This is a genomic window from Nocardioides sp., assembly GCF_029937575.1.
In the GTDB taxonomy this organism is placed as follows: Bacteria; Actinomycetota; Actinomycetes; order Propionibacteriales; family Nocardioidaceae; genus Nocardioides.
Map to the genome: position 1 here is coordinate 1 of NZ_JAPYPS010000027.1, position 49,075 is coordinate 49,075.

General features: G+C 70.9%; 48 protein-coding genes and 3 tRNA genes. 23 read left to right on the forward strand and 28 right to left on the reverse strand.

Annotated features, from left to right (window positions below):
• Positions 1 to 202: 202 nt before the first annotated feature.
• Entirely contained in the window at positions 203 to 598 is a 396-nt protein-coding gene (locus Q1K33_RS11170; RefSeq protein ID WP_300403882.1) for a DUF5130 family protein, read from the reverse strand.
• Between the two features lie 8 nt (positions 599 to 606).
• Positions 607 to 972, reverse strand: a complete 366-nt coding sequence (locus Q1K33_RS11175) for a hypothetical protein (RefSeq protein WP_300403884.1) — start codon at positions 970 to 972, stop codon at positions 607 to 609.
• A gap of 98 nt (positions 973 to 1,070) precedes the next feature.
• On the opposite strand from Q1K33_RS11175, the gene Q1K33_RS11180 reads away from it, so the two are divergent.
• Positions 1,071 to 2,117 (forward strand): mechanosensitive ion channel family protein, encoded by a 1,047-nt coding sequence (locus tag Q1K33_RS11180; protein ID WP_300403886.1) that lies wholly within the window; start codon positions 1,071 to 1,073, stop codon positions 2,115 to 2,117.
• Positions 2,118 to 2,122: 5 nt separating this feature from the next.
• On the forward strand, positions 2,123 to 2,527 hold the full coding sequence (locus Q1K33_RS11185) for a globin (RefSeq protein ID WP_300403888.1): 405 nt from the start codon (positions 2,123 to 2,125) through the stop codon (positions 2,525 to 2,527).
• On the opposite strand, the gene Q1K33_RS11190 is transcribed toward Q1K33_RS11185, so the two are convergent.
• Positions 2,511 to 3,410, reverse strand: a complete 900-nt coding sequence (locus Q1K33_RS11190) for an acyl-CoA thioesterase (RefSeq protein ID WP_300403890.1) — start codon at positions 3,408 to 3,410, stop codon at positions 2,511 to 2,513. The genes Q1K33_RS11185 and Q1K33_RS11190 overlap by 17 nt on opposite strands.
• Positions 3,411 to 3,480: 70 nt before the next feature.
• Between Q1K33_RS11190 and Q1K33_RS11195 the strand changes: the two genes are divergently transcribed.
• Together Q1K33_RS11195 and Q1K33_RS11200 are read left to right on the forward strand one after the other, a co-directional pair.
• Positions 3,481 to 4,695 (forward strand): acetyl-CoA C-acetyltransferase, encoded by a 1,215-nt coding sequence (locus Q1K33_RS11195; RefSeq protein WP_300403892.1) that lies wholly within the window; start codon positions 3,481 to 3,483, stop codon positions 4,693 to 4,695.
• Between the two features lie 101 nt (positions 4,696 to 4,796).
• A complete protein-coding gene (locus Q1K33_RS11200) occupies positions 4,797 to 5,306 on the forward strand; it encodes a MarR family transcriptional regulator (protein ID WP_300403894.1) in 510 nt (169 codons plus the stop codon).
• A 51-nt stretch (positions 5,307 to 5,357) separates the two neighbouring features.
• Here the strand turns inward: Q1K33_RS11200 and Q1K33_RS11205 are convergent, their stop codons facing one another.
• The 6 genes from Q1K33_RS11205 to Q1K33_RS11230 form a co-directional block, all read right to left on the reverse strand.
• Positions 5,358 to 6,320 carry a hypothetical protein gene (locus tag Q1K33_RS11205; RefSeq protein ID WP_300403896.1) on the reverse strand — a complete coding sequence of 321 codons (963 nt, stop codon included), beginning with the start codon at positions 6,318 to 6,320 and terminating at the stop codon, positions 5,358 to 5,360.
• A 16-nt stretch (positions 6,321 to 6,336) separates the two neighbouring features.
• Positions 6,337 to 8,019 carry an energy-dependent translational throttle protein EttA gene (gene ettA / locus Q1K33_RS11210; RefSeq protein WP_300403898.1) on the reverse strand — a complete coding sequence of 561 codons (1,683 nt, stop codon included), beginning with the start codon at positions 8,017 to 8,019 and terminating at the stop codon, positions 6,337 to 6,339.
• A gap of 60 nt (positions 8,020 to 8,079) precedes the next feature.
• Positions 8,080 to 8,535, reverse strand: coding sequence for a single-stranded DNA-binding protein (gene ssb, locus Q1K33_RS11215; RefSeq protein WP_300403900.1), 456 nt, complete (start codon positions 8,533 to 8,535; stop codon positions 8,080 to 8,082).
• A 171-nt stretch (positions 8,536 to 8,706) separates the two neighbouring features.
• Positions 8,707 to 10,353, reverse strand: coding sequence for a GTPase (locus tag Q1K33_RS11220; protein WP_300403902.1), 1,647 nt, complete (start codon positions 10,351 to 10,353; stop codon positions 8,707 to 8,709).
• A complete protein-coding gene (locus Q1K33_RS11225; protein ID WP_300403904.1) occupies positions 10,350 to 12,071 on the reverse strand; it encodes a dynamin family protein in 1,722 nt (573 codons plus the stop codon). The genes Q1K33_RS11220 and Q1K33_RS11225 overlap by 4 nt, the downstream gene beginning before the upstream one ends.
• A gap of 74 nt (positions 12,072 to 12,145) precedes the next feature.
• Positions 12,146 to 13,267 (reverse strand): PrsW family intramembrane metalloprotease, encoded by a 1,122-nt coding sequence (locus Q1K33_RS11230; protein ID WP_300403906.1) that lies wholly within the window; start codon positions 13,265 to 13,267, stop codon positions 12,146 to 12,148.
• A 72-nt stretch (positions 13,268 to 13,339) separates the two neighbouring features.
• Here Q1K33_RS11230 and Q1K33_RS11235 point away from each other — a divergent pair, with 72 nt between their 5' ends.
• The 3 genes from Q1K33_RS11235 (at position 13,340) to Q1K33_RS11245 (ending at position 15,691) form a co-directional block, all read left to right on the forward strand.
• A complete protein-coding gene (locus Q1K33_RS11235) occupies positions 13,340 to 14,779 on the forward strand; it encodes an aminopeptidase P family protein (RefSeq protein WP_300403908.1) in 1,440 nt (479 codons plus the stop codon).
• A gap of 26 nt (positions 14,780 to 14,805) precedes the next feature.
• Positions 14,806 to 15,576: a hypothetical protein gene (locus tag Q1K33_RS11240; RefSeq protein ID WP_300403910.1), complete on the forward strand. Its 771-nt coding sequence runs from the start codon at positions 14,806 to 14,808 to the stop codon at positions 15,574 to 15,576.
• 41 nt (positions 15,577 to 15,617) lie between these two features.
• Positions 15,618 to 15,691: transfer RNA gene (locus Q1K33_RS11245), tRNA-Arg, on the forward strand.
• Between the two features lie 29 nt (positions 15,692 to 15,720).
• Here Q1K33_RS11245 and Q1K33_RS11250 read toward each other — a convergent pair.
• Both Q1K33_RS11250 and Q1K33_RS11255 read right to left on the reverse strand, forming a co-directional pair.
• The gene (locus tag Q1K33_RS11250; RefSeq protein ID WP_300403912.1) at positions 15,721 to 16,599 is read right to left on the reverse strand and encodes an SGNH/GDSL hydrolase family protein; all 879 of its coding nucleotides are present in this window, start codon (positions 16,597 to 16,599) and stop codon (positions 15,721 to 15,723) included.
• 51 nt (positions 16,600 to 16,650) lie between these two features.
• On the reverse strand, positions 16,651 to 17,325 hold the full coding sequence (locus Q1K33_RS11255; protein ID WP_300403914.1) for a response regulator transcription factor: 675 nt from the start codon (positions 17,323 to 17,325) through the stop codon (positions 16,651 to 16,653).
• 65 nt (positions 17,326 to 17,390) lie between these two features.
• On the opposite strand from Q1K33_RS11255, the gene Q1K33_RS11260 reads away from it, so the two are divergent.
• On the forward strand, positions 17,391 to 18,200 hold the full coding sequence (locus Q1K33_RS11260) for a PIG-L family deacetylase (protein ID WP_300403916.1): 810 nt from the start codon (positions 17,391 to 17,393) through the stop codon (positions 18,198 to 18,200).
• Here Q1K33_RS11260 and Q1K33_RS11265 read toward each other — a convergent pair.
• Genes Q1K33_RS11265 through Q1K33_RS11275 form a run of 3 tightly spaced genes read right to left on the reverse strand, consistent with a single transcriptional unit; the run spans position 18,185 to position 20,504 of the window.
• Positions 18,185 to 19,216 carry an adenosine deaminase gene (locus tag Q1K33_RS11265; protein ID WP_300403918.1) on the reverse strand — a complete coding sequence of 344 codons (1,032 nt, stop codon included), beginning with the start codon at positions 19,214 to 19,216 and terminating at the stop codon, positions 18,185 to 18,187. The genes Q1K33_RS11260 and Q1K33_RS11265 overlap by 16 nt on opposite strands.
• Positions 19,213 to 19,962 carry a thioredoxin domain-containing protein gene (locus Q1K33_RS11270; RefSeq protein ID WP_300403920.1) on the reverse strand — a complete coding sequence of 250 codons (750 nt, stop codon included), beginning with the start codon at positions 19,960 to 19,962 and terminating at the stop codon, positions 19,213 to 19,215. The genes Q1K33_RS11265 and Q1K33_RS11270 overlap by 4 nt, the downstream gene beginning before the upstream one ends.
• Positions 19,959 to 20,504 carry a MauE/DoxX family redox-associated membrane protein gene (locus Q1K33_RS11275; protein WP_300403922.1) on the reverse strand — a complete coding sequence of 182 codons (546 nt, stop codon included), beginning with the start codon at positions 20,502 to 20,504 and terminating at the stop codon, positions 19,959 to 19,961. The genes Q1K33_RS11270 and Q1K33_RS11275 overlap by 4 nt, the downstream gene beginning before the upstream one ends.
• A 107-nt stretch (positions 20,505 to 20,611) precedes the next feature.
• Between Q1K33_RS11275 and orn the strand changes: the two genes are divergently transcribed.
• The 5 genes from orn to Q1K33_RS11300 all read left to right on the forward strand — a co-directional run bounded on the left by orn (position 20,612) and on the right by Q1K33_RS11300 (position 23,531).
• Positions 20,612 to 21,256 (forward strand): oligoribonuclease, encoded by a 645-nt coding sequence (gene orn / locus Q1K33_RS11280; protein ID WP_300403924.1) that lies wholly within the window; start codon positions 20,612 to 20,614, stop codon positions 21,254 to 21,256.
• A gap of 49 nt (positions 21,257 to 21,305) precedes the next feature.
• Positions 21,306 to 21,381, forward strand: a tRNA-His gene (locus Q1K33_RS11285).
• A gap of 147 nt (positions 21,382 to 21,528) precedes the next feature.
• Positions 21,529 to 21,945: a DUF6153 family protein gene (locus Q1K33_RS11290; RefSeq protein ID WP_300403926.1), complete on the forward strand. Its 417-nt coding sequence runs from the start codon at positions 21,529 to 21,531 to the stop codon at positions 21,943 to 21,945.
• An 84-nt stretch (positions 21,946 to 22,029) separates the two neighbouring features.
• Positions 22,030 to 22,695, forward strand: coding sequence for a DUF305 domain-containing protein (locus tag Q1K33_RS11295; RefSeq protein ID WP_300403929.1), 666 nt, complete (start codon positions 22,030 to 22,032; stop codon positions 22,693 to 22,695).
• Positions 22,692 to 23,531, forward strand: a complete 840-nt coding sequence (locus Q1K33_RS11300) for a F510_1955 family glycosylhydrolase (protein WP_300403931.1) — start codon at positions 22,692 to 22,694, stop codon at positions 23,529 to 23,531. The genes Q1K33_RS11295 and Q1K33_RS11300 overlap by 4 nt, the downstream gene beginning before the upstream one ends.
• A gap of 50 nt (positions 23,532 to 23,581) precedes the next feature.
• On the opposite strand, the gene Q1K33_RS11305 is transcribed toward Q1K33_RS11300, so the two are convergent.
• Genes Q1K33_RS11305 through Q1K33_RS11340 form a run of 8 tightly spaced genes read right to left on the reverse strand, consistent with a single transcriptional unit; the run spans position 23,582 to position 31,671 of the window.
• The gene (locus Q1K33_RS11305; RefSeq protein WP_300403933.1) at positions 23,582 to 25,021 is read right to left on the reverse strand and encodes a proton-conducting transporter membrane subunit; all 1,440 of its coding nucleotides are present in this window, start codon (positions 25,019 to 25,021) and stop codon (positions 23,582 to 23,584) included.
• Between the two features lie 7 nt (positions 25,022 to 25,028).
• Positions 25,029 to 26,528 carry an NADH-quinone oxidoreductase subunit M gene (locus Q1K33_RS11310; protein ID WP_300403935.1) on the reverse strand — a complete coding sequence of 500 codons (1,500 nt, stop codon included), beginning with the start codon at positions 26,526 to 26,528 and terminating at the stop codon, positions 25,029 to 25,031.
• A 3-nt stretch (positions 26,529 to 26,531) separates the two neighbouring features.
• Complete coding sequence (locus Q1K33_RS11315) at positions 26,532 to 28,514, reverse strand: proton-conducting transporter membrane subunit (RefSeq protein WP_300403937.1); 1,983 nt, start codon at positions 28,512 to 28,514, stop codon at positions 26,532 to 26,534.
• A gap of 5 nt (positions 28,515 to 28,519) precedes the next feature.
• Positions 28,520 to 28,822 carry an NADH-quinone oxidoreductase subunit K gene (locus Q1K33_RS11320; RefSeq protein WP_300403939.1) on the reverse strand — a complete coding sequence of 101 codons (303 nt, stop codon included), beginning with the start codon at positions 28,820 to 28,822 and terminating at the stop codon, positions 28,520 to 28,522.
• Entirely contained in the window at positions 28,812 to 29,411 is a 600-nt protein-coding gene (locus Q1K33_RS11325) for an NADH-quinone oxidoreductase subunit J (protein ID WP_300403941.1), read from the reverse strand. The genes Q1K33_RS11320 and Q1K33_RS11325 overlap by 11 nt, the downstream gene beginning before the upstream one ends.
• 7 nt (positions 29,412 to 29,418) lie before the next feature.
• Positions 29,419 to 30,363, reverse strand: coding sequence for an NADH-quinone oxidoreductase subunit H (locus tag Q1K33_RS11330; protein ID WP_300403943.1), 945 nt, complete (start codon positions 30,361 to 30,363; stop codon positions 29,419 to 29,421).
• Positions 30,356 to 31,333 carry a hypothetical protein gene (locus tag Q1K33_RS11335; RefSeq protein WP_300403945.1) on the reverse strand — a complete coding sequence of 326 codons (978 nt, stop codon included), beginning with the start codon at positions 31,331 to 31,333 and terminating at the stop codon, positions 30,356 to 30,358. The genes Q1K33_RS11330 and Q1K33_RS11335 overlap by 8 nt, the downstream gene beginning before the upstream one ends.
• On the reverse strand, positions 31,330 to 31,671 hold the full coding sequence (locus Q1K33_RS11340) for an NADH-quinone oxidoreductase subunit A (protein ID WP_300403947.1): 342 nt from the start codon (positions 31,669 to 31,671) through the stop codon (positions 31,330 to 31,332). The genes Q1K33_RS11335 and Q1K33_RS11340 overlap by 4 nt, the downstream gene beginning before the upstream one ends.
• Before the next feature lie 224 nt (positions 31,672 to 31,895).
• On the opposite strand from Q1K33_RS11340, the gene Q1K33_RS11345 reads away from it, so the two are divergent.
• The 3 genes from Q1K33_RS11345 to Q1K33_RS11355 all read left to right on the forward strand — a co-directional run bounded on the left by Q1K33_RS11345 (position 31,896) and on the right by Q1K33_RS11355 (position 34,009).
• A complete protein-coding gene (locus Q1K33_RS11345) occupies positions 31,896 to 32,726 on the forward strand; it encodes a hypothetical protein (protein ID WP_300403949.1) in 831 nt (276 codons plus the stop codon).
• Positions 32,727 to 32,871: 145 nt separating this feature from the next.
• Positions 32,872 to 33,135, forward strand: coding sequence for a hypothetical protein (locus tag Q1K33_RS11350; protein ID WP_300403951.1), 264 nt, complete (start codon positions 32,872 to 32,874; stop codon positions 33,133 to 33,135).
• Between the two features lie 19 nt (positions 33,136 to 33,154).
• A complete protein-coding gene (locus Q1K33_RS11355) occupies positions 33,155 to 34,009 on the forward strand; it encodes a helix-turn-helix domain-containing GNAT family N-acetyltransferase (RefSeq protein WP_300403953.1) in 855 nt (284 codons plus the stop codon).
• A 10-nt stretch (positions 34,010 to 34,019) separates the two neighbouring features.
• Here the strand turns inward: Q1K33_RS11355 and Q1K33_RS11360 are convergent, their stop codons facing one another.
• Positions 34,020 to 34,340, reverse strand: coding sequence for a MerR family transcriptional regulator (locus Q1K33_RS11360; RefSeq protein ID WP_300403955.1), 321 nt, complete (start codon positions 34,338 to 34,340; stop codon positions 34,020 to 34,022).
• 74 nt (positions 34,341 to 34,414) lie between these two features.
• Here Q1K33_RS11360 and Q1K33_RS11365 point away from each other — a divergent pair, with 74 nt between their 5' ends.
• Positions 34,415 to 34,843 (forward strand): Hsp20 family protein, encoded by a 429-nt coding sequence (locus Q1K33_RS11365; protein WP_300403957.1) that lies wholly within the window; start codon positions 34,415 to 34,417, stop codon positions 34,841 to 34,843.
• A gap of 127 nt (positions 34,844 to 34,970) precedes the next feature.
• Here the strand turns inward: Q1K33_RS11365 and Q1K33_RS11370 are convergent, their stop codons facing one another.
• The 3 genes from Q1K33_RS11370 to Q1K33_RS11380 all read right to left on the reverse strand — a co-directional run bounded on the left by Q1K33_RS11370 (position 34,971) and on the right by Q1K33_RS11380 (position 40,812).
• Positions 34,971 to 36,926 (reverse strand): penicillin acylase family protein, encoded by a 1,956-nt coding sequence (locus Q1K33_RS11370; protein ID WP_300403959.1) that lies wholly within the window; start codon positions 36,924 to 36,926, stop codon positions 34,971 to 34,973.
• A 798-nt stretch (positions 36,927 to 37,724) separates the two neighbouring features.
• The gene (locus Q1K33_RS11375) at positions 37,725 to 38,690 is read right to left on the reverse strand and encodes a pirin family protein (RefSeq protein ID WP_300403961.1); all 966 of its coding nucleotides are present in this window, start codon (positions 38,688 to 38,690) and stop codon (positions 37,725 to 37,727) included.
• Between the two features lie 16 nt (positions 38,691 to 38,706).
• Positions 38,707 to 40,812, reverse strand: coding sequence for a PAS domain-containing sensor histidine kinase (locus tag Q1K33_RS11380; protein ID WP_300403963.1), 2,106 nt, complete (start codon positions 40,810 to 40,812; stop codon positions 38,707 to 38,709).
• 118 nt (positions 40,813 to 40,930) lie between these two features.
• Between Q1K33_RS11380 and Q1K33_RS11385 the strand changes: the two genes are divergently transcribed.
• Complete coding sequence (locus tag Q1K33_RS11385) at positions 40,931 to 42,499, forward strand: NAD(P)/FAD-dependent oxidoreductase (protein ID WP_300403965.1); 1,569 nt, start codon at positions 40,931 to 40,933, stop codon at positions 42,497 to 42,499.
• An 82-nt stretch (positions 42,500 to 42,581) separates the two neighbouring features.
• Positions 42,582 to 42,657, forward strand: a tRNA-Lys gene (locus Q1K33_RS11390).
• 48 nt (positions 42,658 to 42,705) lie between these two features.
• Here Q1K33_RS11390 and Q1K33_RS11395 read toward each other — a convergent pair.
• Positions 42,706 to 43,242, reverse strand: a complete 537-nt coding sequence (locus Q1K33_RS11395) for a hypothetical protein (RefSeq protein WP_300403967.1) — start codon at positions 43,240 to 43,242, stop codon at positions 42,706 to 42,708.
• A 101-nt stretch (positions 43,243 to 43,343) separates the two neighbouring features.
• Complete coding sequence (locus Q1K33_RS11400; protein ID WP_300403968.1) at positions 43,344 to 43,577, reverse strand: hypothetical protein; 234 nt, start codon at positions 43,575 to 43,577, stop codon at positions 43,344 to 43,346.
• Positions 43,578 to 44,014: 437 nt separating this feature from the next.
• On the opposite strand from Q1K33_RS11400, the gene Q1K33_RS11405 reads away from it, so the two are divergent.
• The 4 genes from Q1K33_RS11405 to Q1K33_RS11420 all read left to right on the forward strand — a co-directional run bounded on the left by Q1K33_RS11405 (position 44,015) and on the right by Q1K33_RS11420 (position 49,040).
• Positions 44,015 to 45,031 (forward strand): cellulase family glycosylhydrolase, encoded by a 1,017-nt coding sequence (locus Q1K33_RS11405; RefSeq protein ID WP_300403970.1) that lies wholly within the window; start codon positions 44,015 to 44,017, stop codon positions 45,029 to 45,031.
• A gap of 75 nt (positions 45,032 to 45,106) precedes the next feature.
• On the forward strand, positions 45,107 to 46,240 hold the full coding sequence (locus Q1K33_RS11410) for a beta-galactosidase (RefSeq protein ID WP_300403972.1): 1,134 nt from the start codon (positions 45,107 to 45,109) through the stop codon (positions 46,238 to 46,240).
• A 117-nt stretch (positions 46,241 to 46,357) separates the two neighbouring features.
• Positions 46,358 to 47,512 carry a cellulase family glycosylhydrolase gene (locus Q1K33_RS11415; RefSeq protein ID WP_300403975.1) on the forward strand — a complete coding sequence of 385 codons (1,155 nt, stop codon included), beginning with the start codon at positions 46,358 to 46,360 and terminating at the stop codon, positions 47,510 to 47,512.
• Positions 47,513 to 47,573: 61 nt separating this feature from the next.
• Positions 47,574 to 49,040: an MFS transporter gene (locus Q1K33_RS11420; RefSeq protein WP_300403977.1), complete on the forward strand. Its 1,467-nt coding sequence runs from the start codon at positions 47,574 to 47,576 to the stop codon at positions 49,038 to 49,040.
• Positions 49,041 to 49,075: the final 35 nt, after the last annotated feature.

Below are 49,075 nucleotides of genomic sequence, written 5' to 3' on the forward strand. Positions count from 1 at the left end.
GGCGCCCGCGCATGCGGCGGCGTGGGCGGAGCCCTCGCCGTTGAGCGCGCCGCCAAGTCGACCGGGAGAGGCTCGCAGTCAACGGATGCCGCAGGCACCGCGCAGCGGTCGAGCGCAGCGAGATCCTTGACGGCGAGACCCGGTCGACTACGCGCGCGGGCGCCACCAACCCCGAGAAGCGGCTGCCTCCCGGACGACCCCGTCAGGACCCAGCGTGCAGCGTGTTCTGCGGCCGTGCGCCGTCGGCGAGCTGCTGGATGCCCCGGCGCAGGCCGCCGACGAGGTCTCCGTCGGCAAAGGTCGCCGACATCGTCGCGATGGCCAGCTCGACCTGGTGGTCGGTCAGCGAGCGGCGCACGTGACCGCCGGTGACGACCTCGATGGCGCGCGCGGTCGGGTCGATCATGATCAGGATGCTGCGCGCGGGGGCGACCAGCGAGTTGTGCAGGCTGGTGGCGAAGGCCCGTGGGTCGCCGTCGCTGGCGCCCAGGAAGACCGAGAACTCCGCCCGGCACAGCTGCTCGGCCTTGCGGATCGCCACGTCGAGGGCGGCGCGCTCGCCGCTGGTGAGCACGTGCTGGCTGTCGACTCCGGGCATCGCGTCGACTACCAGCCGCCGCTGGCGCCGCCGGCAGCGGAGGTCTCGCTGTCCGGGGCGGCGAGCTCAGCGTCGCTGCGTCGACCGCCGAGCCACTGGTCCTCTACCGAGGAGCCGCCGGGGGTGACGCTCTCGCCGCGCATCAACGCCGGCAGGTAGGTCACCACGATGATCAGGACGAAGAGCAGCACCGGGATCCCGCCCAGGAGCAGGATCGCGTGCAGCCGGTCGACCTCCGGCGCCGGCGGCCACGCCTCCGGCACGTCGGCGGATGCGGGCCCGGCCAGCACCAGCGAGGTCGCAGTGAGGGCGGCGAGACCGGCGATGACGGTCACGAGACGTCGTACGGCGGAGGCGGCGGGTCGCGGGTTCACGCGACCAGGGTATCGGCACCGCGAGGTCATCTCGCCCCTGTCTCTCCCCGGGGCTGCGTGATTCGGACGACATCACCACACCTGTTATGCATGGCTCCATGAGCATCACCTCCGCCTCCGCGACCCTGGTCGGGCTGCTCGCCGACCCCGACCCCGCCCTCAGCCCGTGTGCCTCAGACGGCAGCGACAACATCTGCGACTTCTTCTACGAGCGCACCGGCAACGTGTCGCTCGCGCGCTGGTCCGACACCCTCATCGGCAGGCCGCTGGCCATCCTCGGCCTGCTCATCTTGGCCGTCGCGCTGCGCTACGTGCTGCGCAAGGCGATCGACCGCGTGGTCAAGCGCGCCGAGGACCCTGCGACGAGCAAGCTCGGCATGGCCGCCGAGCGCGCGAACCCGATGCAGGCTGCCCGGCGCGCCCAGCGCGCCGAGACCATGGGGTCCCTCTTCAAGAGCATGGTCACCGGCATCGTCGTGGCCATCTTCGGCACCATGATGCTCAGCGAGATCGGCGTCGACATCGCCCCGATCATCGCCAGCGCGGGCATCATCGGCATCGCGCTCGGCTTCGGCGCCCAGTCGCTGGTCAAGGACTTCCTCTCCGGCGTCTTCATGATCCTCGAGGACCAGTTCGGCGTGGGCGACATCATCGACGTGGGCGAGGCCACCGGCACCGTGGAAGCCGTCAGCCTCCGGGTGACGCGACTTCGCGACATCAACGGCACCGTCTGGTACGTCCCGAACGGCGAGATCCTCAAGGTCGGCAACCAGAGCCAGAACTGGTCGCGCACCGTGCTCGACGTGGGAGTCGGCTACCACGAGGACATCGCCCGGGTGAGGGTTGTCCTCGAGGACATCGCCCACGCCATGTGGGAGGACGAGGAGTTCACCGGCCAGGTGATCGAGGAGCCGTCGGTGTGGGGTGTGCAGGAGCTCTCCGCGGACGCGGTCACCATGCGCGTGGTGCTCAAGACGACTCCGGGCTCCCAGTGGGCCGTCGCGCGAGAGATGCGGCAGCGGATCAAGGCCCGCTTCGACCACGAGGGCATCGAGATCCCGTTCGCCCAGCGGGTCGTGTGGCACCGCGAGGAGCCCAAGGCCACCGCACCGGCTGGCGACGAGAAGGCCGAAGCAGGAGAATGAGCTAGGTGATCCAGATCAGCCCGGGAACTCCCGGCCCCGCGACGTTCTACGAGGAGATCGGCGGCTTCGAGACGATGCGTCGGATCGTGGCCCGCTTCTACGAGGGCGTCGCGACCGACGAGCTGCTGCGACCGCTCTATCCCGAGGAGGACCTCGGGCCGGCCGAGGAGCGCTTCCTGCTCTTCCTCGTGCAGTACTGGGGCGGGCCCACGACGTACGGCGACACGCGGGGCCACCCGCGGCTGCGGATGCGGCACGCACCGTTCGCCGTGACCCCGGAGGCGAAGGATCGGTGGCTGGTGCACTTCCGGGCCGGTCTGGACGAGGTCGAGCTCACTGCGGAGCAGGACGCGCAGTTCTGGGACTACGTCACCCATGCCGCGCAGTTCATGGTCAACTCGTTCGAGTGACCGCTTCCTCGAGGAGCATGCGCAGCTCGGGCGTCGGCGTGGTCGAGCGACCGCTCTCCGGATCGAAGAAGACGACGGTCACCCGGGCCCGGGCCAAGGAGCGTGCGCCGTCCGCGATCTCGGACGTGATGGTCATCGACCTCGTGCCGACGCGCACGATCGAGGACCACAGCTCGTAGGGCTCCGGGCGGAGCAGGATCGGCTCGCGGTACTCCACGTCCGTCTGCGCCACCACGACGCCCGGGGTCTGCACCCCGGTGCCGCGGAGCAGGTCGGCCATCTGCCGGATCCGTGCTTCCTGGAGGTACTCGAAGTACTTCACGTTGTTGACGTGACGGTAGACATCGACGTCGGAGAAGCGGACGTGGAGCGGAAAGCGGTGGGCGCCATCGCGGGTCGCCGCGGCGACCCGCGGCGGGCGCGGCTCCGCGGTCTCCTCGACGTACGCCGCGAGGCCGGCACGCTCCTCGGGCCTCAGCCTGCGCGGACGCTCCTCGGCGAAGACGAACGGCGCCAGCACCGTCGAGGCGCGCAGGTAGACGCGACGGGTGCTCCCCGCCGGCGCCCCGTCGCTGCCCTCGCCGGGGACGTCGTGGAAGATCTCGTAGGCCATCGTGAACGTCGCCGCCCGGACCTCGGTCACCCAGCACTCGATCTTCACGGGGCGGAAGTCGAAGAGCAGCGGTGCCAGGTAGGTGACGTCGTGGCGCACCACCACGATCCCCTCGGTGAGGTCGGCGTCCTGAGGCGCCGTGGGAGGCAGCATCGACCGCATCAGGTCGACCCGGGCCTCCTGGAGGTAGTCGGCGTACACCACGTTGTTGACGTGCCCAAGGAGGTCGAGGTCGGCCCAGCGCAGCGGGCATTCGTAGACGTGACGCACGCCTCGACTCTGTCAGAGTCGGGCGGGCTAGTCTGAGACGGTTGTCACCCACGAGATCGGAGATCCGTCCATGCCCGAGGCCGTCATCGTTTCTGCCGCGCGTTCGCCCATCGGTCGCGCCAACAAGGGGTCGCTCAAGGACCTGCGCCCCGATGACCTCACCGCCACCATCATCCAGGCCGCGCTCGACAAGATCCCGGGGCTGGACCCCTCGACCATCGACGACCACTACCTCGGGTGCGGACTCCCCGGCGGCGAGTCGGGCAACAACATGGCCCGCATCGTCAACGTCCTGATGGGCTACGACGCCATCCCCGGCGCCACCATCACCCGCTACTGCTCCTCGTCGGTGCAGACCTCGCGGATGGCCCTGCACGCGATCAAGGCCGGCGAGGGCGACATCTTCATCTCGGCCGGTGTCGAGATGGTCTCGCGCTTCGCCAAGGGCACCTCGGACCACTGGCCCGACACCAAGAACCCGCAGTTCCACGACGCCGAGCTGCGCACCATGAAGACCGCCGAGGGTGGCCAGGACTGGCACGACCCCCGCGAGGACGGCCTGCTGCCCGACGCCTACATCGCGATGGGCCAGACCGCCGAGAACGTCGCCCGCCTGCGCGGGCTCGACAAGGTGGAGCTCGACGAGTTCGGCGTCCGCTCCCAGAACCTCGCCGAGAAGGCGATCGCCGACGGCTTCTGGGCCCGCGAGATCACGCCGGTCACCACCCCCGACGGCACTGTCGTCAGCGCCGACGACGGTCCCCGTGCCGGTGTCACCTACGACGCCATCAAGGACCTCAAGCCGGTCTTCCGCCCCGACGGTGTCGTCACCGCCGGCAACTGCTGCGCCCTCAACGACGGGGCCGCCGCGGTCATCGTCATGTCCGACACCAGGGCCGCCGAGCTCGGCCTGAAGCCGCTGGCCAGGATCGTCTCCACCGGTGTGAGCGGCTTGTCGCCTGAGATCATGGGCCTGGGCCCGGTCGAGGCGTCCAAGAACGCCCTCAAGTACGCCGGGATGAGCATCGGCGACATCGACCTCGTCGAGATCAACGAGGCCTTCGCCGCCCAGGTCGTGCCGTCCTACCAGGACCTCGGCATCGACATCGACCGCCTGAACGTCAACGGCGGCGCGATCGCGGTCGGTCACCCCTTCGGCATGACCGGTGCGCGCCTGCAGAACACGATGATCAACTCCCTCGACTGGCACGACAAGTCGACCGGCCTGATCACCATGTGCGTCGGCGGCGGCCAGGGCATGGCGATGATCCTCGAGCGCATCTGACACACCCGCTTCACTCGCTCCACCGCTGGACGCCCGACCGTACGACGGTCGGGCGTCTGTGCATTGTCGGCCCTGACACCAGTGCCCGTTACACTCCGCCGGTGCCCCGCTCAACGCCCTCCCAGTCGTCTGCCGCCGAGACTCGTTGGCTCGACGCCGATCAGCAACGGTCCTGGCGCGCCTTCCTCCTGGGGACCACCCTGCTCTTCGACCGCCTCGACGACGACCTGCGCCGACGCCACGGCGCCTCGATGGTCGAGTACGAGATCCTGGTGCGTCTCTCCGAGGCCGACGACGGCCGTCTGCGGATGGCTCAGCTGGCCGATGCCCTGGCCCACAGCCGGAGCCGGGTCACCCACACCATCAAGCGGATGGAGGACGCCGGGCTCGTGCGGCGCACGGACTCGCCCGAGGACCGTCGTGGTGTCTTCGCCGAGATCAGCGACGACGGCAGAGGTCTGCTCGCGCAGATGGCTCCCACCCACGTCGCCGGCGTCCGTGCCCACTTCGTCGACATCGCCGAGGGTGACGACCTGATGGCGATGGGTCGCCTGATGGATGCCGTCGCCGACCAGCTGATCGCCGGGCACCCCGACGCCGAGATGCGCTGACCCGGCGACGTACCGACGCGCGGCCGGGCCCGCGTCTTCCGAGCTGATCGACTACTTGCGTCGCCGGACCCGATCGTCCAGCAACCCGCGGGCGATCAGCGTCAGGATGCCGTCACGGCACAGCGTCGGGGCCGAGAGGAACAGGTCGTCACTGCGGTCGGGCCAGGCGACCAGGTCGACACCGGGGTTGCCCATCAGCCACATGTCGAGCGGCACCCGCCCGTCCTCGTCGTAGTGGAGACGAGCGGACTGACCGAGGAAGACCTGCCAGTGGAACGGCCCGACCGGGCGGTTGCGCCAGCTCAGCTCGGGTCCGGGGTAGCAGGACTCGGCGGCGATGTCGCGCTCCATGACCAGGTCGGCGACGCGCCGTGGGGGCAGGCCCGACGGCGCGGACTTGCCGAAGGGGACGACCTGGCCGGCGAACGGATCGAGGTGGTGGACGCACCCGCAGGCACCCGTGGCGGGTGGCACCCAGCCGGGGCCGTCGAGAAGGTGCCCGGCTTCTGGGTCGAAACCCTCCTGCGACGGATGTCGGGGGAACTCCGCGATCGGCTCCCCCGGCGCGGGCGGCGGAGGAGGCGGCTCCCCCGGCTCCCCCGGCGCTCCCGGCTCTGCTGCCGGCGGGGTCGACGGGGCAGCCGGCCCGGTCGCCGTACGCGGCTGGTCCTCAGCGCGGGCGCCCTGCCACCACGTCGTGAAGTCGGGCAGGTGCTGGACCGGCTCGGCGCGCTCGTCGCCCGAGTCGAGGGTCATCACCTCGTAGCCGCCGCCCTCCTGAGGACGATCGGCGTGGAAACAGACCATGAACTCGGTGCCGCGACGCAGGGCGAAAGGCACCAGCGAACGGGTCTGCTTCTCCCACAGTCGCTGGGCAGCCCCACGCAGCTGGTAGCCCTGTAGCCACTCCCACTGCCGCACGCGCTCCTGGCCCACCACGGCCAGGAAGTCGTCCGGATAGACGAACCCGGCGGGCAGGTCACGCTCACTCAGGAGCTTGGGTTTGCGAGCCACAGCAGGTCGGCCGCCCTCAGTCGCGGGTCAGGCGACGGTGCGTGACCCGGTGGGGTCGAGCCGCGTCGGCGCCCAGGCGCTCGATCTTGTTCTCCTCGTAGGAGGCGAAGTTTCCCTCGAACCAGAACCACTTGCCGGGCTCGTCGTCCTCGCCCTCCCAGGCGAGGATGTGGGTGGCCACGCGGTCCAGGAACCACCGGTCGTGCGAGGTCACCACGGCGCAGCCCGGGTAGTCGAGCAGGGCGTCCTCCAGGGCCGAGAGCGTCTCGACGTCCAGGTCGTTGGTGGGCTCGTCGAGCAGCAGCAGGTTGCCGCCCATCTTCAGGGTCAGCGCGAGGTTGAGGCGGTTGCGCTCTCCACCGGAGAGCACGCCGGCCTTCTTCTGCTGGTCCGGCCCCTTGAAGCCGAAGCTGGCGACGTAGGCCCGCGAGTTCATCTCGAAGTTGGCGACCTTGATGAAGTCCAGGCCGTCGGAGACGACCTCCCAGACGTTCTTGGTGGGGTCGAGCCCACCACGGCTCTGGTCGACGTAGCTGATCTTGACGGTCTGCCCCACGTTGAGCGAACCCTTGTCCGGCTCCTCCTGGCCGGTGATCATCCGGAACAGCGTCGTCTTGCCGACACCGTTGGGTCCGATCACGCCGACGATCCCGGCCCGCGGCAGGGAGAAGTCGAGATCGTCGATGAGGGTGCGGCCGTCGAAGCCCTTGCCGAGGTGCTCGGCCTCCAGGACGACGTCACCCAGGCGCGGTCCGGCCGGGATGTTGATGTCGGAGGTGTCGATCTTGCGCATCCGGTCGGCCTCGGCGGCCATCTCCTCGTAGCGCGCGAGCCGCGAGCGGCTCTTGGTCTGGCGGGCCTTGGCGTTGGAGCGGACCCACTCCAGCTCCTTCTCGAGCATCTTGGCGCGCTTGGCGTCCTTCTGGCCCTCGATCTTGAGCCGTTCCTTCTTGGTCTCCAGGTAGGTGGAGTAGTTGCCCTCGTAGGGGTGGGTCTGGCCACGGTCGAGCTCGAGGATCCACTCGGCGACGTTGTCGAGGAAGTACCGGTCGTGGGTGATCGCCAGCACCGCGCCCGGGTAGGAGGCGAGGTGTCCCTCGAGCCACTGCACCGACTCGGCGTCCAGGTGGTTGGTGGGCTCGTCGAGCAGCAGCAGCGACGGCTGCTGCAGCAGCAGCTTGCACAGCGCGACGCGGCGCCGCTCGCCCCCGGAGAGGTTGTCGACGATGGCGTCCGGCGGCGGGCAGCGCAGTGCGTCCATGGCCTGGTCCAGTCGGCTGTCGAGGTCGTAGGCGCCGATGGCGTCCACCTCGGTCTGCAGGTCGCCGGCCTCGACGGCCACCTTGTCCTGGTCGGCGTCGGGGTCGCCCATCATCATGTAGAGCTCGTCGAGGCGGGCCACCTTGGCCTTGATGTCGGCCACGGCCTCCTCGACGTTCTCCAGGACCGTCTTGCCCTCGGTCAGCGGCGGCTCCTGCTGGAGCATTCCGACCGTCGCGCCCGGGTCGAGGATCGCGTCACCGTTGTTGGCGTGGTCGAGCCCCGCCATGATCCGCAGCAGGGACGACTTGCCGGTGCCGTTGGGTCCGACGACGCCGATCTTGGCGCCGTGCAGGAAGGACAAGGTGACGTTGTCGAGCACGACCTTGTCACCGTGGGCCTTGCGGACATTGCGCAGGGTGAAGACATATTCGGCCATGACACGAGCCTAGTAGCGGGGCGGGACCAGGCCGAATGCGGGGCGAGCCCGGCCACAGGCTCAGGCCGCGACCACTCCCGCCGCCCCGGCCTCCTGCTCGCCCGAGCCCGCTGCCGCGGCACCGGCGGCCGCACGGGCCTGCAGCTCGGCGGCCGAGGGCCGCTTGCTGAACGAGGTGATGCCCCGGCTCAGGTCGTGTCCCACGAGCAGCGCCTCGATCTCGAGTCCGGTCACCTCGACGCCGTCCTTGTTGGTGTAGGTGCTCGTGCTGAGTCGGCCGTGGACGATCACGGGCTCGCCGGTGGCGAGGGAGCGCGCGCAGTGCTCGCCGAGGTGGCGCCAGGCACTGACGGAGTACCACTGGGTCGCGCCGTCGACCCACTCGTCGGTGCTGCGCTGGAAGCGGCGTGGGGTGCAGGCCACCCGGAAGTTGGCGACGTTCGTCTCGCCCGCCTGGCGCAGGGTGACGGTGCCACCGACGTGGCCCTGCAGGGTGACCATCGTGTCGTTGAGCATGGGTTCTCTCCTCGAGTGAGTGGGGCTACCGATCGGCGTGATCGGACAACCACCAGCAAACGAGGTGCGCGCGCCGACAACGAGGGCTCGCTCCAGCGCCTGTGGAGAGAGCTTCGGACGGGCCGCCTGTGGACCACTCGTGGGCAGGCCCCCACCCAGGAAGACCGAGGGCTACTGCAGCGCCGCGCGCAGGGCTGTCTGCACGGCCGAGTACGCCGCCAGCTCAGCCGTGACCGGGTCGACGACGAGCTCGGTCGCCACCGTGTGCACCTCGTCGCGCAGACGCCGGTCGGCCGCGGCGGCCCGGGCCCGCGCCGTACCGCCGACGAGACCGCGACACACGATCGCCAGCAGGATGCCGAGCACCACTCCCCCGACGAGCAGGAGCAGCGGGAGCGGCATCCCCGCGAGCTGGTACTCCTCGTCCGAGAGCGACCCGCCGACCGCGAGCAGACCGGCCCAGACCGCACCGCCGAGAGCCGTGATGATCAGCAGCCACTGGAGCACACGCACCAAGCCGGCCCAGACCGGGAGCTTGTCGGCCCCCAAGTCGGTGCGGGCCATGGCCGAGTCGAGGAGATCGCCGACCTCGGGCAGCCGCGCGACGGACGTACGACGTACGGACTCGACCCAGGGCGCGCCCAGACCGTTGCTGGCGTCGTCGGCCAGCGCGCGCACCTCGGTGTCGATCCGCGCCCGCTGCACCGGCGTCGTGGCGGGCAGGGAGCTCCTGGGCGAGCCGCGCAGCGCGGCACCCGCCTCCCCGAGGTCGAGGTTGAGCTTCCTGAGCGGGTCCGGCTTGAAGCGGGACAGCACCGAGACGAGCGGCCAGGTCGTGGCGCGCCCGGCTCGCAGGCGGGTGGAGCGCTCGACGGCGTCCACGACGACCGGGACCCCCGCGGCGTCGGCGAAGGCGTCCTCGAGCTCGTCGACCCGGGTGGGTGAGAGCCGGCGCACCTTCCCGGTCCCCGACGCCTCCTGCAGCTGACCGGCTGCGGAGCGCAGATCGGCCTCGATGCGCTGGCGGGTGAGCTTCTTGGCCGAGACCCGTGCGGCGATCTCGCCCCGCAGTCCGTCGATACCGATGCCCTCCCGAGCGCTGACCGCGAAGATCGGCACCTCCTGCAGCCCGTCGAGGTCCAGGAGGCGACGCACGTCGTCGACCATCGACTGACGACGGTCCTCGGCGACGGTGTCGATGTGGTTGAGCACCACGACCATCACGCCGGCGTGCGAGCGCAGCGGCGCCAGGTAGCGGTCGTGGATGGCGGCATCGGCGTACTTCTGCGGGTCCAGCACCCACACCAGCAGGTCGGCAAGCTCGACGAGACGGTCGACCTCGAGGTGGTGGGAGACCTCGGTCGAGTCGTGGTCGGGCAGGTCCATCAGGACGACACCGTCGAGCTCGCGGTCCTCACGTGCCGTGTCGAGCATCGAGTCGCGCATCGTCTGGTGGCGCGGCGGGATCCCCAGCCACTGCAGGAGCTCTTCGGCGCCCGCACTCCCCCACACGCAGGCGGTGGCCCAGGAGGTGGTCGGTCGACGCACCCCGGTCGAGGAGAGCTCGAGCCCCGTCAGTGCGTTGAAGGTCGACGACTTGCCGGAGCCCGTGGCGCCGGCGATGGCGACCACGGTGTGCCGCGCCGAGAGCCTCAGCCGCCCGGCGGCCCGGTCGGCCACGGACGCGGCCTCGTCGAGCAGGGCGTCGTCGAGCCGTCCGCGCCCCGCGGCAACCGCGGCCTCGAGGCCGTCGATGCGCTCGCCGAGGTCGGTGCCCCGCGTCACGAGCTTGCGGGCGCCATCGAGCAGTGAGGTCACAGGGGTTCTCCAGGAGATGCCTCGGCGGCCTTGGCCGACGCCTGGTAGCGCAGGTCGTCGACGCGTCGGGCCGCCTGGCGCAGCTTGTCGGGTGTGTCTGGGTGCACGGTAACCGCATCGACGAGCGACAGGTAGCGGGCCCGCTCGTCGTGCAGCAGCACGGTGACGCGCTGCTCCAGGGAACGGCGTGCCCGATCGGCGAGCGTGCGCACGGCCTGGTCGCCGAAGACGGCCTCGAGGAGCTTCTGACCGAGCAGTGCCGAGCCTCCCGCGACGCCGGCCTCCGTGCCCGTGAGGCCCGCGGTGTGCGAGAAGACCACGATCATCAGGGCGACCGAGAGTCCGTTGACGCCGAAGGCGAGGAAGCGGGCGGTCGTGCGCTTGTCGGCTCCCTCGGTGCGCACCATGTCGAGCACGTCGAGCTGCCAGTCGCGCACCATCCGCTCGGCGCGGCGACGCAGGTCGCGCGAGGCACGACCCAGGTCACCAGGTGCGTTCGCCAGGACGCCTGCGCCGGCAGCCTGCTGGCGCAGGCGGGCGTGCGTGCGTTCGGCGGCAGCCTCGGCGTGCTCGAGGAGCAGCGTCTCCAGGCCCGACTCGACCGCGACGGTGACGCGCTCGGCCTGCTGGGGCTTGCCCTTGATCGTGTTGACGAGCCGGTCGCGCAGTCCTCCCACCCGACTCTCCAGCGAGCGCAGCAGCTCGCCGGTGCCGACGAACTCCTGCCAGCGGGCCAGCACCTCGCCGCGCATCAGGCTGCCGTCGGCCGTCGCGGCGATGACGGCGGCGATCGCCTCGTCGTACGTCTCGTCGACGTCGGCCTTGAGGCTCAGCGCGATCGCGGTCTGCTCGACGGCGGCGTCGGCGATCGGGTAGGTACGTCGGGTGATCGTGCGCACGGCACCGTCGAGCGTCTGGCGTACGACGGCACCGCGGGCGTCGCTGTCCTCGGCCAGGGTGTCCAGCCACTCGCGGATGTCGGCGACGTGGCGCGGCGGGAGCAGGCCCTGGTTGTCGATCTTGCCCTCGGCGACCGTGAAGAGCGGAGAGTCCTTGAGACCACGGCTGGCCAGCATCCGGGCCAGGTGGGTCGCCACCGTCTGCACGGCGTCGTCCGGCGTGCGGTCGAGCACGATCGCGACGGCCGTGGAGCGCTCCGCGGCCTGCTTGAGGTACTCCCACGGGACCTGGTCGGCGTAGCGTGCGGCCGAGGTGACGAACAGCCACAGGTCTGCCGCGGCGAGCAGCTGGGCGGCGAGCACCCGGTTGCGCTCCTCGACGGAGTCGACGTCGGGCGCGTCCAGGATCGCCAGACCTGCAGGCACGGCCTCGGTGGCCACGAGCTGCAGCGAGTCGGGGTCGTCGGTGACGTGCTGGACCCGGGTCAGGTCGGGCAGCAACCGGTCCTGGCCGAACCAGTGGGCGTCGTCGGGGTGGTGCACCAGCACCGGCGAGCGGGTGGTCGGCCTCAGGACGCCGGGCGTGGTGACGCGGTGGCCCACCAGGGAGTTGACCAGGGTCGACTTGCCGGCGCCGGTGGAGCCGCCGACGACCGCGAGCAGGGGCGCCTCGAGGGTCATCAGCCGCGGGATCACGTAGTCCTCGAGCTGGTCGACCATCTGGGTGCGCGCGATCCGGACATCGTCCAGCCCGGGGAGGTCGAAGGGCAGCTCGGTGGCATCCAGCGCTGCGTGCAGACGCACGATCGCGGTGATCATCCGGCTGTCCCCGGTCGCGCCGTGGTCACCCGCTCCTCGGGAGACGACGTGTCCATGGGGTTTGTCGGGAGCGTTCACAGCGTGGGCACCACCTGTCCGGGGAAGGCGATGTGGGGTCGAACGGCTCGGATCCGCTCGACGTGGGCGGCGCCTCGCTCGCGCCAGTCGCCGGGTGGCGTGCCGCGCAGCAGGCGGTGGTGCAGGTAGCCGAGCTCGATGGTGGCCTGCTGGTAGTCGGCCATCGCCCGGACGCCCTCGGGACCGCCGTACCGAGCGGCGTGGGCGCGCGCCGCACGACGCGCGCGCAGGTCGACGACCCAGCCGATGTCGGTGGCGGGGATCAGGTTGCGGCGGGCGGCGTCGTCGAGGGCTGCGCGCAGTACGACGGCCTCGGTACGGCGGGCCCAGGCCGCCAGGCAGATCATCCCGACGAGCGCCGGCACCATCAGGGCGACGTAGACGCCGGCGAAGCCCTCCGCGCCGAAGACCGTCGAGCCGTTCCACAGGGCATGGGTGAGCACGGCAGCGACGTACCCGGCCGCCGGCGCCGCGACGCGCACGCCACGACTGCGGGAGGCCACGGCGACACCGACACCGATGCCGATGAAGGCGGTGAACAACGGGTGCGCGAAGGGACTCACCAGGCAACGGACGACGAACGTCGAGGTGACCCCCGCGATGCCGCCCGGCCCCATCCCGTCCGTGCCGTTGTAGGCAGCCGCCAGGTAGAGGATGTTCTCGGTGAAGGCGAAGCCGATGCCGACCATGCCGGCGTAGACGATCCCGTCGAGGATGCCGTCCAGCTCGGCACGGCGCCACCACAGGAGCAGCAGCAGGAACAGGCCCTTGGCGGCCTCCTCCGTCACCGGCGCGATCACGGCCAGGGAGATCTCGTCGGTGACCGGGACGAAGACGCCGCCCACGCCGCCCAGGACGAGAGCCGCGGCGGTGGCCACGAAGGCGCCCCACAGCAGCCCGTAGGCCAGCAGTCGCTTGGGCTCGGGCTCGTAGCGGTCGAGCCAGAGGTAGCAGGCGATCAGCGGTCCCACCGGCAGGGCAGCGAGCAGGGCGGCCACGAGCGTCACGCCCGGGGCTCCGGACAGCGCGAGGACCGCGAGCATCAGCAGCGCCCCGAGCACGACCGCCACGGTCACCACGACCGTGAAGGTGACACTCTCGGTACGGCGCTCGGGCATGGGGGGAAGCCTATCGGCCGCGGCGCACCACGACGGACGACCCCGCAGGTCCGCGCGGTTACAGTGGCAGACGTGAGTGACGAGACACCTGCCGAAGCGGCCCCCGAGTCCTTGGCCACCGAGTCGCACGACCCTGCTGTGCCGGAAGCCTACTCCGCCTTCATGCGCACCGGATGGGACGACGAGGAGCGCGACCTGCCCTCCTTCTCCGGCGCCGGTCGGGCAGCCGAGCGGCGTGCGCGCCTGGCCGAGATGTTCCCCGGCGAGCGTCTCGTGCTGCCGGGTGGCGGCTACAAGGTGCGCAGCTACGACACCGACTATCGCTTCCGGGCCGACACCGCCCACGCCTACTTCACCGGCAACCAGACCAGTGACGCGGTGCTGGTCGTCGAGGACGGCGAGTCCGTCCTCTACGCCCGCCCGCGCTCCGGTCGCGAGACCGACGAGTTCTTCCGCGATCGTCAGTACGGCGAGCTGTGGGTCGGCAAGCGACCGTCGCTCGGCGAGCTCTCTGCCACGCTCGGGATCGAGGTCCGCCACATCGACCGTCTCGAGGATGCCCTGGGCCGCTCCGGCACCAGCGCGCCCGGCAAGACGCGCGTGCACCGAGGCGTCTCGGACTCCGTCGACCGGCTCCTCGCCGCCGACGGTGGGTTGGACGACGACTTCACGCGCGTGATCTCCGAGATGCGGCTGATCAAGGACGACTGGGAGCTCGGCCAGCTCCAGGAGGCCTGTGACATCACCACGCTCGGCTTCGAGGACTCCGTCTCCGAGTGGGACCGTGTCCTGGAGTACGGCGAGCGCTGGATCGAGGGCACGTTCTTCCGTCGCGCCCGAGCCATGGGCAACGACATCGGCTACGACTCGATCGTGGGCGGTGGTTCGCACGCGACCACGCTGCACTGGATCGACAACGACGGGCCCATCACGCCCGGCACTCTCGTCCTGCTCGACATGGGCGTGGAGGGACGCAACCTCTACACCGCCGACGTCACCCGCACCCTGCCGGTCGACGGGACGTTCACACCCGCCCAGCGTGATCTCTACGAGCTCGTCCTGGCCGCCCAGGACGCCGGCATCGCCGCCGTACGACCTGGCAACCGGTTCGCCGAGCCGCACGAGGCCGCCATGAGCGTGCTCGCCCACGGCTTGGAGGACATGGGACTGCTGCCGGTCCCGGCCCAGGAGGCGCTCGACCCCGACTCCAAGGTCTACGCCCGCTGGACCCTGCACGGCACCAGCCACATGCTCGGTCTCGACGTCCACGACTGCGGCAAGGCTGCCCCCGAGTCCTACGCCAAGGGGACCCTGGCCGAGGGCATGGTGCTGACGGTCGAGCCCGGCCTCTACTTCCAGGCCGACGACCTGCTGGCCCCGGAGGAGCTGCGAGGCACGGGCATCCGGATCGAGGACGACCTCGTGGTCACCGCCGACGGCTCGCGCAACCTGTCGGCGGCACTGCCTCGGACCGCCGACGCGGTCGAGGCCTGGATGGCCGAGCGACGCTGAGGATCCGGGAGCCGTAGGCTCCACGGGTGATCCTCTCCCCCGTGCGCCGCACCGCGGCTGCCGCTTCAGTCCTGACCCTCTCCCTCGCGCTCACCGCCTGCGGGAGCGACGACACCGACACGCAGACGCCCGAGTCAAGCCCCTCGGCGACCCCGGGGCCCACCGACGAGGCCGGGGAGACGGGCGAGACGGGCGGGGGGCCGGTGCTCTCGGAGGACGAGCTCACCTCCGCCCTGCTGACCGCCGAGGACCTCCCCGGCGGCTACGTCATCGATCCCGACGACGAGGAGGAGGATTCCACCGCGTTCGAGGGCAGCTGCCTCGAGGTGATCGGCGACCTGACCGACCGGCCCGAGTTCGAGGCCGACAGCGAGGTCGAGCAGGCGTTCACGCTCGAGGGGGACGCCGGGCAGAGCGGGGTCAAGAACCAGGTCGAGTCGTATGCCGACAGCCAACAGATCATGGACGCGATCGAGCTCTTCGCCGACGCCCTGACCGACTGCACCAGCGCCACCGGTACCGACGAGGACGGCTTCGAGTACGACCTCCAGGTGCAGTTCGACCAGACGGTCTCGCTCACCGGCGTCGACCAGCAGGTGCGCGTGGCCGTGCGAGGCACGCTCAGCACCGAGGGCCTCGAGCTGCCGGTCGACGTCGGCTTCAACGTGGCGCGCATCGGCAACAACCTGATCACCGTGAACACGCTCGACATCGGCGAGGTGGGCGACGGGATCGTCGCCTCCACCGACGTCGTCGCGCAGGTCTCCGTCGACCGACTGGCCGAGGTCACCGGCTGACGCCGCGGAGCCTCGCCCTGACTACACTTTGCGCGTCTCCGGCCCCCGTAGCTCAGCTGGATAGAGCGAGTCACTTCTAATGACTTGGTCGCAGGTTCGAATCCTGCCGGGGGTGCTCGCCACCTCAGCCCGACAGCCCGATCGTCACCCCAGGTCGAGCGCGCGGATCGTGATCCGCGCCATCGCGGACTCGCCCCGGGAGTTCGGGTGGACGACCACCGGGTTGGTGCCGAGCGTGGCCGGCTCCACCCAGCGGCGGCCGAGCACCTGGCAGGCGTCGTGGCCGCGCGAGGCCCTGGGCACGTTGACGTAGACGCTGTCGGTGGCGTCGGCGGCACGCCGTACCGCCTTGTTGAGGACCTTCTGGAGCTTGAACAGGTAGGGCACGTCGCCCCGGGCCACCGGCATCTGCGGGAAGCAACCGCGCCTGGGAGGCAGGATCCGGGGGTAGCCGAGGATCGCCACGGTGGCCTGGGGCGCCTTGCGGTGCACGGCGCGCAGCGCCTTCTTGATGTCGGGAGCAGTCGTGCGACGCACCGTCCGGACGAAGTCGTTGCCGTACCTGTCCTGGCACGGGCTGCCCCTGCCGGCGCTGGCGATGCCGAGCACCCCGCACTGCAGGATCGAGCTGATGAAGACCCCGCTGTCGTTGCCGCCGATGGTCATCGTCACCAGCTCGGTGGTGCGGCTCAGCGCCTCCAACTGCGGGGCGACACCGGGGTACTGCTCGGTGCGGTAGTGGGTGGTGTCGGCTCCACCGCAGGTGACGTCGGTCAGGCGGACGTCGATCCGCTCGGCGATGACGTTCGGGTAGTTGCGCGTGGAGCGCAGGCACATCGGTGAGGTCACGTCGATCGGCACCACACCGGACCCGGCACTGTAGGAGTCACCCAGGGCGACGTAGCGCAGCGCTGCGCGACGCTCCTGCTCGACCGGGGCAGCCTGCGACGGCGCGACCGAGGCGGTCGCGATCAGGGTGCTGACGGCGAGGCACAGCGCGATGACGGTACGGCGGGCAGACATGCCTCCAATGTAACGGACATCACACAGCGCGCCCTCGTCGGACGCGGTCCGTCAGCCCCGCGGAGGCGCCGCGAGCACCCGGGCCGTGTCCGGCTCGAACCCGTGCTGCATCCCCCAGATCACCGCCTGCGAACGACGGGAGATGCCGATCTTGCGATAGGCGCCACGGATGTAGGTCTTGACCGAGTTGATCGACAGGTAGGTCATCTTGGCGATCTCGTCGTTGGACAGGCCCTGGGTGATCAGCGCGACGACCTCGGCCTCGCGGGCCGAGAGGCCGTGCTCGCGGCCGGGCCAGACACCGGCGATCCGCTCCTGCCGCGGAGACGCCCCCGAAGGATCCGGAGCAGGCCGCACGACCTCACCGCCAGCCACGGCCTCGATCGCGTCGATCAGCTCCTTGGCGGCCAGCTCCTTCGACAGGTAGCCCGAGGCTCCGCGGGCCAGGGTCCGGTCGACCAGCTGCGCGTCGACGTTCCAGCTGAAGACCACGACCCGGGCCCGACCTCCGTTGACCAGGGTCTCGAGGTCCACTCCGTCACCCTGCACCTGCCCGAAGGTGTCGTACAGGATGATGTCGACGTCGCTGATCACCGGCAGCTGGCTGTCCAGCTCGACGACCCGGACCCGCTCGGGGAAGGGGGCCAGGAGCGCGGCGACCCCCGCGATCACGATCTCGTAGTCGTTGACGATCGCGACGGTGAGCGGCTCATGTGGTGCGGACATGAGCGGCAGCCTATTCACCCGAGTGGAGGATGGCGGGCACTTCCCCCAGTTCTTACTATTCCGCTGTGTCATCGCCAGGCCCGTCCAGCTTGTCGGAGCCGACAGACCAGGCCGGGCACTCGGCGGCCCGCGAGTGGCTCGACCACCCGTCGTACGGCGCCACGGCACGCCTCGACCTCACCCACCGGGGGCAGGCGTGCTCCCGGCTGGTCGTCGTGGCGGCGCACCCCGACGACGAGAGCCTGGGCGCCGGTGGCCTGATCGCCACCGCGGCCGCGGCCGGCCTGGCGATCTACGTCGTCCTGCTCACCGCCGGCGAGGCGTCGCCGTACGCCTCTCCCACCTCGACCCGGCACGCCCTTGCGACGCTGCGACTGGCAGAGATGGAGAACGCGCTGGCGCGGCTCGCCCCGGAGAACTACCTGGTCTTCCTCGGCGCCCCCGACGGCGAGGTCGAGGCCGCGGAGGACCAGGTCGCGCGCAGCCTGACCGAGCTGCTCGGCGACGGGCGCCGCACCCTGGTCGCGGCACCGTGGCGCCACGACGGGCACCCCGACCACGACGCCGCGGGTCGAGCTGCGGCCGTGGCGGCGCGGGCCAGTGGTGCACGCCTGGTCGAGTACCCCCTCCTCGCCTGGACGTTCCGTCGGCCCGACGAGCTCCCGTGGGAGGACGCGCGGTGCCTGGCACTGAGCACGGAGCGCCAGGAGCAGAAGGCAGCGGCGATCCGCTCGCACGTCAGCCAGGTGCGCGCCAGCGCCGGGCACGCCGGCGGCACCGCGCCCCTGCCCGGCCGGGTGCTCGCGCACTTCCACACACCCTTCGAGCACTACCTCGAGGCAACGGCGACCGAGGCGGATCAGCCGCCGGAGTAGGCGTCGATCTCGGCCAGCAGGCTCGCCCTCACCGCGTCCGGGGCGTACGACGCCCGCACCGCCGCGCGGGCGAGGTCGGCCACTCCCCCGGCATCGAGCGAGAGCAGGTCGGCGGCGATCTCGTACTCACGGTTCAGCGAGGTCCCGAACATCGGCGGGTCGTCGGAGTTGATGCTCACCGACACCCCGGCCTCCACGAAGGTGCGCAACGGGTGCTCGGCCAGAGTCGCGACGGCGCGCGTGGCGATGTTGGACGACGGACACACCTCGAGCGGGATCCCGCGCTCGGCCAGGTGGACCAGCAGGTCGGGGTCGGCCGCCGCGGACGTGCCGTGCCCGATCCGCTCGGCACCGAGGTCGCGCAGCGACGACCAGATCGTCTCGGGGCCCGTGGTCTCGCCTGCGTGTGGCACCGAGTGCAGTCCAGCTGCGCGCGCTGCGTCGAAGTGCGGCTTGAACTGCGGCCGCGGCACACCGATCTCGGGCCCGCCGAGGCCGAAGCCCACCAGCGCGTCGGGCCGGTGGTCGAGGGCGAAGCCGAGGGTGGCGTCCGCAGCCGGGATCCCGGACTCGCCGGGGACGTCGTAGATCCAGCGCAGCACCAGGCCGAAGTCGCGCTCGGCGGCCACCCGGGCGTCCTCGATCGCCTCGGTGTAGCCCTCGATGGCGATGCCACGCAGCACCGACGTGTACGGCGTGCAGGTGAGCTCGGCGTAGCGGACCTGCTGTTCGGTGGCGAGCTCACGCGCGACCTCGTAGGTCAGGTAGCGCACGTCCTCGGGGGTCCGGATCAGGTCGACGACGGCGAGGTAGACCTCGATGAAGTGCGCGAAGTCGCGGAACTCGTAGAAGGCGCGCAGCGCCTCGGGCTCGGAGGGGACCGTGCCCGGGTGGCGCTCGGCGAGCTCGCTCACGATCCGCATCGAGGCGGATCCGACGTGGTGCACGTGGAGCTCGGCCTTCGGGAGTCCTCGGACGTACGACGAGAGGTCACCGACCGCAGCGGGCCGCGTCACGAGACCTCCTCCACCAGGTTGTCGGCGATCTCTTCCCAGCTCTTGCCGTCACGGAAGGCGACGCCGTCGAGCACGACGGTGGGGGTGCCCTGCACCCCGGCGTCCTCGGCCTCCTGGGTGGCGGCCTCGACGTCGTCCATCCGCGACCCGTCCTCGATGCCGGGCCGTACGGCGGCCTCGTCGGCGCCGGCCTCGACGGCCTTCTCGACGAGCCAGTCAGTGTCCGGGAACGGCCCCTCCTCGGCGGGCTGGTCGGCGAAGAGCAGGTCGTGGAACTCCTTGGCGACCTCGTCTCCCGCCTCCTGCTGGACCACGAGGAAGGCGTTGACGGAGTCGGCGGAGTAGGGGCCGAACCGGTTGAGGATGGCGATCGGCCGGTAGTCGACGACCACGGTGCCGGCCGCGGCCGCCGCGGCCAGGCCCTCGCCCGCGCCCTCCTCCAGGACGCCGCAGATCGGGCACAGGAAGTCCTCGTAGATGACGACCTCGCGCGGGGCGCCGGCCTCGCCGACGATGAGCCCGTAGTCGCTGGAGCCGACGTCGGAGGCGACCAGGTCCTCACCGGAGCGGGTGCTGATGAAGATCGCCGCGACCACCACGAGGAGCAGGAGTCCGCCGACGATCGCTCCACGCTTGAGGTTCTCCGCGCGGCGCCTGCGCTCGGCCTCGGCGCGCAGCTCGGCGGCGCGCTGCTCCTTCGCGCGGACCTTGGCCGCCCCCTTGGGCGTGCCGGGCTTGTTGCTCATGGCAGGGATCCTTCGTTCAGGTCGTCGAGCGCCGGGGTGGGCTCGGGCACGACGGGTGGACGGAACAGCAACGAGTCGAGGGCGAGGCGGCTGCTGCGCAACCGGGCCAGGAAGACCGACAGTGCCAGGAGCCCCACGTCGCGGGCGATCTCCCAGGGGTACTGCGAGGCCGCGTCGGGGTTGGCCCCACCATCACCGAAGCAGCCGCAGTCGATCTCGAGCCCGCGGGCCCAGGCCGAGGCGATGGCGATGATGAAGGCGACGAGCAGCACGGCCGAGATCACCGCGGCGCCCCGTGTCATCAGCCCGAGGACCAGCGCCAGACCGACCACGACCTCCAGCGGCGGAAGCAGGTGGCCGATCGGCTCGACCAGGGAGGCGGGCACCAGCTCGAAGGCGCGCACGGACTCGATGCTCGCGGCAGGATCCGGGAGCTTGATCAGCCCCGCGGCGATCATCACCCCGCCCACGATCAACCGGGCGGCGAGGCCGAGCCAGGCGGGTGTGGACCCACGGCGCAGGTCGGAGAGAGGGTGAGCCACGACAGTCGAGCCTACGGGGTGACGCCGCGGCACGGCGTACGACGGCGGTCGTCGTTCGGCGCCTGGGCGCGGCGCCGCGTCGGAGGCGAGCGTTAGGGTGCGCTGTTGTGAGTACCTCCAACGAACGACTGGTCTGGATCGACTGCGAGATGACCGGCCTCGACCTCGGCGCGGACGCCCTGGTGGAGGTCGCCGCCCTGGTCACCGACTTCGACCTCAACGTCCTGGGCGACGGCGTGGACATCATCATCAAGCCTCCGGCGGAGGCGCTGAAGCAGATGATCCCCTTCGTCCGCTCGATGCACGAGAGCTCCGGCCTGCTCGAGGTCCTGGACAGCGGCGTGAGCCTGGAGGAGGCGGAGGAGGGCGTGATGGCCTACCTGCGCGAGCACTGCCCCGCCGACAGCCGTCCACCTCTGGCGGGCAACAGCGTCGCCACGGACCGCGGCTTCCTGGCCCGGGACATGCACGTCCTCGACGCGTTCCTGCACTACCGGATCGTCGACGTCTCCTCGATCAAGGAGCTGTCTCGGCACTGGTTCCCGCGCGCCTACTTCGCCTCCCCGACCAAGCGCGGCAACCACCGCGCCCTGGCCGACATCCAGGAGAGCATCGAGGAGCTGCGCTACTACCGCGACACCGTCTTCGTGCCCGCTCCCGGCCCCGAGAGCGCGATCGCCAAGGAGGCCGCGGCCCGCCACGGCGGCGCGCTGACCGGTCTGACCGGGTCCGATTCTGCACCCGAGGCCTGATCCGTCTACACTTCCACCCGGTCCTTCGGTGCTGCCGAGGGAGACCATGGTGGGTATAGCTCAGCTGGTAGAGCGCCGCCTTGTGGTGGCGGATGTCGCGGGTTCAAGTCCCGTTACTCACCCCAGTCACGCGGGCCCCTGACCTGTGAAAACGGGTCAGGGGCTCGCGCTTTTTGCACATCGCCCTCGAAGAGGCGCCTGAGGGTCGGCCGCCTTCGTAGGCAGCCGATCGAGCCTCCCTGCTCGCTTCGCGGCTCCAGTACAGTCGTCTCGTGCGCAGCAAGCGGCGACCTCGGACCCTCGCCTGTTGGCTGCTCGCGCTGCTGTCCGTGTTCGCCGTCTTCGCGATGCACGTCCTGGCTGCTACCCCGGCAGCGGCTGGTCCTGGTTCCGGGACTCACGCGGCTCATGGCGCCCCGGTTGCTGTCGACACCGCCGCTGCAGGGGACGACGTGCTCCCGACCAGCGGTGACGGTGGCGGCGGCCATGCCGGAGTGCACGGCGGGCTCGGTGGCATCTGCCTCGCCGTCCTGAGCGCGCTCCTGCTGCTGTTCGCAGCGGGCCGTCCGGGGCGCGGTTGGCCGGCTGCGCGCCTCTCAGGACTGGGACAGTGCCCGGTGGCTCCGAGGCGAGACCTTCGTGGCCCCGCGCCGCCCGACCTGCACGTGCTCTGCATCGCCAGGTGCTGAGTCGCCGCAACTCCATCGACATGTCGTCGGTGGGGTCGCGCAGCCTGCACTCAGCCCTGACCACTCTGACGAAACGAGCACACGATGACCTCGAACATGCACGCCCAGCACGCCGCCGTACGCCCCCTCCGCTCGCTCCGCCGGTCCCGCGCCGTCGTCGCCGGAGCGGCACTTCTCGGCCTCGCCCTCACCCTCACGGCCTGCGGTGAGACGGATCCGAGCCCCAGCCGCGCCGCTGTGAGCACGGCGTCCGACGGGACGGAGTTCAACCAGGCGGACATCGACTTCGCCACGCGGATGATCCCGCACCACGCCCAGGCCGTCGAGATGGTCGTCATGGCTCAGGGCCGCGACCTCAGCTCCCCCGTGGCGACCCTGATGGAAGACATCCGCACGGCTCAGGTGCCGGAGATCGAGACGATGGCCGACTGGCTCATCACGTGGGGGGAGCCCGTGCCCGAGACGTCTCTGGACCACGCCAACGCCGAGAACGGTCACATGAGCGACATGGACGGGATGGACGGGATGGAGGGGATGATGAGCGCCGCCGAGATGGACGAGCTCGACGCCTCCTCCGACGCCGACTTCGAGGCCCTGTGGCTGACCATGATGGAGCAGCACCACGCCGGGGCCATCGCGATGGCCGAGAGCGAGGTCGAGGACGGGCACAACCCGGAGGCCGTCGGCCTCGCCGAGGCCATCATCACTGCGCAGACCAGCGAGATCGCCATCATGAAGGACCTCCAGTGAGTCGCCCCCGACTCCTCGCCGTGGGCGGAGCGCTCGCGATGCTGCTGAGCGCATGTGCCCAGGACCGCGACGACAGCTGGCCAACACCGGTCGACGTGGCCCACGTACATGGCCTCAGCACCGCACCTGACGGCACCGGCCTGCTGATCGCCACACATGCCGGCCTCCTCGCCTACACCGACGGCGGCCTCGCGCGTGTCGGCTCGTTGTCCAGCGACCTCATGGGCTTCTCCGCCGGCGGCGCGGATCGGCTCTACGCCAGCGGTCACCCTGGTCCGAGCGAGGACGGCCACTTCGCACTGGGGCTGATCACCTCGGGTGATGGTGGCGACACCTGGGAGCCCGTGTCGCTGTCGGGCGAGGCCGACTTCCACGCACTGGATGCATGGGAGGGCGGGGTGATCGGCTACGACGGCTTGAGTGGAGCTCTGTTGCGCAGTCTGGACGACGGCGCGACGTGGTACCCGATGCCGATCGACGCTCCTGTCGTCGACCTGGCCGTAGACGACAGCGGTCGGCTCGTCGCCGCGACCGCGGCCGGGCTCCAGGTCAGCGACGACGCGGAAGGCACGTTCGCGCTGGTGCCGGAGTCGCCGGCGTTGGTTCTCGTCGACTTCGCGCCCGACGGCCGACTCGTCGGGCTGGACGAGTCCGGGCAGGCCTACACGAGTGTCGACCTGCGCACCTTCGAAGCGCGTGGCTCCGTCGGCGAGTCGTTCACCGCGATGACGACCGGCCCCGCGGGCGAGGTCTGGGTAGCGACGCCCGAGAGGCTCCTGCGCAGCGTCGACGAGGGGGCGACGTTCACCGAGGCGTTGGCGTGGGGCATGTCCTGAGCCTGGAAGGCTCCCGACCCGTGCTTCGGAAGTCCTAGCCGGCCCGGCCGTCAGCTCGCCAGAGCGAGCGCTGGGCCGGCCAGCAGGCCGAGGACGACCGCGGCCACCGCACACGCGACGGCGACCTGGGCGGCGCGGGGGTGACGAGTCTCCTGGCTGGGGTGTGATGCCCCGGGGTCTGCTTGTCCGGGCGCTCCCCGTGTCGGATTGCTGAGGCACGATGCCAGCCACCGGAGGTAGTAGGTCAGGCTCAGCACCGTGTTGGCGGCCACGAGGACGGCCAGCCAGGGCAGGCCGGCCTCCCAGGTCACGACGATGGTCAGCAGCTTGGCCACGAAGACGGCCGTGGGCGGGGTGCCGACCAGGCCGAGAAGACCTACGCCGAGACTGGTGGTGAGTCCGGGTCGCGTCCTCCCCATCCCGCGCCAGTCGTCCAGGCTGCGGCGCTCGGGCTCGCTGGCGAGCACGGCGAAGCAGCCGAGGTTCGTCACGGCGTAGCCGGCGAGGAAGAGCAGCAGGGCGGGGCGGGCCTGAGCCGACCCGGGCACGGCGGCTGCGGCCGCCATCAGGTAGCCGACCTGGCTGATCGTCGACCATCCCAGGAGACGTCCGACGTGAGCCTGGTTGAGGGCACCGAGGTTGCCGATCGTCATCCCGGACGCCGCCAGAGCGCCGACGAGCACCGGCCAGAGGCGATCTGGTGGCAAGGCCTCCAGCAGGCGAGCGATGGCGAGGACCGCGCCCAGTTTGGGCACGGTGGTCAGGAAGGCGCCGGTGGTGGTCCACGACCCCTCGACGGCGTCGGGCACCCACAGGTGCGCGGGCACGGCGCCGGCCTTGAACAGCAGACCGGTCAGCACCAGGACGACCCCGGCCGCGACGGCGACCACCGGCGCGGTGATCAGGCCATCAGCGTCGCCGAGGGCGTCGTACGACGTGCCTCCGGCCAGGGCGGAGAGGACGGCGGCGCCGAGCATCAGCAGGATCCCGGCGAGCGCGCCGAGGAGATAGGTCTTCAGGGCGGCTTCGGGTGCCTTCTCGCCGGTGGAGAGTCCGATGAGTGCGTAGAGCGGGATCGAGGCGAGCAGGAACCCGACGACCAGGACGGCCAGGTCGGTGGTCTCACCGACGACGAGCGCCCCAGCGCCTCCGAGCAGGAGCAGGACGTAGATCTCGGACTCCCGCGCCTGCTCGGCGATCTCGTCACCGGCCAGGAGCAGGAGCACGAGCAGAGCGAGTCCGACGACGAGGCGGAGGACGCCGGTGGCGTCGTCGACGGCGACGGTCCCGCTGAACGCCGAGCGCTCCCCCTCGGTGAGCCCTACGATCGACGCCACGAGGGACGCCCCGACCCCGACGGCTGCCAGGGCTCGGACGCGCTGCTGCTCCAGGCGTGGCGTCCATGACCCGAGGAGCAGGCAGCAGATGGCGGTCAGCAGCAGCAGCGCTTCGGGCAGCAGCATCAGGACGTCAGTGCCCATCGAGCTCATCTGTGCCTCATCGGGCGACCAGGGAGGCAACGGTGGCGGCTGCCGGCTCGATGAGGTCGAGCAGCGGACGCGGGAAGATCCCGACGCCGATCGCCAGAGCGAGCAGGCCCCCGACGGGGACCCACTCGCGAGGCCGGACGTCCGTGAACTCCTCCGACAACGGGCCCGACGGCCCGGTGATCAGCCGCTGCACGGCCCGCAGCAGGACCGCTGTCATCAACAGGATGCCGATCAGCGCCACCGCGGACACCGGGACGGTGCCGATGCTGCCGGCGAAGATCTGCAGCTCGGCGACGAAGCCGGACAGTCCTGGCAGGCCGAGCGAGCCGAGAGCCGCGACGACGAGCAGGGCCGCGAACCGCGGAGCATGCGAGGCGAGACCACCGTACTGGTCCATCGCGTAGTCCCGGTGTCGCGACCAGACCACCCCCGCGAGCAGGAAGAGCGCGGTGGTGAGCAAGCCGTGGCTGACCATCTGCGTGACCGCACCGGTGATCGCCGTACGTCGCAGCTCCGCGTCGTCGGTGCCGCCGTCGCTGCCGACGACACCCGCTGCCCCCACGGCGAGGACCACGTAGCCCATGTGGTTGACCGAGGTGTAGGCGATCATCCGTTTCAGGTCGGTCTGCGCGAGAGCGACGAGTGCACCCCACAGGACCGAGGCGATCCCGACCGCCACGAGCACGGGGGCCCAGGCACGCAGCGCGTCGGGAAACATCGGCATCGCGATCCGCACGAGGCCGTAGGTGCCGAGCTTGAGCATCACCCCGGCGAGCACGGCCGAGCCGATGGCCGGGGCATCGGTGTGGGCAGGGGGCAGCCAGGTGTGGAAGGGCACCGTCGGGGTCTTGACCGCCAGGCCGAGCAGGACCGCGCCCAGGACGAGCACCCCGACCGCCCCGTCACCCTGCAGGGGCGGGTCGGCCGCGAGGGTGACCATGTCGAAGGTGTGACTCTCGGAAGCGACGTAGAGCCCCACGAAGCCCACCAGCAGGGCGAGCGAGCCGAGGAAGGTGTAGAGGAAGAACTGCAACGCCGAGCGGGCCCGGTCGCCGTGACCCCACCCGTTGATGGAGAGGTACATCCCCACGATCGAGAGGTCGAAGAAGACGAAGAACACGATCAGGTCGGCCGAGGCGAAGACGCCCAGGCACGTTGTCTCCAAGGCGAGGAACAGGGCCGCCTGCAGCCGGGGGCGCCTGGCCTCGGCCAGCGCGAAGACGGCGCAGGCGAGGAAGACCACGGTGGTCATTGCGACCAGCGGGAGCGAGAACCCGTCGAGTCCCACGTGATAGCTGGAGCCGATGCCGGGGATCCAGGAGACCTGCTCCTCGAAGGCGAGTCGTCCGGTGCCGGGGTCGTCGTAGCGCCACCACAGCACAGCGACACCCACGACCTCGACCAGCGCCACCGCCACGAAGGCGAGGCGGGCGACCCGGTCGCTGACGGCGGGGACCAACAGCAGCACGGCCGCCAGCAGCGGCAGGAACAGCAGGGCGGAGAGCACGGCTCACCTCGAGCTTTCGATGAGGACGACCACGGACACGAGGACCAGCACGACCAGGAGCGAGCCGACGAGCTGGAGGTAGTAGCGGTGGAGCTGGCCGGAGGATGAGGTACGGCGTACCGCTCGCCCGCCCCGGCGGGCACCGCGCGCCACCCCCTGCACGACTCCTGCGATCGAGGCGTCCCCCCGTGCGGAGGAACCGGCTGCTCGCAGCGTGCCCGACGCGGTCCGGGCCACGGCGCCGGACAGGGCCCGGTCGTCGAGCCTGGCCACGGACCGAGCCGCGCGGATGGTGAGCCGCGCGGCACCACTCGCAGCGCCGGCGATGATCCGGTCGTCGACGCGGGCAGCCGCCGCGGCCGTGCGCAGGGTCGGTCGGACGATGAGCGTGTGGGCGGCCCGTTCCAGGTGCAGCCACGAACCGAGGAGACCGGTCACGGGTGACGACGCCGAAGCCTGCTCGTCGCAACGGTCCCACCGGCGCAGCACCCACGTGCCGGTACCCACGGCGACGAGGACCACCAGGGCCGAGGAGACCACGAGCTCACTGGTGCTGGGGGCGACGGGGATGCGTCCTGGCACTCGGTCGAGGACCTGCGGGAGCGTCAGCAGCCCGAGGACCACACCGGCCAGGGCCAGAGGTGCCAAGGCGATCGGGACCCTAGCGTCCACCGCTCGCGTGCCCGGCTGCTCCTCGTCGAGCCCGATGTCGTGGCGCGGCCTGCGCGGGCGGGCGAGGATCACCAGGGCTACGAGTGCGTAGGCGACCGACAGCGCGCTGGCCAGGAGCGCGCACAGGTAGAGCGGCAGCGACTCCTCACGGACCCCAGCCAGGACGGCGTCCTTGGTCGCCCACAGCGACAGCGGTGGGAGCCCGGACAACGCCAGCAGGCCTGCCCCCGACAAGGCGCCGAGGGCGGGCCAGAGCCGCAACGCGCCGGTCAGCGCGAACAGACGCTTGGTGCCCAGCGCGTGCAGCCACGCACCGGCGGCGAGGAAGAGCAGCGACTTGACGGCCGCGTGCGCGACGAGATGGGTGGTGCCCGCCGCGGTGGCCCCGACCCCGGCGGCCAGCACCACGAACCCGAGCTGGGCGGCAGTCGAGGCAGCCAGGAGCTGCTTCAGGTCGGTCTGGGCGATCGCGACGCAGCCGAGCAGCACCGCGGTCGTGACGCCCACCCACGACGTCGTCGCACCAGCCCAGGACGTGCCTTCCAGGAGAGGCGAGAGCCGGACCAACAGGTAGCCGCCCAGAGCGACCATGGCTGCGGAGTGCAGGAGGGCCGAGGCGGGGCTGGGCCCGTCCATGGCGCGCGCGAGCCAGAAGGAGAACGGCAGCTGCGCCGCCTTCCCCAGACCCGCCACGAGCACACCCGCAGCCGCGACGTCGCGCCACCCGCCGTCCATGCCCGCCAAGGAGTCGAGCGAGAGGTCGGTGCCCCCGGCGAGCGCCGCAGCCGTGGCCAGGTAGAGACCCAGGTCGGCGCCACGGGTGGTCAGGAACGCCGTGGCGCCCGAACCGACCCGACGTGGGTCGGCCCAGCGGTACCCGATGAGCGCGTACGACGCGACGCCCATCAGCTCCCAGCCGACCAGGAGTGCGGGAAGGCTGGTGGCGAGCACGGTCAACGCAGCCGCAGAGGTGAAGAGCAGCATCAGGCCCGTGAATCGCGGTTCGCTCGTCTCGGGCTCGGAGGTGGCGACGGTGAGGACCAGGGTGGCCACGACGAGCATCGTCGGCAGGAGGAGGACTGCTGGACCACCCGCCGCCAGGCCGAGCTCGGATCCCGCCACGAACGGTGTGCCGACACTGACGCCGCTGACGACGACCGGCCAGGACACCACGGCCATCACAGCGAGCACTGCTGCGCCGAGCCAGCCGGCGTTCGACGAGGAGATCCTGACGACGCGCGCCCCCAGCAGTGCCGCACCCACCAGTGCGGGTGCCACCACGATCGCGACCAGGAGCACCTCCTCGATGCGCACGCCGCTCACTCGTGCAGCTCCGCGGCCATGTCGGTCATGTCAGTCCCCGTCCGACGGTGCAGCAGCGTGGCGATCGCGAACCCCGTCGCCATCTCGACCGTCATCGCAGCCAGGACGACGAGGAGCAGGACCTGGCCCGAGGGGTCTGGCGACAGGAACCACCACAAACCACCCAGCGCCAGCAGGACGCCGGCGATCATCAGCTCCAGGCCCATCATCACCATCACCACCACTTGCTGCGACAACGCGCCGTACAGCCCGATCGAGAGCAGGGCGGAGGCGACCAAGAGCACCGTCTCAACGGTCACGTCGACGACCTCCTCGTTGCGTCTCGCCACGCAGCGGTGGGTCAGTCGGGGTCTGATCGAGGTCGTCACCGAGCCGGTCGTAGCGGGTGCGGGCGGTGGACAGCGCGACGCCGACGACGATGGTCGCGACCATCACCGGGCCCACCGCCATCATCACCAGCATGTGACTCTCCATGATCGCCCGACCCAGCGCCTCGGTGACGTCGGGCGACGGTGCCCCGCGCCGCTCGGGCCACGGCACCAGCACCGCACCACTGCCGAGCACCACGAAGGTGACGAGGGAGGCGCCGAGCGCGGTGCGGTGGGAGTGCACCATGCTCATCGGCATCAGCGCCGGGTTCATCCCCATGAACATCACCATGTAGACGGCCATCACGGCCATCTCCATCACCATCATCAGCACCACGATCACGCCCAGGTAGGACTGCTGCATCAGCAGCAGGGCACCGCCCGTGGCGACGAACGACACGGCCAGGGCATAGGTCGCGCGGGCCATCGAGTCGACGACGAAGACCAGGGCACCGAAGACCACCGCCACCACGGCACAGCCCCAGAAGGCGAGGTCGACGACGAGACTCGAGTCGGTCATCAGTCGATCACGACCCCGACACCACGAGCACGGCCACGACCAGGTCCTGCAGCACCACCAGTGGCAGCAGGATGGTCCACAGCGGCTCCATGAGCTGGTGGGTACGCAGGGTCGGAAGGCGTCCGGCCGCCCACGCCAGCGCACCGGTCAGCAGGAGCGCCTTGAGCACCACCCACACCGCATCCGGGAGCCAGGGTCCCGATCCACCGCCGAGGAACAGCGGCACGGCGATCGCTGCGCCAGCCCCCATCAAGGCATGCCGGCCCGCGCGGACCACGAGGAGGTCCGGTCCGGACAGCTCGGCGAGCGCACCATCCGACACCTCGGAGCCGACCGGGGCTGCCAACGGCCCCGAGACCGCGAACCCGAGGACCCCGACCAGGTAGGCCACGAACGCGACCGGCATCCACACGGCGTACCACAGGGAGGACTGGGCGTCCGCGACGACCGCCAGGTCCAGGCTGCTCGCGGCGATCGCCGGCGCCACGAGGGCGAACATCAGGGGCAGCTCGTAGCCGAGCGCCAACGCGAGGAAGCGATAGCCCCCCACCAGCCCAGCTACCGAGTTCGCGCCCCAACCAAGCAGCCACACCAGTGCCCACACGACGACGTCGAGGGCGTTGGCCCACACGACCCCGAGACTCCCAGGCAGCAACGCGGTCTCACCGACCGGCACCAGAGCGATGAGCAACACCGCGACGGGGAACAGCCCCCACCCACCGACACGCCACAGCAGCCGGTCCGCGGACAACGTCGTACGACGACCCTGCCGCAGCAGACGAGCCGCCTCGGCAGGAGCGTGCGCCATCGAGGCAGGCACCGCCCGACCGGCCGCGACACCCCGGGAGACGCTCGCGGTCCACGCCAGCACGAGCACCAGTCCGAGGGCCAGCACAGCGCCCAGGGCGGCGGCGGGCAGTCGTGCCAGCTGGTCTGCGAGCGGGTCAGTCATCGAGGCTCCCAGAGGCATCGACGACGCCCTGCAGCAGCGGCGCATGAGCCGCCACCAACAGCCGTACGTCGCCGAGGTCGCGGCCGGAGACCAGCTCGACGAGCTCGTCGTCGCTGATCAGTGCCGGGACGGAGTCGGCGAGGGCGGTGTGGAGGACCTCGCCGGCGGTCCGGGGCAGGGCGCCTCGACGCGTGAGCCGGTCGAGGCGACGTAGGACCCGGTCGCCGACCTCGGGCGAGGACGGCGCCACAGAGCGTGCCAGGCGCGCCTGGCGCTCGTCACCGAGGAGGGAGAGCACGGTGGCCGCGGCGTCCCAGCCACCGGCGAGATCGTCAGCTCGACCGGTCTGCGGCGGAGCAGTCGGGTGCGGGGGCTCCCACCACGTGACCTCTGCCTCGACCACCACGTCACCGTGCAGGGTCGTGACCAGCTCGAGTCCACCCGGCCAACGATCGAGCAGTGGGCCGAGCGGGTGCCGCAGCGCGTCCATCTCCAAGCCGTCGCGGTCCGGTGCTCCCTGCGCCAGGACCAGCCCGCCAGGCGCCATCTCCATGTCGTCGTGGTCCATGTCGTCGTGGTCCGTCTCGTCATGGCGGGCCGAGTCGGACCTCACCCACCGCGTGGCCTCGTCGAGCTCGCGGCCGCGCCGATCGGCGAGCTGTCCTGCTCGATCACGCAAGCACGCGCGCAGCCCGTCCAGCGTGCTGGGGACCGACGAGACGGCCGTCGGCTCTGCCCGCGCTCGCGGCCCGGGCAGCTGCGACCAGAGGACGTCCGCAGCAGCTCGGAGCGGGTCCGGCAGCGTGCCGGCGATCAGCAGGGCATCCGCGGAGGCCGGCGAGGGTGCCGGCTGCCAGCCTCGGCGGTCGAGCTCGCGGTGCGTCTCGGCACGGACGTACCGCCCGCCCGGGGCCTCCACGACGTACACCCGTGGCCGAGCGGTCGCGAGGGTGACGACCCGGCCCCTCATGCCCACCGGAACGCCCCCTCACGACGTGCCCAGGCAACGGCGGCCAACAGGATCGCGAGGAAGACGAACATCTCCACGACCGCACCGGTGCCCAGGTCAGCCACGACCACTGCCCAGGGATACATGAACAGCATCTCCACGTCGAAGGCGAGGAAGACCACGCTCGCGGCGTACCAGCGGACGTGGTAGCGCGAGAGCGCGTGCTGCTCCGGCACCCGTCCCGACGCCACGGGCAGCACCAGCACAGGCGATCGCGTCTCGGCGAGCGCGGTCCCGACGGCCCGTAGGGAGAAGGCGCCTGCCGCGAGCAGCAGGGCGAGCACGGCGAGAGCAATCATCAACGGTCTCCTGTCCATTCACCCCGTACGGACGTGCCGACGACCGTACCGAGAGCGAACCTGGCCGACCACACCCATCCGGTCGACCACGCCCATCCGGTCGACCGGGCCCTCGTCGAGCGCGCCACGAGCGTGCTGACCGTGATCGCTGCCGAGGTCACGGACTCCGCCCGGGGGCGGCACCATTGACGGCGTCGACGCCGTTCGGGGCTACTGTCGCGGATGTGCCAACTTTCGAGGACGTCACCCGCGAGCACGTGCTGCTCACCCTGCAGGAGTACGACGGACTCGGGGCCACCCGATTCCTGGAGGGGTATCGGTTCGCAGCCGCGCCCGAGTACGTGCTGTGGCACGAGGGCCGCAGCTACGACTCCAAGGCCGTGCTCGGCGTTGCCCAGCGGTTCGTGACCGGAGCCGCCGCCAGCAGCAGCAGCTTCAGCGGGGGTCACGACGGTGCCGCCAAGGTGCTGCGCAACCTGGACTTCGAGGTCAGCGGGACCGACACGGACGGGCACTGGCAGGACGTCTCGGACGTCGGTCAGGAGGAGTCCCGCGTCGCCTGGTCCGCCGCGGCTCGCGACGTGCTCCTCGGTGTCGCCGGGCGCTACGGCTCGGTGGTCACCACGAAGGACCTGGCCGTGGAGGTGCAGCGGCTGACCGGGATCCGGAGCACCCAGCTGGCGCACTACTGGATAGGCGACGTCCTGGCCAGGGTGGCCGCGGAGTGCGATCGACGCGGGGAGCCCCTCCTGCCCGCACTGTGCGTCAACGGATCGGGCAGTGTCGGCGAGGCCTACGCCGTCGCCGTACGAGCCGGCGGCGGCGAGGCGCCGGACGCCCCCGACACCCACGCGGCTGTCGAGCGACTCGCCTGTCACCGCTACTTCGAGGCCGCCGACCTGCCTGCTGACGGCGGCCACCCGGCCCTCACCGCGACGCTGCAGCGATCACGGGACCGCGAGCGCAGGCTCCGGCAGGCCGACGTCCCGATCGCCACGTGCTCGCGGTGCAACATGGCCATCCCCAACACCGGTCTCTGCGACAACTGCGACTGACCTCCCACTCGCCCGGGTACGGGGACGCATCGGCCACCAGCCACGTGCGGGTCGTCAGGACGGCTCCACGACCCCACGGGCCGCGATCGCCATGGCGCGGCGAAAGATCTCGTTGACGTCCCCTCGACACTCCCCGGCGATCCAGGTGCTCAACCCGACCCGCATCGGCGTCGGGATCGAGGCCGGCCACAGCACCGAGCACGGCGTCCATCAGCGCTACGTCGTCGGGTTGCGCGGCGAGCGCGGACCTGGACCATCAGCTCGAACCAGGCCCTCTGACGGCGTGGTTCCTGTTCTGGGGATTGTTGTAGCCGGGCTCGTCGAGGTTCCGCGGCCGCATGAACCCGACCTGCCCGTCGACAACCAGGAGCTTGCGCTGGTTGCGCACTCCGGCAACTTGTCTGACTGAGGTCAGATAGATTGGAGCGGTGCTCTCCACCATCCAGGTCCTGCGCCGCTTCAACCGCACCTACACCCAGCGCATCGGCGTCCTCGACGAGTCGTTCCTCGGCCTCGGACTGCCCCTGAGCAGCGCCCGCCTGGTCTTCGAGATCGGTGCCGAGGGCGCCGGCGTCGGGGACCTGCGGTCCCGGCTCGGCCTGGACTCGGGCTACCTGAGCAGGCTCCTGCGGAGCCTCGAGGAGCGCGACCTGGTCACCGTCGAGCCCGACCCGGCCGACCGGCGTCGTCGTACGGCGATCCTCAGTCCGTCCGGCCGGCGTCTGCTGGAGCAGCTGGAGCAACGCTCCGAGGACCTGGCACACCGCCTGGTCGCACCCCTGACCGAACGCCAGCGGGCGCGCCTGTCCGAGGCGCTCGGCACCGCAGACCTGCTCGTGCGAGCGGCCACGGTCAGCCTCGACGAGGTGGACCCGGCGGGCTCGCGCGCCACGGCAGCCATGGGGCACTACTTCGCCGAGCTCGACCGCCGCTTCCCAGGAGGCTTCGATCCCGGCGCGCCGACGCCTCCGGACTCCTTCACGGTGGCCACCAGCGACGGGCGACCCGTGGCCTGCGGCGGGGTCCAGCAGATCGGCGCCGGCATCGGAGAGGTCAAGAGGATGTGGGTGGACCCGGCGTGGCGAGGGGCAGGGCTCGGCTCGCGATTGCTACGCCATCTCGAGGGCGTCGCCGCCGACGCCGGGCACCGCGTCGTACGCCTCGACACCAACGGCACCCTGAGCGAGGCGATCGCGATGTACGAGCGTGCCGGGTACACCTCGATCGAGCGCTACAACGACAACCCGTACGCCGAGCTGTTCTTCGAGAAGGCGCTCCCCTGACCGCTCGTCCTCAGCGTCCTTGCAATCGGTCGACGTCCGCGCGCAACCTGCCCACCTCCGCCTCCAGCTCGAGCACGTGAGCGATGCCGGCGAGGTTGAGGCCCTCGGCCAGGAGCTGACCGATCCGCACCAGGCGGGCGACGTCATGGTCGCTGTAGAGCCGGGTCCCCCCGTCGGTGCGACCCGGCGACACCAGGCCTCGTCGCTCGTAGACCCGAAGGTTGGCGATCTGCATCGCCGCCATGTCCGCTGCCACCGAGATGGCGTAGACCGCTCGTCGTGACGTCGTACCCATGTCCTGGAACCTACCCCTTGACATCTCCTTGCGCATGCATAAAATCTATATCGCTCACTACAGATCTGATGCAACGGGCATCAGAGATCCGAATCCCGAGGAGGACACCCATGTTGCTGCGTACCGCCGACCCGTTCCGTGACTTCGACCGCCTGACCCAGCAGTTGCTGGGCACCACCAACCGGCCCTCCGTGATGCCGATGGACGCCTGGCGCGAGGGCGACCGGTTCGTCATCGAGTTCGACCTCCCGGGCGTCGCTGCGGAGACCATCGATCTCGACGTCGAGCGCAACGTCCTGACCGTGCGGGCCGAGCGAGTGGCTCGCAACGGTGACTGGGAGATGCTCGCCACCGAACGCCCCCGTGGAGCGTTCAGCCGCCAGCTCGTGCTGGGCGACAACCTCGACCTCGAACGCATCGACGCCTCCTACGACGCCGGCGTGCTGCGGCTGGTCGTGCCCGTCGCCGAGAAGGCGAAGCCGCGCAAGATCTCGGTGGCAGCCGCCGGCTCACCCGAGCGCACCGCGATCGACGCCTGACCCGCGTTACGCACCGGGTCCGGTCACGGGGCCGCTTCTCCTCCGGGAGGGGCGGCCCCGTCGTGTGTCGCGACTGAGCGAGAAGTGCGGCTCCGGAGCCTCGCGGCGCCTCCTGCGGCTCCGGTGGTCAGGACAGCTCCACCTCGTCGAGCAGCGACCAGTCCGTGACGATCGGGAGCAGCTCGCCGCTCGCCCACGCATCGAGCTGGTCGTGGTGGTGCGGGTCCCCCGGATCTCCGGCAGCACCGGTGGGGACCACCCAGCCGCCAGCGGTGCGGTCGGCGAGGTCCCACACGTAGCGCGCCACCGAGCCGCGGGAGCAGAGATCGGTCTGGGCCGGGTACGACGAGGTGCACCGCACGCAGTCGCTGTCCCCCGAGATGGCCGGCTGCGACAAGGCGGAGCCATCCACGTCTGGTACGGCGTGGGTCGGCGCGAAGACGTGGGTCTCGCCCCAGGTCGCGGGAGGGAAGGTGTCGACCTCCTCGAGCGCCTCGCGGGCCAGGACCGCGAGGTCGATCCCGAACGGAGTGCCTGCTCCGGCCAGCGTCGGCAGCGACAGCGCGATCCGGTGCGTCGGGTCGAGGAACGCGGCGAACACCGCATCGTGCTGGTGCTCGGCCGGAGGGTCGAAGAGCGCCGCGAGCTCGGGGCGCTCGGCGAGGCGGCCGACGAGGGCGGTGCGCCAGGCCGCGAACCTCGCCGCCTGGAACGAGTCGGCCTCCATCCGGCCGTCGAAGCCGTCGAAGGCGCCAGGCACCAGGGCCGTCAGTGCTGGGACCGTCCCGAGCAGGGTGTCGTCGAGGATCTCGACGAAGTCCTGCGTCGTGAGGTCGGAACGGCCGCGGAGCAGAGCGGTGATCCGACGCGCGCGGTACGGCGGAGCGAAGGCCCCGCCGACGGCCTCGCTCTCGGGGCCGCGACGCTCGTTGGCGGTGACGACCTGCCCGTCGGGCCCGACGTCGTGCCGGGGAGCCTCGAGCCACCCGGTCCACTGCGCCCCATCGGCCGACCGGGTGGGGACCCGGCCTGCGATGCGGTAGCGAACGGTGCCGTGCACGTCGGCGATCACCGCGTTGTTGACCGGCTCCACCCAGTGCTCGAGCGCGGCGTCCACGTCGTCGACCGTCCGGGCCCTGAGCAGCGGCAGGAGCGCCTCGAAGCCGACGTCTCCCAGCACCGTCGAGGCGTCCCGAAGACTGTGCCCGGGCTCGAAGACGACCCCGCGCGCGGTCTCGACGACCTCGACGGACTCCTCCCGGTAGCCGCCCTCCTCGCGCACCACGATCGTCTCGGTGCGCTCGTGCACGACATCGTCGGGCGGCGACTGCTCGTCGTACACGTCCTGGTAGTCGGCGGCAGCATTGGTGATCGCCCACGCCACGTCGCCGGCGTGGGCGAAGTGCTGGACCCCGGGGACGCCGGGAAAGGCGAAGCCCACGACGTCGCAGGGCTCAGGCGGGTCCTCGCACGCCAGACGCACCTGCATGTAGACGCCCGGCTGCTCGATGACCCGGTGCGGGTCGCCCCCGACGAGCGGCCGCCCGGACGCGGTACGGCCACCGCCGACGGCCCAGGCGTTGCTTCCGTTGGCGGGGATCCCCTCGTAGCTGATCAGGTGCGCCTGCTCGCCCAGCGCCGCCTCGAGCCGACGCCGCCACAGCTCACCGCCGAGTCCGGCGAAGAGCAGGTGCTGACCGTGGAAGACCGCCAGCGGCGTCCACTCCTCCCACGGCTGGGGCGTCGCCTCGAGTGCCGAGAGCTCATGGGCGTCGTGGCGCAGTCCCGCGTTGACCCCGTCGACGTACGCCGCCACGAAGGCCCGGCTCTCGGCCGACAGCGCCGCATGGGCTCGGCGAGCGGTGTCGACCAGCAGGGTCTGCCGTGCCAGCCGGTCCCAACCGAGCCCGGACTCCCCCACCAGCTCGGCCGTCGTCCCGGTCGCGCGGCGTCGCTGCCACTCCAGCTGCCACGTGCGGTCGCGCGCCGTGATCAGTCCCTGCCCCGCGGCCAGCTCGAGCATCGACGCAGCCCGGACGTGCGGGATGCCGTGGTCGTCCCGGTACAGGCGTGCGGAGCTCATGCGGGCGAGGCTAGCCGTGACGCGGACGGTGGACGGCGTTCCTCGGGGGCTGGTCGTTCTGCGGGGTGGGGGTGGCGCCTGCGCGCTCGTGGTGCTGACCCGTCCCTTGTGGCTGGTGTGGCGCCCGCGCGCTCGTGGTGCTGACTCGCTCTGCGGGTCGGCGTGGCGCCCGCGCGCGTAGTCGACCGGGTCTCGCCGTCAAGGATCGCCTGCGGCGCCCGCTTCGCGGCGGCCTGCGGCCGTCCTTGACTGCGAGCCTCTCCCGGTCGACTGTTCGACGCGCTGACGGCACGAGCAAGCTCGCGCCGCCGCATGCGCGGGCGCCCCACCCGTCACATGCTTCACATCGTCGTATCGAGTGGGCGAAGACTGCAGGTTCTAAGTCGATTTTCTTGTCGTCTGTGACCACTCGGTGAGCAAATGTGACCCGTGGGACTGATGGGGTGGGGCCGCGCTTGCGCGGGCGGCGCAGCCGAGCGCAGCGAGGCGGGGCCTGCCCGCAAGCGCCGTGAGAGCCGACCGGCCGGGGCCCGCAGTCAAGGACGGCCGCAGGCCGCCGCGAAGCGGGCGAGCGCAGCGAGATCCTTGACGGCGGGAGCAGGTCGGCTACGCGCGCGGCCCCACCACCGCACCCACCGGCAGCATCCCGAAGAGCAGGTCGGCTACGCGCGCGGCCCCACCACCGCAATCACCAGGCCCAACCATGCACCCGATCCTGCAGGGCCTCTTACGCTCAGGGCCTCGGCGCGGCCCCACACCGGCCACCAGGGCCGGCACCAGCCACCAGTGCCGACTCCGTCAGGCGGGCACCTGCCCGAAGTCGCCGCGCTGGAACGACTGGTAGGCCTCCATGACCTCGGCCTTGGTGTTCATCACGAACGGACCGGCCCAGGCCAGCGGCTCACGGATGGGACGTCCCCCGACGACGATCACGTCCATCTTCGGCGAGCGACTCTCCTGGGAGCCGTCGGCGGTGATCGTCAGGTAGTCCCCAGCGCCCATGACGGCCGACTGTCCGGTGTGGAGCGGGCTGGAGGCGGCGTCACCGGTGCCACCGCTGCCCACGGTGCCATGTCCGTTGAGGACGTAGACCAGCGCGTTGAAGTCGACGTCCCACGGGAGGTCGAGGCGCGCGCCCGGCTCGATGGTGGCGTGCACCAGGGACATCGGGGTGTGGGTGGCTCCGGGGCCGGCGTGGCCGTCTACCGTGCCCGCGATCACACGCACGAGCGCGCCCGCGTCGGGCGAGGTGAGCAGCTGCACCTCGCCGGAGCGGATGTCCTGGTACTTCGGGGTGCTCATCTTGGAGTCGCGCGGCAAGTTCACCCACAGCTGGACCCCGTGGAACAGGCCACCCTGGGTGACCATCCACTCCGGCGGCGCCTCGATGTGCAGCAGGCCGGATCCGGCCGTCATCCACTGGGTGTCCCCGTTGGTGATGGTGCCGCCACCGCCGTGGGAGTCCTGGTGGTCGAAGGTGCCGTCCATGATGTAGGTAACGGTCTCGAAACCGCGGTGCGGGTGCCACGAGGTGCCCTTGGGCTCGCCCGGCGCATACTCCACCTCGCCCATCTGGTCCATCATGATGAAGGGGTCCAGGTGCGCCATGTCGAGACCGGCGAACGCACGCCGTACGGGGAAGCCCTCGCCCTCGTAGCCTTGGGGTGCGGTGCTGACGGCCCACACGGGGCGGGGCACGTCGCCGAGGCCGGGAGCCTTCACCCGGTCCAGCACGGTCAGGTCGTCCACGGTCACTGCGGGCATCGCGCCCACCTCCTGGTCATCTGTTCGAGGAGTCGCCAGCGGGTCTGTCGACTCGGTCACCCGGGTCAACAGTAGTTGAATCTTGCACATTCCCGTGCGCATCGGGCAGCCTCACCTCGACCACCGTGCCCCGGCCGACCTCGGAGTGGACGTTGATGGACCCGCCGTGGCGCTCGACGATCGAGCGGGTGATCGACAGCCCGAGCCCGCTCCCCGGGATGGCTCTCCCCTGGGAGAGCGAGGAGCGGAAGAACCGGGTGAACAGCTCCGCCTGCTCCTCCTCGGGGATCCCGATGCCGTTGTCGCTCACGCGCAGCACCACCTCGGGCTCCTCCACCGCCAGCTCCACCCTGATCAGGCCGCCGTCGGGGGTGAACTTGACCGCGTTGCTCAGCAGGTTCACCAGAACCCGCTCGACCATCTCCCGGTCGCCCCGGACCAGCATCGGCTGGTCCGGCGCCGTCGTCTCGAGGGTCAGTCGTCGCGGGTGCGACAGCGTCGGCACCACGACGGCGCACCCCTCCCGCACCGCAAGCCGCAGGTCGAAGACCGTGTGCGCCACCTGCACGCCGTGCTCGGCTACCCGCGACAGCGTGAGGAGATCGTCGATCAGACTCAGCAGGCGGTGGCTGTTGGAGGTCACCCGCGCCAGCGCGTCGACCTGGCGCGGCCCGAGATCGCCGAGCGAGCCGTCCGAGAGCACCTCCAAGTAGCCGAGGATGCTGGTGATCGGGGTCCGCAGCTCATGACTGACCGTCGAGACGAAGGCGTCCTTCACCACGTCGACCTCGCGGAGCTTCTCGACAGCCTCCTGCTCCGCGGCCAGCGCCGCCCGCAGCGCCTCCTCGACCACGACTGCGTCGGTGACGTCCTCCGACGTACTCAGGTAGCCCGTGGCGCGCCCCCTGCGGTCGACCAGCCCGGTGATCGTCGTGTTGTGGATCCGCTCCACACCGTCCTTGCGCCGGAACCGGAACAGGCTTCCGTCGGCCAGGTCCACCATGCCGAGCACGACGTCGACGTAGTCGGCGCGCACCCCGAGCTCGCCGGCCTTGTCGGCCACGGCGTCGTCGGTGTGGAGGAACGGCGTGAACTCACCGAGCACCTCCTCGGCGCGATAGCCGAGCAGCCGCTCCGCCCCCGGGTTGAAGCGGACGATCCGTCCGATCTCGTCGGTCACGATGATCGCCACGCCGGTGGCGCTATCGACGATGTTGCTCACGAGGAATCGCTCTGCGTCTGCCTCCCGGGCCGCAGCGAGGTACTCACCCACCCGAAGCATGAGGGGTACGACGATGACCGCACAGGCAATCGCGAAGCCGTGGATGAGCGCCCCCTCCAGCTGGGAAGGAACGCCGAAGACCTCGGGGTCGGGCGGGAAGGGGCCGCGGCCCGCCCACGCGAAGCCGACCGCGCAGGTGACGACCCCGAGCAGCTGTGCCATGGAGGCGTACGGCGAGATCCGCAGCGCACCCCAGGCGAGCAGCGGGATCATCGCGAAGATCAGGCCGGGAGCGGCCGCGGGAAGGAACAGCAACGGCACCGCGACGACGACGGCGACCCACTGGACCGTTCGCTCCCCTCCGCGTGCGATCGACCCGTGCTCGGGAGGGCGCAGGAAGAACGGCGTGAGGATCAGCAGCGACGCCAGGTGGGCCAGGCCCACCCCGATGCCGGTCGTGACCGGGCTCCCCGCGCCCGCCATCCACGCGGTGAGGGTCATCGCGACAGCGCCGACGCCCGCGGCACCGAAGCAGGCGGTGAACCAGCGCCGGAGGTCGGCATCGGTGCGCAGCGCGCCGCCGCCGGAGCCACCACGCGGCCCCCCGGCCAGGACGAGGGTCGCGAGGGCGACCTCGAGGGTGACCCCGACGCCGTACCCGAGGGCGACGTCGAAGGGCTGGGCCACGCAACCGACCGAGGCAGTCGCGATCACGAGGACGGCGAGGAGCAGGACCGGGGCCAGACGCCGGGGCGCCAGCAGGAGCAGGCCCACCGCCAGCCCGATGGGCCACAGTCCCGCGACGAACCCGGCGTCCGGGGCACTCGCGGCGGCCGCGATCGCCGCGACAACGAGAACGACGAAGAGCACCGGCACCCGGACGCGCATCCAGATCTCCACGCCTCCCCCTCCCGCGGCGAGCGCCGCCCTCGGTGGACCGTAACGGACAGTGCCAGTCGTCACGCGCGGCCCCGGCACCCCCGAAGGGCGAGGCGCGCCCGATCGCTACGGTGACCGGGTGAGTGGCACAGGCAACAGCAAGGACGTCGTCATTGTCGGGGGCGGCCACAACGGCCTCGTCGCCGCCGCCTACCTGGCCCGTGCGGGCCTGTCGGTCCAGGTGCTCGAGCGCCTCGACCACACCGGTGGCGCCGCCATCTCGGCGCCCGCATTCAGCGGCCACCCGACCCGGCTGTCGCGCTACTCCTACCTGGTGTCGGTGATGCCGGAGCAGCTGATGGCCGACCTCGGCCTCGACATCACGCTCGTGTCGCGGCCGACCGCCTCCTACACCCCGACGCTGCGCGACCAGAAGCCCGGTGGCCTGTACGTCGAGCGCGACGCAACCCGACGCTCCTTCCACGAGCTGACCGGCTCGGCGCGCGAGTACGATGCGTGGCGAGAGTTCTACGCCGACGTCGCCGAGCTCGCACACGTCGTCGCTCCCACCCTCCTCGAGCCACTGCCGACCGACCGGGAGCTGGCCGCACGGGTGGACCCAGGCATCTGGCGCGACCTGGTCACCACGCCGCTGGGTGCCGCGATCGAGCGCCGCTTCGTCGACGACACCGTGCGCGGAGTGGTAGCGACCGATGCCCTGATCGGCACGTTCGCCTCGATGCACGACGAGTCCCTGATCCAGAACCGGTGCTTCCTCTACCACCTCATCGGCAACGGCACCGGCGAGTGGCGGGTCCCGGTCGGCGGCATGGGCGCCGTGACCGACGCCCTGGCCCGCGCGGCGGCAGCAGCCGGGGCCGAGATCGTGACCGGCGCCGGGGTCCGAGAGATCCGGGCCGACGCGTCGGGCTCCGGCGCCGAAGTGACCTACGACGGCGTCGACGGCACCCACACGATCGCGGCCAGCCGGGTGCTGGCCAACGTCGCGCCGTGGGTGCTCAAGCACCTGCTGGGTGAGCCTGTCGACGACAGCACCAAGCCCCAGGGTTCCCAGCTCAAGATCAACGTGCTGCTGGACCGTCTCCCCCGCCTGCGCTCGGGCGTCGACCCGGCGGTCGCCTTCTCCGGCACCCTGCACCTCGGCGAGGACTACTCGCAGGTCGAGGCGGCGTACGCCGACGCCGCCGCCGGCCGGGTGCCGAGCACCATGCCGGGCGAGGTGTACTGCCACTCGCTCACCGACCCGTCCATCCTCGGCGACGTGCCCGACGGCACGCACACCCTGACGTACTTCGGGCTGCACACACCCGCGGCTCTCTTCGAGGCCGACCCCGATGCCACCAAGGCGCTGGCCGTCGAGCGCGCCATCGCCTCCCTCGACCAGCACCTCGTCGAGCCGCTCGCCTCGTGCGTGGCCCGCGACGCGGCCGGCAACCCCTGCATCGAGGCGAAGATCCCCCAGGACGTCGAGCGCGACCTGGCGATGCCCGGCGGCCACATCTTCCACGGTGACCTCGAGTGGCCCTGGGCCTCGCACCGCTCGCGGATGGACACGCCTGCCCAGCAGTGGGGCGTGGCCACCCACCTCGACTCCGTCCTGCTGTGCGGCTCGGGGGCGCGCCGCGGTGGCGCCGTCTCCGGTCTGGGCGGCCACAACGCCGCGCAGGCCGTCCTGGCCTCCCGTTGAGCCCTGCGGATCCGTCGAGGGCACATCTCGATTTCACCCGCTGGCCGCCCGCTGGTATGTTCTTCCTTCGCAAGCACCACATGCGGCATTAGCTCAATTGGCAGAGCAGCTGACTCTTAATCAGCGGGTTCGGGGTTCAAGTCCCTGATGCCGTACCACCACGAAGCCCCCGGTCCGCATCGCGCGCCGGGGGCTTCGTCGTTGTCCTACGAGTCGTCGGAGATCACGTAGTTGACGGCGGTGCCGCCGTCGGCCTCGTAGCCCGAGAGCAGCACCGCGTACGGCGCCTTCGTCAGCTGCCTGACGGTCATGCCGGGGATCTCGGCCATCTCGGGGTCGCCCTCGTAGCCGGCGTCCAGCAACAGCTGCTCGGCCTCGGAGAGCGCCTCGTCCACCCCGGCACCGACCATCACCAGGACCACGAAGCCCGATGCGCCGGTCTGCTGCGACGAGGCCGCCTGGATGACGTCGCCGTCGACCAGGGGGATCTGGTCGCTGGGGAAGTCGTCGGGCAGGGATCCTCCCGAGCTGAAGCTGCCCTCGTCGGTCTCGACCACGAGCTCCCCCGAGTCCACGTCGAAGTCGACGTTCGCGTCACCACCGCCCGCGTTCTCGATGGCCTTCTCGGCCACCCGGTCGGCGACGTCCTCGGCGCTGCAGCCGGAGGCGAGCAGCAGGGTACCGGCGGCGGCCAGACCCAGCAGGGTGCGAGTGGAGCGACGGGCGCGGGCGAGCGTGGTCATCGGGAATCCTTCTCAGGCAGACAGGCAGGGAGGAGATCACCTCACCACGCTGCGCCGGGTCCGACCATGAGTAGAAAACACCTACCCGGCCAGCGGGTCCGCTACGAGGTGGTGCGCACCAGGTCGACGATCCGACGCGCCAGCTCGGGACCGCAGTCCTCCTGCACGAAGTGACTTCCATCGAGGCGGGCGTGCGGTCGTCCGGCGGCGCCGGGCACGTGCGCCTGCAGCGGCACATCACCCTTCCCGAGGATCGGGTCCTTGCGCCCGAACAGCGTCAGGAACGGTCTTTCGTAGCCCGCGAGACCCGCCCACGCAGCATTGTTGGCCGCCATCGCGGGATCCTCGCTCGTCGTCGGCACCAGCGAGGGGAACGCCCTCGTCCCCGCCAGGAACCGGATGGCCCCGGGTCGGCTCGCCGTGCAGCATCAGCACGACCGGCGCATCGCGCGGCCCCTCGTCGACGTACGCCATCCGGACGCCGTGGGCGAGGCCGGCGTACCGCGGCGGCCAGGGGTAGCGGCCAGGGGTAGTCGTCGAGGCCGGCGAAACGGTCGTCGGGCGTGCGCAGCAGCTCCACCAGCCACAGCGTAGTGGCGCTCCCAGGCGGCTGCCGCAGACAACGAGGCCCGCGTAGGGGACGATGGCTCGGGTGAGCCCTTCGCCTGCGCTGACCGGCCGAGCGTGGTGCTGCGGCGCCATCGTCCTGCTTCTGTCGGCGCCGCTGCCGGCCCCGGCGGCGCCCGCCGCGGACAGGCCGAGCAGTCCTGGGGTGACTTCCGAGGCACCGCAGAGCTCGCGCCGCGTCCCCGGGCCGGTCGTGGTCCCCGACGCCGGCTTCGGCTTCGCCGACGGCATGAGCATCCTGTCCTTGACCCCTCGGGCACTCGAGCGCCAGCTCACGGCCGTCGAACGCACGGGCGCCACGTGGCTGCGGGTCCCGGTCAACTGGTCACAGATCGAGCAGCGCAGAGGTCGCTTCCAGTGGACGGTCCTCGACCGGATCGTCCGCAAGGCGCGACGGCACGACCTCTCCATCCTGGCCAACATCTCGCAGGCACCCCGATGGGCACGAGCGCTCCTCTCGGAGCCCTCCGCTCCGCCCCAGGACCCGAGCACCTACGCCCGGTTCAGTGCCGCGGTCGCCAAGCGCTACCGCGGGAAGATCACGCACTGGGAGATCTGGAACGAGCCCAACCTCAACGGCTCCTTCGGCGGGATCCGTACCCACGGGAACGCCCCCGAGCTCTACTCCCGCCTGCTGAAGCCCGCCTATCGGGCCATCCACCGGGTCCAGAGGCGCCCGGTCGTCGTCGCCGGCGCACTGGCGGCGGGCACCGATTCCTCATCCTCGTACTCCATGTCCGCCTTCGTGCGACGCATGTATGACGCCGGCGCGCGCGGCTCCTTCGACGCCCTCGCCCTGCATCCCTACATCGGCAGCGGTACGGATGCGACCCGACGACGGGTCTACGCCGACGTGCAGCGGGTCCGTCGTCTGATGGTCGAGCACCACAACAAGCAACTGGCGATCTGGTGGACCGAGCTCGGTCACTCCACCTGGGCGGGTGGCGTCAGCCCCCAGGCCCAACGACGTCTCATCCTCGAGCAGCTCGAGGCCGCCGCCGGCCGAGCCTACGTCGGCCCGGCATTCGTCTACGCCATCCGTGACAACGGCGCCAGCACGGCGGAGGTGGGTGCGAACTTCGGATCCCTCCTGAGCCACGACTTCGAGCCGAAACCGCTGTACCGCACCCTGCGTCGCTCCCACCGCTCACGATCTGAATGACCCGTTCTGCCACCAGGACCGGCAAGCCCGCATACCCTGGGGGGTTGGAGCAGAACCTTTCGGGAGGGAAAGACCATGGGGATCTTGGGGCGCACGCGCGCCGTCGTACTGGCTGCAACACTGGCCGTCGTCACCTGTGCATCCGCACAGGGGCCCGCGGGCGCCGAGGGCACCGCGCCCGATCCGGGGATCGACCGGGTGCTCACGGCAGTCCAGTCCCGCGACCTGCTGCCGCTGGTCGACGAGTTGGTCATCCCGAAGGCCGGCTTGGGTTTTGCGGACGGGATGAAGCTGGTCCAGATGAGCCCGGAGGACCTCGAGAAGCAGCTCGAGGCGGTCGCGCTCACCAGCGCACGGTGGCTGCGGGTGCCTTTCAACTGGTCGCTGATCGAGTCCACCCGCGGTGTCTATGACTGGAGCCAGGTCGACCGGGTGGTCGACCGCGCCCGGGCGCACGGTCTGAAGGTCCTGGCCAACCTCGCCTACGCACCCGCCTGGGCACGTGCTTCCCGGACGACGGGCACGGGTCCGCCGAGGGCGGGACGCGCCTACGGCGCTTTCGCCGGCGCCGCGACGCACCACTTCGCCGGACGCGTCAAGCACTTCGAGATCTGGAACGAGCCCAACTTCGCGAAGTTCTTCGGGGGGCCGGCGACTCATGCGCACGCTCCGGAGAAGTACACCCGACTGCTCAAGAAGGCGTCCCGGGCGATCAAGGCCGAGAGCCGCCGGTCGGTCGTCGTGGCAGGGGCGCTGGCTCCTGGCATGGACACCGACGAGACCTACTCGATGCCGACGTTCGTGTCGCGGATGTACGACGCCGGGGCCCGACGCTTCTTCGACGCGATGTCGCTGCACCCCTACACGACCACGTCCCCCGCGTCGTGGGACCGGGTCTACGGCGACGTCACCGAGGTGCGCGAGCTGATGCGCGCTCACAAGAACGGGCGGCGCAAGATCTGGTACACCGAGTTCGGCCACACGAGTCCGCTCGGCGGGCTCTCGGAGGTCGCCCAGGCGGCGTGGGTGGTCAAGGAGCTTGCGGCGGCCGCAGCCCGCCCCTACGTCGGGCCGGCCTTTCTCTACGCGATCCGGGACAGCGGGACCGACCGCACCGAATACGGGCAGAACTTCGGGACGCTGCTCACCTACGACTTCCGTCCCAAGGTGTTGGCGACCGTGCTGTCGGTGGTCACTCTGCTTCCGTGACGGTCGCGCTGCTCTCCTGGAAGGGTGAGTTTCGTCGTGATGAGCGAATCGGGGCATAGCCGGGGCCCGGAGCGGATACGGGAAGAGCGCCGCCCCTTCCGTTGAGGACTCCCCCCCATGTCTCGCCGTACCCAGCTCCCCGGCCTGCGCGCCGTCTCCGCCGCAATCGCCCTCGTGCTCGGTCTCGTCGCAGCGCTCGTCCTGAGCGCCATGGCGATGCCGACGACCGGCGCCGACCGTGGCACGACGCCGTCAGGGTCCAGCGCGTCCGAGCAGCTCTCCGACGCCCCGCAGCAGGAGCGGCGGGGCCGCGCCGCCCTCGTGGTCCCCAGAGCCGGCTACGGGTTCTCCGACGGGGCCAGGCTCGTGCAGCTGAGCCGCGGTGACCTGCGTCGACAACTGGACGCGGTGGCCCGCACCGACGCCACCTGGCTGCGCGTCCCCTTCAACTGGTCGCACATCGAGTCCGTGCGCGGGACCCACGACTGGAGCCAGGTCGACCGCGTGGTGCGTGCGGCCCGCCGGCACGACCTCACGGTGCTGGCCAACATCTCCTACGCCCCGACGTGGGCTCGGGCAGCCGAGTCGGAGGCAACCGCCCCGCCTCGCTCCGCCAAGGCCTACGGCAGGTTCGCCGGCGCCGCCGCTCAGCACTTCGGCAGCAAGGTCCGCCACTGGGAGCTCTGGAACGAGCCCAACCTCGCCTCCCACTACGGCGGCAAGTCTTACCACTCGCGGGCGCCGGAGACCTACACCAAGCTGGTCAAGCGCGCCTACCGAGCGATCAAGAAGCAGGACCGCCGCTCGACCGTCCTGGCCGGGTCGCTGACCGCCGGACTCGACAATGACAAGGGTTTCAGGATGCCCACGTTCGTGCGCCGCATGTACGCAGCGGGCGCCGCGAAGTTCTTCGACGCCATCTCGCTGCACCCGTACACCACCGAGTCCGAGGCCTCGTGGAAGCGCGTCTACGGCGACGTGGACGACGTACGCACCCTCATGCGACGTCGAGGTCATGCCGACCGACCGATCTGGTTCACCGAGATCGGCAACTCGACCTCGACCGACGGACCGAGCCAGAAGGAACAGGCCGCGTTGCTGGTGCGGTCACTGGAGGCGGCCGCCAGTCGCCCGTACGTCGGTCCGGCGATCCTCTACGCGATCCGGGACGGCGGCGCCGACCCCACGGTGTTCGGGCAGAACTTCGGCACCCTGCTCACCTTCGACTTCGAGCCGAAGCGCATGGCCAAGGTCCTGCGCACCAGGTCCTGAGCGACCGACCGAGCGCGCATCGCGCTGCCGGCCTCCGGATCCGGCTAGACTTCGTTGCCTGATGCAACCAACCACCCGCCGAGCCTCCCTGCGCCAGCAGCGAGTCACCTTCGTGGTCTTGGCTGTCTCGGTCTCCGCCTTCGCACTGCTCCAGTCCCTCATCGTCCCGGTGCTCCAGACGATCCAGGTGGAGTACGACACCGATCAGGCCACCGTCACCTGGGTCCTGACGGGCTACCTGCTCTCGGCCTCCATCGCCACTCCCATCCTCGGGCGCGTCGGCGACGCCGTCGGCAAGAAGAAGGTCCTGGTCGCCACCCTGCTCATGCTCTCCGTCGGCTCCCTGGCGGCAGCACTGGCGCCGTCCATCGGATGGCTCATCGCGGCCCGCGTCGTGCAGGGGCTCGGCGGCGGCGTGCTGCCGCTGTCCTTCGGCATCATCCGCGACGAGTTCACCGGCCGGGTCACCGGCGCCCTCAGCGTCATCGCCTCGCTGACCGCGGTCGGGTTCGGCTTCGGCATCGTGATCGCGGGCCCCATCGTCGACGTGCTCGGCTACCACTGGCTCTTCTGGCTGCCGATGATCGTCACGGCCGTCGCCGCCCTGGCTGCCCTGGTGCTCGTGCCGGAGTCACCTGAACGCACCCCGGGCGGCGTCCCGGTGCTCCCTGCGCTGCCGCTGGCGGTCACGCTCGTTGCTCTCCTCCTCGCTGTGAGCCAGGGCAACAAGTGGGGCTGGGGCTCACCCGCCGTCGTCTCGCTCCTGGTGACCTCGGTCGTCGGCGGCATGCTGTGGGTGCGCACCGAGATGCGTGTCGCCGTACCGATGATCGACATGCAGATGATGCGCATGCGCGGTGTCTGGACGACCAACGTGATCGCGTTCTTCGTCGGGTTCAGCACCTTCGCGTCGTTCGGCTTCCTGCCCCAGTTCTTCCAGACCCCCTCGTCGGCCGGCTACGGCTTCGACGCCACGATCAGCGAGTCCGGAAACCTTCTCCTGCCGAGCGCCATGGCGAGCTTCCTGGTGGGCTTCACCACGGCGTGGTTCATCTCGAGGGTCGGCGCACGTGTGGTCATCATGGCCGGCACCCTGATCAGCGCCGCGGCCTTCGCGTCGATGGCGTTCTTCCACGACGCCAAGTGGGAGCTCTTCCTGGCCACCACCGGACAGGGCCTCGGCTCCGGCCTGGTCTTCTCGTCGCTGGCCGGCGTCGTGATCGCGAGCGTGGCTCGAAGTCAGACGGGTGTCGCCAGCGGCATGAACGCCAACATCCGCACCATCGGCGGCTCCATCGGATCTGCCGTCATGGCCGGCGTGCTGACCGCTCAGCTCGGACCGTCGGGCTTTCCCCTCGAGCGGGGCTACACGATCGGCCTCTGCCTGCTCGCCGTCGGGATGCTGGCCGCGACGGCGGCCGCCATCTATCTCCCGGACACCCGCGGAGACGGGCCGCGCCGGCCACCCCTGGCCGACGCCGACAACGCCGAGCTCGGGCTGCTGCCCGCTGCCCCCGCCCCCCAGTAGTCACTGACGCGTGATTCCGAGGCACTGGGTGCCTC

Coding starts and splice junctions, on each gene's coding strand:
- Q1K33_RS11170 (WP_300403882.1), bottom strand. CDS start 598: ATGCCCGGAGTCGACAGCCAGCACGTGCTCACCAGCGGCGAGCGCGCC.
- Q1K33_RS11180 (WP_300403886.1), top strand. CDS start 1,071: ATGAGCATCACCTCCGCCTCCGCGACCCTGGTCGGGCTGCTCGCCGAC.
- Q1K33_RS11195 (WP_300403892.1), top strand. CDS start 3,481: ATGCCCGAGGCCGTCATCGTTTCTGCCGCGCGTTCGCCCATCGGTCGC.
- ettA (WP_300403898.1), bottom strand. CDS start 8,019: ATGGCCGAATATGTCTTCACCCTGCGCAATGTCCGCAAGGCCCACGGT.
- ssb (WP_300403900.1), bottom strand. CDS start 8,535: ATGCTCAACGACACGATGGTCACCCTGCAGGGCCACGTCGGTGGCACC.
- Q1K33_RS11225 (WP_300403904.1), bottom strand. CDS start 12,071: ATGATCACCGCGATCGTGCGTCTGCACGCAGCGCTGGATGCCACCGAG.
- Q1K33_RS11230 (WP_300403906.1), bottom strand. CDS start 13,267: ATGCCCGAGCGCCGTACCGAGAGTGTCACCTTCACGGTCGTGGTGACC.
- Q1K33_RS11250 (WP_300403912.1), bottom strand. CDS start 16,599: ATGTCTGCCCGCCGTACCGTCATCGCGCTGTGCCTCGCCGTCAGCACC.
- Q1K33_RS11255 (WP_300403914.1), bottom strand. CDS start 17,325: ATGTCCGCACCACATGAGCCGCTCACCGTCGCGATCGTCAACGACTAC.
- Q1K33_RS11270 (WP_300403920.1), bottom strand. CDS start 19,962: ATGAGCAACAAGCCCGGCACGCCCAAGGGGGCGGCCAAGGTCCGCGCG.
- Q1K33_RS11295 (WP_300403929.1), top strand. CDS start 22,030: ATGACCTCGAACATGCACGCCCAGCACGCCGCCGTACGCCCCCTCCGC.
- Q1K33_RS11305 (WP_300403933.1), bottom strand. CDS start 25,021: ATGAGCTCGATGGGCACTGACGTCCTGATGCTGCTGCCCGAAGCGCTG.
- Q1K33_RS11325 (WP_300403941.1), bottom strand. CDS start 29,411: ATGACCGACTCGAGTCTCGTCGTCGACCTCGCCTTCTGGGGCTGTGCC.
- Q1K33_RS11330 (WP_300403943.1), bottom strand. CDS start 30,363: ATGACTGACCCGCTCGCAGACCAGCTGGCACGACTGCCCGCCGCCGCC.
- Q1K33_RS11335 (WP_300403945.1), bottom strand. CDS start 31,333: ATGAGGGGCCGGGTCGTCACCCTCGCGACCGCTCGGCCACGGGTGTAC.
- Q1K33_RS11340 (WP_300403947.1), bottom strand. CDS start 31,671: ATGATTGCTCTCGCCGTGCTCGCCCTGCTGCTCGCGGCAGGCGCCTTC.
- Q1K33_RS11360 (WP_300403955.1), bottom strand. CDS start 34,340: ATGCGCAAGGAGATGTCAAGGGGTAGGTTCCAGGACATGGGTACGACG.
- Q1K33_RS11365 (WP_300403957.1), top strand. CDS start 34,415: ATGTTGCTGCGTACCGCCGACCCGTTCCGTGACTTCGACCGCCTGACC.
- Q1K33_RS11370 (WP_300403959.1), bottom strand. CDS start 36,926: ATGAGCTCCGCACGCCTGTACCGGGACGACCACGGCATCCCGCACGTC.
- Q1K33_RS11375 (WP_300403961.1), bottom strand. CDS start 38,690: ATGCCCGCAGTGACCGTGGACGACCTGACCGTGCTGGACCGGGTGAAG.
- Q1K33_RS11395 (WP_300403967.1), bottom strand. CDS start 43,242: ATGACCACGCTCGCCCGCGCCCGTCGCTCCACTCGCACCCTGCTGGGT.
- Q1K33_RS11400 (WP_300403968.1), bottom strand. CDS start 43,577: ATGGCGGCCAACAATGCTGCGTGGGCGGGTCTCGCGGGCTACGAAAGA.
- Q1K33_RS11410 (WP_300403972.1), top strand. CDS start 45,107: ATGGGGATCTTGGGGCGCACGCGCGCCGTCGTACTGGCTGCAACACTG.
- Q1K33_RS11415 (WP_300403975.1), top strand. CDS start 46,358: ATGTCTCGCCGTACCCAGCTCCCCGGCCTGCGCGCCGTCTCCGCCGCA.
- Q1K33_RS11420 (WP_300403977.1), top strand. CDS start 47,574: ATGCAACCAACCACCCGCCGAGCCTCCCTGCGCCAGCAGCGAGTCACC.